The 56,400-nt window shown below is 73.9% G+C and carries 50 protein-coding genes and 1 riboswitch (2 of these 51 running past the window's edge); of the genes, 27 read left to right on the plus strand and 23 right to left on the minus strand.

Annotated elements, in window-relative coordinates; all coding sequences use genetic code 11:
- Together ACGF5U_RS20170 and ACGF5U_RS20175 are read right to left on the minus strand one after the other, a co-directional pair.
- Window positions 1–38, minus strand: partial view of an NAD(P)/FAD-dependent oxidoreductase gene (locus ACGF5U_RS20170; RefSeq protein WP_392713601.1) — the beginning only. It extends 1,150 nt beyond the left edge of the window; 38 of the gene's 1,188 nt are visible here — the first part of the coding sequence; it begins with the start codon at window positions 36–38; the stop codon falls past the left edge of the window.
- 49 nt (window positions 39–87) lie between these two features.
- On the minus strand, window positions 88–2,451 hold the full coding sequence (locus ACGF5U_RS20175; RefSeq protein ID WP_392713600.1) for a collagenase: 2,364 nt from the start codon (window positions 2,449–2,451) through the stop codon (window positions 88–90).
- 239 nt (window positions 2,452–2,690) lie between these two features.
- Between ACGF5U_RS20175 and ACGF5U_RS20180 the strand changes: the two genes are divergently transcribed.
- Window positions 2,691–4,079, plus strand: a complete 1,389-nt coding sequence (locus ACGF5U_RS20180) for an aminopeptidase P family protein (protein ID WP_392713599.1) — start codon at window positions 2,691–2,693, stop codon at window positions 4,077–4,079.
- A gap of 114 nt (window positions 4,080–4,193) precedes the next feature.
- On the opposite strand, the gene ACGF5U_RS20185 is transcribed toward ACGF5U_RS20180, so the two are convergent.
- Window positions 4,194–4,610 carry a RidA family protein gene (locus ACGF5U_RS20185; protein ID WP_392713598.1) on the minus strand — a complete coding sequence of 139 codons (417 nt, stop codon included), beginning with the start codon at window positions 4,608–4,610 and terminating at the stop codon, window positions 4,194–4,196.
- Window positions 4,607–5,800, minus strand: coding sequence for an acyl-CoA dehydrogenase family protein (locus ACGF5U_RS20190; protein WP_392713597.1), 1,194 nt, complete (start codon window positions 5,798–5,800; stop codon window positions 4,607–4,609). Before ACGF5U_RS20190 ends, ACGF5U_RS20185 begins: the two co-directional genes overlap by 4 nt.
- A gap of 101 nt (window positions 5,801–5,901) precedes the next feature.
- Between ACGF5U_RS20190 and ACGF5U_RS20195 the strand changes: the two genes are divergently transcribed.
- Window positions 5,902–7,509 (plus strand): AMP-binding protein, encoded by a 1,608-nt coding sequence (locus ACGF5U_RS20195; RefSeq protein WP_392713595.1) that lies wholly within the window; start codon window positions 5,902–5,904, stop codon window positions 7,507–7,509.
- A 9-nt stretch (window positions 7,510–7,518) separates the two neighbouring features.
- Window positions 7,519–8,337: a PaaX family transcriptional regulator C-terminal domain-containing protein gene (locus ACGF5U_RS20200; protein ID WP_392713593.1), complete on the plus strand. Its 819-nt coding sequence runs from the start codon at window positions 7,519–7,521 to the stop codon at window positions 8,335–8,337.
- On the opposite strand, the gene ACGF5U_RS20205 is transcribed toward ACGF5U_RS20200, so the two are convergent.
- From ACGF5U_RS20205 to ACGF5U_RS20225, 5 genes are all read right to left on the minus strand, one after another.
- The gene (locus ACGF5U_RS20205) at window positions 8,321–10,618 is read right to left on the minus strand and encodes a bifunctional salicylyl-CoA 5-hydroxylase/oxidoreductase (RefSeq protein ID WP_392713740.1); all 2,298 of its coding nucleotides are present in this window, start codon (window positions 10,616–10,618) and stop codon (window positions 8,321–8,323) included. The genes ACGF5U_RS20200 and ACGF5U_RS20205 overlap by 17 nt on opposite strands.
- Window positions 10,619–10,620: 2 nt before the next feature.
- Window positions 10,621–11,448: an enoyl-CoA hydratase family protein gene (locus tag ACGF5U_RS20210; protein ID WP_392713592.1), complete on the minus strand. Its 828-nt coding sequence runs from the start codon at window positions 11,446–11,448 to the stop codon at window positions 10,621–10,623.
- 261 nt (window positions 11,449–11,709) lie between these two features.
- Window positions 11,710–13,191: an amino acid permease gene (locus ACGF5U_RS20215; RefSeq protein WP_392713591.1), complete on the minus strand. Its 1,482-nt coding sequence runs from the start codon at window positions 13,189–13,191 to the stop codon at window positions 11,710–11,712.
- A gap of 142 nt (window positions 13,192–13,333) precedes the next feature.
- The gene (gene argF / locus ACGF5U_RS20220) at window positions 13,334–14,362 is read right to left on the minus strand and encodes an ornithine carbamoyltransferase (RefSeq protein WP_392713590.1); all 1,029 of its coding nucleotides are present in this window, start codon (window positions 14,360–14,362) and stop codon (window positions 13,334–13,336) included.
- Between the two features lie 199 nt (window positions 14,363–14,561).
- Window positions 14,562–15,794 (minus strand): arginine deiminase, encoded by a 1,233-nt coding sequence (locus tag ACGF5U_RS20225; protein WP_392713588.1) that lies wholly within the window; start codon window positions 15,792–15,794, stop codon window positions 14,562–14,564.
- A gap of 96 nt (window positions 15,795–15,890) precedes the next feature.
- On the opposite strand from ACGF5U_RS20225, the gene ACGF5U_RS20230 reads away from it, so the two are divergent.
- A complete protein-coding gene (locus tag ACGF5U_RS20230) occupies window positions 15,891–17,462 on the plus strand; it encodes a 3' terminal RNA ribose 2'-O-methyltransferase Hen1 (protein ID WP_392713587.1) in 1,572 nt (523 codons plus the stop codon).
- On the plus strand, window positions 17,459–20,032 hold the full coding sequence (locus ACGF5U_RS20235) for a polynucleotide kinase-phosphatase (RefSeq protein ID WP_392713585.1): 2,574 nt from the start codon (window positions 17,459–17,461) through the stop codon (window positions 20,030–20,032). The genes ACGF5U_RS20230 and ACGF5U_RS20235 overlap by 4 nt, the downstream gene beginning before the upstream one ends.
- A gap of 23 nt (window positions 20,033–20,055) precedes the next feature.
- On the opposite strand, the gene ACGF5U_RS20240 is transcribed toward ACGF5U_RS20235, so the two are convergent.
- Window positions 20,056–20,979, minus strand: coding sequence for an LLM class F420-dependent oxidoreductase (locus ACGF5U_RS20240; protein ID WP_392713584.1), 924 nt, complete (start codon window positions 20,977–20,979; stop codon window positions 20,056–20,058).
- A 184-nt stretch (window positions 20,980–21,163) separates the two neighbouring features.
- Here ACGF5U_RS20240 and ACGF5U_RS20245 point away from each other — a divergent pair, with 184 nt between their 5' ends.
- Window positions 21,164–21,364 carry a hypothetical protein gene (locus ACGF5U_RS20245; protein ID WP_392713582.1) on the plus strand — a complete coding sequence of 67 codons (201 nt, stop codon included), beginning with the start codon at window positions 21,164–21,166 and terminating at the stop codon, window positions 21,362–21,364.
- 23 nt (window positions 21,365–21,387) lie between these two features.
- Here ACGF5U_RS20245 and ACGF5U_RS20250 read toward each other — a convergent pair whose 3' ends face one another.
- The 4 genes from ACGF5U_RS20250 to ACGF5U_RS20265 all read right to left on the minus strand — a co-directional run bounded on the left by ACGF5U_RS20250 (window position 21,388) and on the right by ACGF5U_RS20265 (window position 24,396).
- Window positions 21,388–21,909 (minus strand): DUF6099 family protein, encoded by a 522-nt coding sequence (locus tag ACGF5U_RS20250; RefSeq protein WP_392713580.1) that lies wholly within the window; start codon window positions 21,907–21,909, stop codon window positions 21,388–21,390.
- A gap of 125 nt (window positions 21,910–22,034) precedes the next feature.
- Window positions 22,035–22,403, minus strand: coding sequence for a nucleotide pyrophosphohydrolase (locus tag ACGF5U_RS20255; RefSeq protein ID WP_392713579.1), 369 nt, complete (start codon window positions 22,401–22,403; stop codon window positions 22,035–22,037).
- Window positions 22,400–23,494, minus strand: coding sequence for an ATP-binding protein (locus tag ACGF5U_RS20260; RefSeq protein WP_392818861.1), 1,095 nt, complete (start codon window positions 23,492–23,494; stop codon window positions 22,400–22,402). The genes ACGF5U_RS20255 and ACGF5U_RS20260 overlap by 4 nt, the downstream gene beginning before the upstream one ends.
- Window positions 23,495–23,994: 500 nt before the next feature.
- Entirely contained in the window at window positions 23,995–24,396 is a 402-nt protein-coding gene (locus tag ACGF5U_RS20265) for a cell division protein SepF (protein ID WP_392713576.1), read from the minus strand.
- A gap of 139 nt (window positions 24,397–24,535) precedes the next feature.
- On the opposite strand from ACGF5U_RS20265, the gene ACGF5U_RS20270 reads away from it, so the two are divergent.
- Entirely contained in the window at window positions 24,536–25,144 is a 609-nt protein-coding gene (locus ACGF5U_RS20270; protein WP_392713574.1) for a flavodoxin family protein, read from the plus strand.
- 19 nt (window positions 25,145–25,163) lie between these two features.
- Here the strand turns inward: ACGF5U_RS20270 and ACGF5U_RS20275 are convergent, their stop codons facing one another.
- Window positions 25,164–25,931, minus strand: a complete 768-nt coding sequence (locus ACGF5U_RS20275) for a hypothetical protein (protein WP_392713573.1) — start codon at window positions 25,929–25,931, stop codon at window positions 25,164–25,166.
- Window positions 25,932–26,059: 128 nt separating this feature from the next.
- Between ACGF5U_RS20275 and ACGF5U_RS20280 the strand changes: the two genes are divergently transcribed.
- The 4 genes from ACGF5U_RS20280 (at window position 26,060) to ACGF5U_RS20295 (ending at window position 30,401) form a co-directional block, all read left to right on the plus strand.
- Window positions 26,060–27,583, plus strand: a complete 1,524-nt coding sequence (locus ACGF5U_RS20280) for an ATP-binding protein (protein WP_392713572.1) — start codon at window positions 26,060–26,062, stop codon at window positions 27,581–27,583.
- 175 nt (window positions 27,584–27,758) lie between these two features.
- A complete protein-coding gene (locus ACGF5U_RS20285; protein WP_392713571.1) occupies window positions 27,759–29,093 on the plus strand; it encodes a phosphoribosyltransferase family protein in 1,335 nt (444 codons plus the stop codon).
- A gap of 287 nt (window positions 29,094–29,380) precedes the next feature.
- Entirely contained in the window at window positions 29,381–29,848 is a 468-nt protein-coding gene (locus ACGF5U_RS20290) for an HPP family protein (RefSeq protein ID WP_392713738.1), read from the plus strand.
- Window positions 29,849–29,999: 151 nt separating this feature from the next.
- Window positions 30,000–30,401, plus strand: coding sequence for a ChaB family protein (locus tag ACGF5U_RS20295; RefSeq protein WP_392713569.1), 402 nt, complete (start codon window positions 30,000–30,002; stop codon window positions 30,399–30,401).
- Between the two features lie 51 nt (window positions 30,402–30,452).
- Here the strand turns inward: ACGF5U_RS20295 and ACGF5U_RS20300 are convergent, their stop codons facing one another.
- Entirely contained in the window at window positions 30,453–31,310 is an 858-nt protein-coding gene (locus ACGF5U_RS20300; RefSeq protein ID WP_392713567.1) for a caspase family protein, read from the minus strand.
- A gap of 242 nt (window positions 31,311–31,552) precedes the next feature.
- On the opposite strand from ACGF5U_RS20300, the gene ACGF5U_RS20305 reads away from it, so the two are divergent.
- The 6 genes from ACGF5U_RS20305 to ACGF5U_RS20330 all read left to right on the plus strand — a co-directional run bounded on the left by ACGF5U_RS20305 (window position 31,553) and on the right by ACGF5U_RS20330 (window position 40,103).
- Entirely contained in the window at window positions 31,553–32,419 is an 867-nt protein-coding gene (locus ACGF5U_RS20305; protein WP_392713565.1) for a DNA/RNA non-specific endonuclease, read from the plus strand.
- 80 nt (window positions 32,420–32,499) lie between these two features.
- The gene (locus ACGF5U_RS20310; RefSeq protein ID WP_392713564.1) at window positions 32,500–33,462 is read left to right on the plus strand and encodes a thioesterase domain-containing protein; all 963 of its coding nucleotides are present in this window, start codon (window positions 32,500–32,502) and stop codon (window positions 33,460–33,462) included.
- 195 nt (window positions 33,463–33,657) lie between these two features.
- On the plus strand, window positions 33,658–34,818 hold the full coding sequence (locus tag ACGF5U_RS20315) for a hypothetical protein (protein WP_392713563.1): 1,161 nt from the start codon (window positions 33,658–33,660) through the stop codon (window positions 34,816–34,818).
- A complete protein-coding gene (locus tag ACGF5U_RS20320; protein WP_392713562.1) occupies window positions 34,799–37,885 on the plus strand; it encodes an AAA family ATPase in 3,087 nt (1,028 codons plus the stop codon). The genes ACGF5U_RS20315 and ACGF5U_RS20320 overlap by 20 nt, the downstream gene beginning before the upstream one ends.
- Window positions 37,882–39,006 carry a trypsin-like peptidase domain-containing protein gene (locus ACGF5U_RS20325; protein WP_392713560.1) on the plus strand — a complete coding sequence of 375 codons (1,125 nt, stop codon included), beginning with the start codon at window positions 37,882–37,884 and terminating at the stop codon, window positions 39,004–39,006. Before ACGF5U_RS20320 ends, ACGF5U_RS20325 begins: the two co-directional genes overlap by 4 nt.
- A 32-nt stretch (window positions 39,007–39,038) precedes the next feature.
- Entirely contained in the window at window positions 39,039–40,103 is a 1,065-nt protein-coding gene (locus ACGF5U_RS20330; RefSeq protein WP_392713559.1) for a trypsin-like serine peptidase, read from the plus strand.
- A 183-nt stretch (window positions 40,104–40,286) separates the two neighbouring features.
- Here ACGF5U_RS20330 and ACGF5U_RS20335 read toward each other — a convergent pair whose 3' ends face one another.
- Together ACGF5U_RS20335 and ACGF5U_RS20340 are read right to left on the minus strand one after the other, a co-directional pair.
- Window positions 40,287–41,072: a CbtA family protein gene (locus ACGF5U_RS20335; RefSeq protein ID WP_392713557.1), complete on the minus strand. Its 786-nt coding sequence runs from the start codon at window positions 41,070–41,072 to the stop codon at window positions 40,287–40,289.
- Between the two features lie 17 nt (window positions 41,073–41,089).
- Entirely contained in the window at window positions 41,090–41,320 is a 231-nt protein-coding gene (locus ACGF5U_RS20340) for a CbtB-domain containing protein (RefSeq protein ID WP_392713556.1), read from the minus strand.
- A 61-nt stretch (window positions 41,321–41,381) separates the two neighbouring features.
- Window positions 41,382–41,469, minus strand: a riboswitch (cobalamin riboswitch).
- 140 nt (window positions 41,470–41,609) lie between these two features.
- Here ACGF5U_RS20340 and ACGF5U_RS20345 point away from each other — a divergent pair.
- Window positions 41,610–42,158, plus strand: a complete 549-nt coding sequence (locus ACGF5U_RS20345; RefSeq protein WP_392713555.1) for a histidine phosphatase family protein — start codon at window positions 41,610–41,612, stop codon at window positions 42,156–42,158.
- 1 nt (window position 42,159) lies between these two features.
- Here the strand turns inward: ACGF5U_RS20345 and ACGF5U_RS20350 are convergent, their stop codons facing one another.
- The 5 genes from ACGF5U_RS20350 to ACGF5U_RS20370 form a co-directional block, all read right to left on the minus strand.
- Window positions 42,160–43,566, minus strand: coding sequence for a tannase/feruloyl esterase family alpha/beta hydrolase (locus tag ACGF5U_RS20350; protein ID WP_392713554.1), 1,407 nt, complete (start codon window positions 43,564–43,566; stop codon window positions 42,160–42,162).
- Between the two features lie 149 nt (window positions 43,567–43,715).
- The gene (locus tag ACGF5U_RS20355; RefSeq protein ID WP_392713553.1) at window positions 43,716–45,260 is read right to left on the minus strand and encodes a PHB depolymerase family esterase; all 1,545 of its coding nucleotides are present in this window, start codon (window positions 45,258–45,260) and stop codon (window positions 43,716–43,718) included.
- Between the two features lie 335 nt (window positions 45,261–45,595).
- Window positions 45,596–46,024, minus strand: coding sequence for a hypothetical protein (locus ACGF5U_RS20360; protein WP_392713552.1), 429 nt, complete (start codon window positions 46,022–46,024; stop codon window positions 45,596–45,598).
- A 5-nt stretch (window positions 46,025–46,029) separates the two neighbouring features.
- The gene (locus ACGF5U_RS20365; RefSeq protein WP_392713551.1) at window positions 46,030–46,404 is read right to left on the minus strand and encodes a roadblock/LC7 domain-containing protein; all 375 of its coding nucleotides are present in this window, start codon (window positions 46,402–46,404) and stop codon (window positions 46,030–46,032) included.
- 40 nt (window positions 46,405–46,444) lie between these two features.
- Complete coding sequence (locus ACGF5U_RS20370; RefSeq protein ID WP_392713549.1) at window positions 46,445–47,563, minus strand: MarR family transcriptional regulator; 1,119 nt, start codon at window positions 47,561–47,563, stop codon at window positions 46,445–46,447.
- 440 nt (window positions 47,564–48,003) lie between these two features.
- Between ACGF5U_RS20370 and ACGF5U_RS20375 the strand changes: the two genes are divergently transcribed.
- The 9 genes from ACGF5U_RS20375 to ACGF5U_RS20415 form a co-directional block, all read left to right on the plus strand.
- Window positions 48,004–48,636 (plus strand): hypothetical protein, encoded by a 633-nt coding sequence (locus tag ACGF5U_RS20375; RefSeq protein WP_392713547.1) that lies wholly within the window; start codon window positions 48,004–48,006, stop codon window positions 48,634–48,636.
- A complete protein-coding gene (locus ACGF5U_RS20380; RefSeq protein WP_392713545.1) occupies window positions 48,633–50,402 on the plus strand; it encodes a GH3 auxin-responsive promoter family protein in 1,770 nt (589 codons plus the stop codon). Before ACGF5U_RS20375 ends, ACGF5U_RS20380 begins: the two co-directional genes overlap by 4 nt.
- A 101-nt stretch (window positions 50,403–50,503) precedes the next feature.
- On the plus strand, window positions 50,504–51,373 hold the full coding sequence (locus ACGF5U_RS20385; protein WP_392713544.1) for an SAM-dependent methyltransferase: 870 nt from the start codon (window positions 50,504–50,506) through the stop codon (window positions 51,371–51,373).
- 2 nt (window positions 51,374–51,375) lie between these two features.
- Window positions 51,376–52,935 (plus strand): FAD-dependent oxidoreductase, encoded by a 1,560-nt coding sequence (locus ACGF5U_RS20390; protein ID WP_392713543.1) that lies wholly within the window; start codon window positions 51,376–51,378, stop codon window positions 52,933–52,935.
- Window positions 52,936–52,937: 2 nt separating this feature from the next.
- The gene (locus ACGF5U_RS20395; protein ID WP_392713541.1) at window positions 52,938–54,098 is read left to right on the plus strand and encodes a hypothetical protein; all 1,161 of its coding nucleotides are present in this window, start codon (window positions 52,938–52,940) and stop codon (window positions 54,096–54,098) included.
- A complete protein-coding gene (locus ACGF5U_RS20400) occupies window positions 54,095–54,856 on the plus strand; it encodes a DUF6182 family protein (protein ID WP_392713540.1) in 762 nt (253 codons plus the stop codon). Before ACGF5U_RS20395 ends, ACGF5U_RS20400 begins: the two co-directional genes overlap by 4 nt.
- A gap of 2 nt (window positions 54,857–54,858) precedes the next feature.
- Window positions 54,859–55,578 carry a LysR substrate-binding domain-containing protein gene (locus ACGF5U_RS20405; RefSeq protein WP_392713539.1) on the plus strand — a complete coding sequence of 240 codons (720 nt, stop codon included), beginning with the start codon at window positions 54,859–54,861 and terminating at the stop codon, window positions 55,576–55,578.
- The gene (locus ACGF5U_RS20410) at window positions 55,575–56,342 is read left to right on the plus strand and encodes an alpha/beta fold hydrolase (protein WP_392713538.1); all 768 of its coding nucleotides are present in this window, start codon (window positions 55,575–55,577) and stop codon (window positions 56,340–56,342) included. Before ACGF5U_RS20405 ends, ACGF5U_RS20410 begins: the two co-directional genes overlap by 4 nt.
- Window positions 56,336–56,400, plus strand: the start of a protein-coding gene (locus ACGF5U_RS20415; protein WP_392713536.1) for a class I SAM-dependent methyltransferase. Its footprint extends 787 nt past the window's final position; 65 of the gene's 852 nt are visible here — the first part of the coding sequence; it begins with the start codon at window positions 56,336–56,338; its stop codon lies off the right edge, out of view. Before ACGF5U_RS20410 ends, ACGF5U_RS20415 begins: the two co-directional genes overlap by 7 nt.

A 56,400-nucleotide genomic window follows, 5' to 3' on the forward strand; every position in this document is an offset into this window, starting at 1 on the left:
GCGTCGGAGGCGGAGGACGCTGTGGTGCGGTGTCTCATGGGCACGTCAGTAATATTTCACATACTACTGGCGCCTCACAAGGGCTGTTCAGCGCCGCAGCGGACCTTCACAGCTGTACGAGGACGTACCCGCCGTGCGGTCGGCCCAGATCTCCACCTCGCCGAACGAGCAGTTCATGTCGGCGAGGTTCGGGGACGCGGGCGCGGACCGGTCGAGCAGGAAGTAGTCGACGGTCTCGGACATGTCCCGGAAGACGCGGTCGCTGTTCCCGGCGTCGGCCAGGCGGGCCGTGACGCGGCCCGTGCAGAGGAACCGGGGCATGCCCCTGTCGCCGTTGGCGGTGCAGCGCGGGTCGGACCCGGTCGCGCCGGCGAAGGCGGCACGCACCGCGTCGGCCGCGGTCTCCCGCAGTCCGCTGTCCGGCGTGTACACGGTGTTCGGTACGAAGAGGTCGTTCACCCGGGCGATCTGCCGGTCGAGGAAGGCGTCGTACCCCCGCTGGAGCGACGCGTCCCGGCTCAGCCGGCCGCGCCAGGCGTCGAAGGCCGCGGGGTCGTTGGCCCGCAGGTGCCGGTACATCTCGCGCAGCAGGGAGGGGCGCTCGGTCCACAGGTACTCGAAGAAGGTGCCCGCGTAGCTGTAGAACCGGAAGCCGTCGCCCGCGTACGTGGCGTGCAGGAGCTGGTCGACGGTCATGCGCGGACCGCCGTTCGCGGTGTCCGAGATGATGCTCTGGACGAGCGATTTGCGGACGGCGACGCCGTCGTCGCGGGTGGCGCCGTCGAAGAACTCCGCGGTGCCCTCGTCCATGGCCGTCGTGCGGTCGTTCTGGTACCAGGGGCCTTCGCCGAAGTAGCCGGGGACGGCCCACCGGCCGTTGAGGTAGTGCACGTACTCGTGGCGGAACAGTTCCTCCAGCGTCAGCCGCGAGTCCTGCGGGACGCGCCGCTGGTACGTGTAGAAGGTGGCGCCGCGCTCGATGTAGATGCCGCCGTTGTTGGTGTCCATGCCGGTGAGCAGCGGGTGGTAGTTCTCGTAGTCGGCGCGCGAGGCGTACAGCACGATGTTCAGGCTGCTGTTGGTGTCACCGGTGAGCGGTGCCTCGCTGCCGATGACGCGGTGGAACTGCGCCTTGACCTGCTTGCTCGCGTAGTAGAGCTGGTCGACGGTGGCGCGGTCGAGGCCCGTGCGGACCTTCATGGTGCCGTTGTCGTACGTGTAGGTGTGGGGGAAGATCAGCCGTTCGATGTCGTCCTTGCAGACGCCGTACGGCTTGCACGCGGCGTAGTAGTCGAGCCAGGAGGCGATCTTGGCCCAGGGGGCGCTGCCCCGGCCCCAGTTGGCGGTCACCGGGTCCAGGAGGGCGCCGAGGTCGGTGACGACGGCGTTGCGCAGGGAGCCGATCTCGCCGAAACGGGCGTACTCGGAGAGCGCGTCGCGGACGACCCACTCGTTGGGCGTGCCCTTGAGGTGGGTGTGGAACGCGAACTTCCGGAAGGCCGCGCGGTAGGCGTCGTTGCGGGCGACGAGGGTGCGGAACGACGTGTCGTTGTTGCCGGAGTAGAGGCCGAGGTAGTTGACCGAGAGCCCGGCGAGTACGGCGCCGCCCCAGGAGCTGTCCGCGTACGTCTCCGGGTGGTACTGGTCCATGGTGGCCAGCACCTTGCGGATCAGGTCCAGCTGGGAGTGGCGCAGACCGGGCGCGCTGCCCGCGTAGAGCGCCTCGCGGAGGGTCTCGGCGTTCGTCCGGGTGACGTCGAAGGTGCGCGCCGCGGTGCCGAAGTAGTAGATGGCGCGGCGCATGGCCTCGGTGGTCGGGGCGTCGGTGACGTCGATCTCGTCGCGTGAGAAGTCGTGGTACGCCACGGCGTGGAGATAGGTGAACATCTCCAGCAGGTGGCTGCCGTTGCGGCCGTCGTGCCGTGCGGCGAGGGCGGATATCCGCTGGGACACGGCCTGGACGTGGGCGTCGGACATGACCGGCGCGAGTCGGCGGTCCCAGGTCCAGATGAGGTTCCCCAGACAGCCGTCGGCGGTGACCGCCGGGTCGGCGAGGAAGTCGGCGAACCGCTCGGGACCGAGGCCGGTGACGCCGTCGAGGGTGCAGGGGGCGGTCGTGGCGGCCGTCGCCGCCGCGGTGCGGCGCGCGGCCGGGGCGTTCGACGGCTGCCGGCCCGGGACACGGGCGCTCGCGGGGCGGTCGCCGGGGCCGTCGGCGGTGGGCGGGGTGGGGGCGGGCGCCTTGCCGAGGCGCAGCACCTCGTCGTGCGGGTCGTGCCCGTCGGCGCCCTGGGCACCGTGCGCTCCCTGGGCGCCGTGCGCTCCCTGGGCGGCGGCCGCCGGGACGGCCGCCGCCTGGGTGTTCGGCTGAGCGGTGAGGGAGGCGGCCGGCCCGCCCGACGTGCCGAGCAGCACGGTGGTGACGGCGGCGGCGAGGAGTGCGGTACGCACGGATCTGCGCCCTGACGGGGCGGACAGGCGTGTCTTCGGGAACACCTTTGCGGCTCCTGTGGGGTGTGGGAGGTGATGGGGGGTGCGTTCGCGCCCCCTCTTCGGGCGCGAACGTCCTTGCCGCAGCGGCGAGTCGCCCACCAGCTTGAGGCGTGCATGCCACTGCAATGTGAGCTGTAACATAGTAATGTGAAATTGCACTGACAACCCCTCTGCTACGACGAATCCCGGGAGCCTCGATGGCCGACAGCCCCCACCGCCTCCGCACCGGCAGCCACGACCTGTCCGTCTCCACGGAGTTGGCCCGCTTCATGGGCCGCGACTGGGCACCCTCACCCCTGCCCCACGACGCCCGGGTGGCCGCCCGCGCCGTCACCCCCGCCCGCCGCGCCCGGCTGTCCGCCCGGTTCCCCGGAGAACGGCTCGTCGTCCCCGCCGGTGAGCTGAAGGTCCGCTCCAACGACTGCGACCACCGCTTCCGCCCGTACAGCGCCTACGCCTGGCTCACCGGGCTCACCGGCGAGGACCAGCCCGGCCACGTCCTCGTCCTGGAACCGTCGGGGCCCCACGACCACGAGGCCGTGCTGTACGTGCGCCCCCGCTCGCCCCGCACCGGCGACACCGAGCGCGCCAAAGACGCCTTCTACCGGGACCGCCGCTACGGCGAGTTCTGGGTCGGGCGCCGCCCCGACCTGGACGAGACCGAGCGCCTCACCGGCATCCGCTGCGCCCACGTCGACGAACTCGGCGGGACGCTCCCGCCCGGCCGTGAGCCCTCCTCCGACCCGGAGCTGGCCGCCGCCCTCTCGGAGCTGCGGCTGGTCAAGGACTCCTGGGAGGTCGAGCAGCTCCAGCTCGCCGTCGACCACACCACCGCCGGGTTCGAGGACGTCGTACGGGCCCTGCCCCGCGCCCTCGCCCACCCGCGCGGCGAACGCTGGATCGAGGGCGTCTTCGGACTCCGCGCCCGCGCCGAGGGCAACGGCACCGGCTACGAGACCATCGCCGCGTCCGGCGCCCACGCCTGCGTCCTGCACTGGATACGCAACGACGGCCCCCTCGACCCGGCCGAACTCCTCCTGTTCGACGCGGGCGTGGAGACCGACACGCTGTACACCGCCGACATCACCCGCACCCTGCCGCTCTCGGGCCGCTTCTCCCCCGTCCAGCGCGAGGTGTACGAACTCGTCCTGGCCGCCCAGGAGGCCGGCATCGCCGCGCTCCGCCCCGGCGCCCGCTTCCGCGACTTCCACCACGCCTGTATGCGCGTCATCGCGGAGGGCCTGGCCGAATGGGGCGTCCTGAAGGACCCGGAGGGCGACCTGCACCGCCGCTACACGCTGTGCGGCAGCGGCCATATGCTCGGCATCGACGTCCACGACTGCGCCCAGGCCCGCGCGGAGACTTACCCGGACGGCGTACTGGAGGAAGGCCAGGTCCTCACCGTCGAACCCGGCCTGTACCTCCAGCCCGACGACCTCACCCTCCCCGCCGAACTGCGCGGCATCGGCGTACGCGTCGAGGACGACCTCGTCATCACGCCGGAAGGCGCCCGCCTGATGTCGGGTGCCCTGCCGCGCACGGTCGCCGGCATCGAGGCGTGGATGGACTCCCTGATGGAGCGCTGAGGCCACCCGGGTCGGCTCGGCCAGGCGCCCCGGCGGGGGCGTCGGTTCCGGCGGGGCCGTGCGGTTGCGGCGGGGGTGTCGGGTGAGGCGGGGGTGTCGGTCGCGGCTCGGGGGTCACCCGGGGGCGGGGCCCTCGTCCAGCACGGCGACGCCGTCCAGTTCCACCATCGCCCGCTCGTCCCAGAGGCGTACGACGCCGACGACCGCCATCGCCGGATAGTCGCGGCCCGCCAGCCGCCGCCACACCCGGCCGAGTTCGGCGGCGTGGTCCCGGTACGCGCCGACGTCCGTGGCGTAGACGGTGACGCGGGCCAGGTCCGCCGGGGTGCCGCCGGCGGCCCGCAGCGCGGCCAGGAGGTTGCCGAGCGCCCGCTCGAACTGGGCCGGGAGGGTGTCGCCGACCACCTTTCCCTCCTGGTCCAGGGCGGTCTGCCCGGCCAGGAAGACCAGCCGGGAGCCGATGGCCGTGACGGCGTGCGTGAAGCCGGTCGGCGGGGACAGCTCGGCGGGGTTGATCCGTTCGAGGCTCATGCGGTCGCCTCCTGAGCGCGGTAGAGGTCCTTGGCGATGATCGCGCGCTGCACCTCGGTCGCGCCCTCGTAGATGCGGGGCGCCCTGACCTCCCGGTAGAGGTGCTCCAGCAGATGGCCCCGCTGCAGGGCGCGGGCGCCGTGCAGCTGGACGGCCGCGTCGACCACGTACTGGGCCGTCTCGGTGGCCAGGAGCTTGGCCATGGCGGCCCGCCTGGGCACATCGGGCGCGCCCGCGTCGTAGGCGGCCGCGGCCGCGTACACCAGCAGGCGGGCGGCCTCGGTGCGGGTCGCCATCTCGGCGACCTGGTGGGCCACCGTCTGGAGGTCCTTCAGCACGCCCCCGAACGCGGTGCGCCGCGCCGTGTGGTCGAGCGTCGCGTCCAGGGCGGCCTGGGCCATGCCGACGGCGAACGCGCCGACGCTCGGGCGGAACAGGTTCAAGGTGTGCACGGCGACCCGGAAGCCGCGGCCCGGTTCGCCGAGGATGTCGTCCCGGGTGACGGGGACGCCGTCGAAGACGAGGCTGCCGACGGGGTGCGGCGACAGCATCTCCAGCGTGCCGCCGGTCAGACCGGGGCGGTCGGCGGGGACGAGGAAGGCGGTGATGCCGCTCGCCCCCGCGCCGTTCCCGGCACCCTGGGCCGCCCCGCCGCTTCCGGGGCCCCGTCCCGCCCCGCCGTTCCCGGCGCCTTGGGCCGTACGGGCGAAGACGGTGTAGACGTCGGCCTCGGGAGCGTTGGAGATCCAGCGCTTCTCACCCGAGAGGCGGTATCCGTCGCCGTCGGGTTCCGCGCGCAGGGCGAGGGCGGCGGCGTCCGAGCCCGCGCCCGGCTCGCTGAGCGCGAACGCGGCGACCGCGCGGCCCGCCGTCACCTCGGGCAGGACCCTGGCCCTTTGGGCCTCCGTGCCGAACGCGGCGACCGGGTGGGCGCCGAGGCCCTGGAGGGCGAGGGCCGTCTCGGCCTCCGTGCACACCTGGGCGAGGGACTCCCGCATCAGGCACAGGTCGAGCGCACCGGACTCGAACAGCCGCCCGATGAGCCCGTACTCGCCGAGCGCGGCGACCAGCGGACGGTTGATCCGGCCCGGTTCGCCCTTCTCGGCGATCGGGCGCAGGCGTTCGGCGGCGAGGTCGCGCAACTCCTCGCACCAGGCGGTCTGTACTGGATCGAGCGAGAATACGGGCATTCGGGCCCCCACCTCTCCAGCGCATCTATCGCGCACCGTTGACTGTCGTCACCTTCACGATACGCTCGTCGGGCGACCCCACGACGACAAGGGGGCGAACCATGGAGCTGACTCCCTCCGCTCACCTCGACACCTTCTCCCGCGACCGGCTGCCGCCGCGCGAGCAGTGGCCGGAGCTCCTCTTCGACCTGCCGGAGCTGCGCTACCCGGACCGGCTCAACTGCGGGGCCGAGCTGCTGGACCGCACGGCCGAACGTTTCGGGCCGGACCGGCCCGCCTTCCGGGACGGCGCCGGGACCGTCTGGTCGTACGGCGAACTGCGCGAGCGCGTCGACCGCATCGCCCACGCCCTCACCTCCGACCTGGGCGTCGTGCCCGGCAACCGGGTGCTGCTGCGCGGCCCCACCACCCCCTGGCTCGCCGCCTGCTGGCTGGCCGTCATGAAGGCGGGCGCCGTGGCCGTGACCGTGCTCGCCCAGCAGCGGGCGCGGGAGCTGGCCGTCATGTGCGAGATGGCCGAGGTCACGCACGCCCTGTGCGACGTCCGCACGGTCGACGAGCTGGCGAAGGCCGAGGTCCCCTGGCTGCGCGTCACGGCGTACGGCGGTGACGCGCCCGACGACCTGCTGCGGCTCGCCGCCCGCCGGCCCGGGGCGTACGAGGCGGTGCGGACCGCCGCCGACGACGTCGCGCTGATCGCGTTCACCTCCGGCACCACGGGCCGCCCCAAGGGCTGCATGCACTTCCACCGGGACGTCCTCGCCATCGCGGACACCTTCTCGGCCCACGTGCTGCGGCCCCGGCCGGACGACCTGTTCGCGGGGTCCCCTCCGCTCGGCTTCACCTTCGGCCTCGGCGGGCTCGTCGTGTTCCCGCTGCGTGCCGGTGCCTCGGCGCTGCTCCTGGAACAGGCCGGGCCGCGGCAGCTGCTCCCGGCGATCGCCGAGCACCGGGTGTCGGTGCTGTTCACGGCACCCACCGCCTACCGGGTGATGCTGGACGAGCTCGACGGGCATGACACCGGCTCGCTGCGGCTGTGCGTGTCGGCGGGCGAGCACCTCCCGGCGGCGACCTGGCACGCCTGGTACGAGCGGACGGGGCTGCGGCTGGTCAACGGCATCGGCGCGACCGAGCTGCTGCACATCTTCGTCTCGGCGGCCGGGGACGCCATCCGGCCGGGGACGACGGGCGTCCCCGTTCCCGGGTGGCACGCGCGCGTGGTGGACGATTCCGGGCGGCCCGTGCCGGACGGGGCGGAAGGGCTGCTGGCCGTGCGCGGGCCGGTCGGCTGCCGCTATCTGGCGGGCGACCGGCAGCGGGAGTACGTCCGGGACGGCTGGAACATCACCGGGGACACCTATGTGCGCGAACCGGACGGCTACCTGCGCTATGTCGCCCGCGCCGACGACATGATCATCTCGGCCGGGTACAACATCGCGGGCCCCCAGGTCGAGGAGGCGCTGCTCGCCCACCCCGACGTGCTGGAGGCGGCCGTGGTGGGCCGGCCCGACGAGCTGCGCGGGCAGGTCGTGGTCGCCTACGCGGTCCTGCGGGACGGGGTGCCACGCGATGACGGCACGGTGGAGGCCCTGCGCGCCTTCGTACGGTCGCGGCTGGTGCCGTACAAGTGCCCGCGCGAGATCGTGTTCCTCGACGCGCTCCCCCGTACCGCCACGGGCAAGCTGCAGCGGTTCAGGCTGCGCGCCTAGAGTGATCACGTGGCCGAGCAGCACACTCCGCGTTCCCTGATCGTCTCCCTGTACGGCGCGTACGGGCGGACGCCCGACAACGCCCCGCTGCCGGTGGCCGGACTGATCCGGCTGCTGGGAGTCCTGGGCGTCGACGCGCCGTCCGTGCGGTCCTCGGTGTCCCGGCTGAAACGGCGCGGCCTGCTGGAGCCGCGCCGCACGGCCGACGGCGCCGCCGGATACGCCCTGTCCGATGACGCCCGGCAACTGCTGGACGACGGTGACCGCCGGATCTACGCGCCCCGGGAGCCCCGCCTGTCCGACGGCTGGGTCCTCGCCGTGTTCTCCGTCCCCGAGGCGGAGCGGCACAAGCGGCACCTGCTGCGCTCCCGGCTGGCCCGGCTGGGCTTCGGCACGGCCGCGCCCGGCGTCTGGATCGCCCCGGCGGCGCTGTACGAGGAGACCCGGCACACCCTGCGCCGCCTCCACCTCGACCCGTACGTGGACCTGTTCCGGGGCGAGCACCTGGGTTTCCCGGCGACGGCCGATGCGGTGGCCCGCTGGTGGGACCTGGCGGCGATCGCCAAACAGCACGAGGAGTTCCTCGACCGGCACGAGCCGGTGCTCCGTGCCTGGTCGGCCCCGGGCCGCACGGGGTCGCCGGAGGAGGCGTACCGCGACTACCTGCCGGCCCTGGACTCGTGGCGGCGCCTCCCCTACGCCGACCCGGGCCTGCCGCGCGAACTCCTCCCTGACGGCTGGCCGGGCGGCAGGGCGGCCGCCGTCTTCGGCGAACTGCACGCCCGTCTGCGGGACACGGGCGCGGAGTTCGTCAGGGAGGCGTGCTGACGTCCGGGGCCGGCGCGGTGAGCGTGAGGCGGGGTTTGGGGGCGTCGGTGCGGCCTGTGGGGGGTGTGCGGCTGCCGGCCAGGTAGGGGGCCGGCCAGGGGGCGGCGGGGCCGGTGTAGGACTGCTCGGCGGCGGCGTGCAGGGTCCAGTGCGGGTCGTAGAGGTGGGGGCGGGCGAGGGCGCAGAGGTCGGCGCGGCCCGCGAGGAGGAGCGAGTTGACGTCGTCCCAGGACGAGATGGCGCCGACGGCGATCACGGGGACTCCGAGGGTGTTGCGGATGCGGTCGGCGTACGGGGTCTGGTAGGAGCGGCCGTACTCGGGGCGTTCGTCGGGGACGACCTGGCCGGTGGAGACGTCGATGGCGTCGGCGCCGTGCGCGGTGAAGGCGCGGGCGATCTCCACGGCGTCGTCGGCGGTGGTGCCGCCGGGCGCCCAGTCGGTCGCGGAGACGCGCACGGTCATGGGGCGGTCGGCGGGCCAGACGTCCCGTACGGCGTCGAAGACCTCCAGCGGGTAGCGGAGGCGCGCGTCGAGGGAACCGCCGTAGGCGTCCGTCCGTTGGTTGGTCAGAGGGGACAGGAAACCGGACAGCAGGTAGCCGTGGGCGCAGTGCAGTTCGAGCAGGTCGAATCCGGCGTGGGCGGCGCGCCGGGCGGCGGTGGCGAACTGCTCGCGGATCTCGGTGAGTCCGGCGCGGTCCAGGGCGTGGGGTGTCTGGTTGACGCCGGGGCGGTACGGGAGGGGGGAGGCGGCGACGAGCGGCCAGTTGCCGCTGTCGAGGGGCTGGTCGATGCCCTCCCACATGAGCCGGGTGGAGCCCTTGCGGCCGGAGTGGCCGAGCTGGACGCCGATGGCCGTGGTGGGTGACCGGGTGTGGGTGAAGTCGGTGATACGGCGCCAGGCGGCCTCCTGCTCGGCGGTGTAGAGGCCGGCGCAGCCGGGGGTGATGCGGCCTTCCGGGCTGACGCAGACCATCTCGGTCATGACGAGTCCGGCGCCGCCGAGGACGCGGGCTCCGAGGTGGACGAGGTGGAAGTCGCCGGGTACGCCGTCCACGGCCGAGTACATGTCCATGGGTGAGACGACGACGCGGTTGCGCAGGGTGAGTCCGCGCAGCCGGAAGGGGGTGAACATCGGGGGTGTGCCGGGCGGGCAGCCGAAGTCCCGTTCGACGGCGTCGGTGAAGAGCGGGTCGCGCAGCCGCAGGTTGCCGTGGGTGACGCGGCGGCTGCGGGTGAGGAGGTTGAACGCGAACCGGCGGGGCGGCTGGTCGAGGTGTCCGGCGAGGTCTTCGAACCAGCGGAGGCTGGCGGCGGCGGCACGCTGGGTGGACTCGACCACGGGGCGGCGTTCGGCCTCGTAGGCGGTGAGGGCGCGGCCGAGGTCGGGCTGTTCCTCGACGCAGGCGGCGAGCGCGAGGGCGTCCTCGACGGCGAGCTTGGTGCCGGAGCCGATGGAGAAGTGGGCGGTGTGGGCGGCGTCGCCGAGGAGGACGGTGTTGCCGTGGGACCAGCGTTCGTTGACGACGGTGCGGAACGCGGTCCAGGCGGAGGCGTTGGAGCGCAGCGGCCGGCCGCGCAGCGCCTCGGAGAAGATCTTGGCGCAGCGTGCGATGGACTCGTCGGTGCCGAGTTCGTCGAACCCGGCGGTGCGCCACACCTCTTCGCGCATCTCGACGATGACGGTGGAGGCGTCGGGCGAGAACGGATAGCCGTGGAGTTGCATCACGCCGTGCTCGGTCTCGGCGATGTCGAAGCGGAACGCGTCGAAGGGGAAGTCGGCGGCGAGCCAGATGTAGCGGCAGCGGTGGGTGGTGATGTGCGGCCGGAAGACGTCGGCGTGGGCCTCGCGGGTCCGGCTGTGCACGCCGTCGGCGGCGATGACGAGGTCGTGGGTGGCGGCGAGTTCGGCGGCGGGCGGCGCCTCGGTGCGGAAGCGGAGGTGTACGCCGAGGCCGGCGCAGCGGGCGTGCAGGATCCGCAGCAGGTCCCGGCGGCCGAGGGCGGCGAAGCCGTGGCCGCCGGAGGTGAGGAGGCGGCCCCGGTGGACGATGTCGATGTCGTCCCAGCGGACGAACGCCTCGCCGAGCGCCTGGTACACCTCGGGGTCGGCGTGCTCGATGCCGCCGAGGGTCTCGTCGGAGAGGACGACGCCGAAACCGAACGTGTCGTCGGGGGCGTTGCGCTCCCAGACGGTGATGTCACGGTCGGGGCCGAGCCGTTTGAGCAGGGCCGCGGCGTAGAGGCCGCCGGGGCCGCCGCCGATGACCGCCACCCTCATGGTCATCGCCCCCGCCACTTGGGGGGCCGCTTCTCGGTGAACGCGGCGTGGAACTCGGCGTAGTCCTCGCCGTTCATCAGCAGGGCCTGCGTGGCGGCGTCGAGTTCGACGGCGGCGGCGAGCGGCATGTCGAGTTCGGCGGTGAGCAGGGCCTTGGTCTGCGCGTACGCGAGGGCGGGGCCTTCGGCGAGCCGGCGGGCGAGTTCGGCGGCGCGCTCGCCGGCGCGGCCCTCATCGGTGAGTTCGCTGATCAGGCCGATGCGTTCGGCCTCGGTCGCGCGGACGGGTTCGCCGAGCATGAGCAGGCGGGTGGCGTGGCCGAGGCCGACGACGCGGGGCAGGAGGTAGGCCGCTCCCATGTCGCCGCCGGAGAGTCCGACCCTGGTGAAGAGGAACGCGAAACGCGCGGAGGGGTCGGCGATCCGGAAGTCGGCGGCGAGGGCGAGGACGGCCCCGGCCCCGGCGGCGACCCCGTGGACGGCGGCGATCACGGGGAAGGGGCATTCGCGCAGCGCCCGTACGACCTGGCCGGTCATCCGGTTGAAGTCGAGGAGCTGGGCGGTGTCCATGGCGAGGGTGGCGCCGATGATGTCGTCCACGTCGCCGCCGGAGCAGAAGCCCCGGCCTTCGCCGCCGAGGACGAGGGCGCGGACGGCGCGCTCCCGGGAGAGTTCGGCGAGGAGGTCGCGCAGATCGGCGTAGGCGCCGAAGGTGAGGGCGTTGAGCTTGGCGGGGCGGTCGAGGGTGACGGTGGCGACACCTCCGTCGAGGGTGAGGCGCAGATGCCGCCACTGTTCGGTGCGGGGCGCGGAACTCGTGAACGGGCTCATGGAGTGCGGCCTCCCTGAAGCGTGCGGGCTCACCGGGGCATGAGGGCTGCTGATGCCTGCACCTCGAAGTTATCACCGATACGTGACTGCCGTCATGAGTACGCGATAGCCGGGGGCGGGCGCCCGTCGGGGAACGCCGAAGCCCCCGACCGCGCGGAAGCGCGGGCGGGGGCTGCCACCGGTCCGTGCGCTCGGCGGCTCAGCGGCTCAGCGGCTCAGCGTACGGTCACCGGCGCGCGGGGCGCGGCACGGCGGTCCGGTTCACCCTTCCCGCGCGGGGTCCACCGGATCCGCCGGGCCGGCCGTGGCCCGCGCGGCGAGGCCGCTGTCGTCGGCCGTGGCGGCGCCGGCCAGACGCGAGTGGCGGCGCCCGTAGAGCGCGTACACCAGCGCGCCGACGGCGAGGAAGACGGCGAACTGGAGCCAGGTCTCCCAGCCGGTGCCCCAGATGAGGTAGAGGCAGAAGAGCACGCCGAGGGCGGGGCTCAGCGGATACAGCGGCACCCGGAAGCCGGACTCGGTGCCGGGGTGACGGCGGCGCAGCGCCACCACCGCGATGTTGACGACGGCCATGACGGCGAGGGTGCCGATGGTCGTCAGGTTCATCACCACGTCGAGCGGGACGACGGCGGCCGGGACCGCGAACACGGCGGCGACGATCCAGGTGTTGGCGACCGGCGTCGACGTCTTCGGCGAGACCCGCTCGAACACGCGCGGGATGAGCCCGTCCCGGGACATCGACATCAGGACACGGGTCTGGCCGTACATCACCGCGAGGACGACCGAGGCGATGGCGACGACCGCGCCGAAGGCGACGACACCGCCGCCGAGCGCCGAGCCGGTGACCCGGTCCACGATCAGGGAGAGCGCGGCGGGCTGCCCCGCGACGTCGTCGGCGGACATCGCGCCGATGGCGGCGACCGCCACCAGGCAGTAGAGCAGTGTGACGACACCGATGCAGATCAGGATGGCGAGCGGGATGTTCCGGCGCGGGTTCTCGACCTCCTCGCCCGCCGTGGTGATGGCGTCGAAGCCGATGTACGAGAAGAAGGCGAGCGAGGCGCCGGAGGTGACTCCCATCAGACCGTGCGTGGCGAACGGCGACAGGTTCTCCGAGTCGAACGCGGTCAGGGCGATCGCGCAGAACAGGACCAGGATGCCGATCTTCACGACGGCCATCACGGCGGTGGCGCGGGCGCTCTCGCGGACGCCGCGCACGAGCAGCAGCGCGGCGAGGACGATCACGACGACGGCCGGGATGTTGACGACGCCGCCGTCGCCGGGCGGATTGGCCAGCGCGGTCGGCAGCTGCCAGCCGGTGAGGCTGTCGAGCAGTTCGTTGAGGTACTGGCCCCAGCCGACGGCGACGGCCGAGACGGAGATGCCGTACTCCAGCAGCAGGCACCAGCCGACCAGGAACGCGACGCGCTCGCCGAGCGTGGCGTAGGCGAAGGAGTAGGAGCTGCCGGACACCGGGATGGCGCTGCCGAGCTCGGCGAAGGAGAAGGCGGTGAAGACGCAGGTGATGGCCGCCAGGACGAACGAGACGACGACGGCGGGTCCCGCCTCGGCGACGCTGTCCGACAGTCCGACGAAGATGCCGGTGCCGACGATGGCGCCGACACCGAAGCACACGAGCTGGAAGAGGCCCATCGTGCGCTTGAGGCCGTGCCCCTCCAGGTCCGCGCCGGAGTCGGCGACCAGCTGGGCGGGGGTTTTGATGCGCGGTCCGCTGGGACGCATGGGTGGTTCACTTTCCGGGGTGAGCGGTGCCGTGCGGGTCGCGCACAGACGGACGGGGTCCGGGCGCGTGTGAGCCCGAACCCCGCGAAATCGCCTCCGATGCTAACGCCCCGGTCACATATTCACCCAATCGGATGTATTCCTATGCCGCCGGGGCGGAGGGGGCCACCGGGCCCGCGAGGGTCGCGACCAGGACCGCCTTGATGGTGTGCATCCGGTTCTCCGCCTCGTCGAAGACCACGGAGTGCTCGGACTCGAAGACCTCGTCCGAGACCTCGAGCTCCGTCAGCCCGTGCCGCTCGTGGACCTCCCGGGCGACGGCGGTGCCCAGGTCGTGGAAGGCGGGCAGGCAGTGCAGGAACCTGACGTGGTCGTTCCCGGTGGCGCGCAAAACGTCCATGGTCACGGCGTACGGGGCGAGGGCGGCGATCCGCTCGTCCCACACGTCCTGCGGCTCGCCCATGGAGACCCACACGTCGGTGGCCACGAAGTCGGCACCCCGGACACCCTCGGCGATGTCCTCGGTGACCGTGAGGCGGGCGCCGCTCACCAGGGCGGCCTCCTGGGCGCGGGCGAGCACGTGGTCGGCCGGCCAGTACGCCTTCGGCGCCACGATCCGTACGTCCATGCCCAGCAGGGCGCCGGTGACGAGGTAGGAGTTGCCCATGTTGTAGCGGGCGTCGCCGAGGTACGCGAACGCGATCCGCTCCAGCGGCTTGTCGCTGTGCTCGGTCATCGTGAGCACGTCGGCGAGCATCTGGGTGGGGTGCCAGTCGTCGGTGAGCCCGTTGTAGACGGGCACCCCCGCGTACGCGGCGAGCTCCTCGACCGTGTCCTGCCCGGCCCCTCGGAACTCGATCGCGTCGAACATCCGGCCGAGCACCCGGGCCGTGTCCTTCGCCGACTCCTTCTTGCCGATGTGGGAGCCGGACGGGTCGATATACGTGGTGGAGGCGCCCTGGTCGGCGGCCGCCACCTCGAACGCGCAGCGCGTCCGCGTGGACGACTTCTCGAAGATCAGCGCGATGTTGCGGCCGCGCAGCCGCTGGACCTCGGCACCCGCCTTCTTGGCCGCCTTGAGCTCGGCGGCCAGCTCCAGCAGGCCGCGGAACTCGTCGGCGGAGAAGTCCAGCTCCTTGAGGAAGTGGCGGCCGGTGAGGTCGGTGGCCATGGGCGCTCCTGTGTTTCACGGACGGGACCGTGGAAGTGTATACGAGGCTCTACATTTCTATACGGCCGGTTCCTGTGGCGTGAACCATCCCCTGAGCGGAGGCCCGGTCGGCGGCGAGGCGAGGCAACGGCGGGGCGGCGGTCCGGTCGGCGGCGAGCGCGGGGCCACGGCGGGGCGGCCCGGTCGGCGGCGCCATCCGTCAGTCGGCGTCCCGCTCGACGGGGCAGCTCATACAGCGCGGCCCGCCCCGGCCCCGGCCCAGCTCGCTGCCGGGGATCTCGATCACCTCGATGCCCTGCTTGCGCAGATGCGTGTTCGTGGTCACGTTGCGCTCGTACGCGACGACGACGCCCGGCTCCACCGCCAGCACGTTGCAGCCGTCGTCCCACTGCTCCCGCTCGGCCGCGTGCACGTCCTGCGTCGGCGTCAGCACCCGGATCCCCGGCAGCCGCAGGGCCGCCGCGATCGCGCGGTGCATGTCCTGCGGCGGATGGTCGGTGACCCGCAGCGTCCGCCCCCGGTCACCCGGCTCGATGGTGTACGAGCGGAGCATCCCCAGACCCGCGTACTGGGTGAACGTGTCCGGCGCGACCATCGTCATCACCGTGTCCAGATGCATCAGCGCCCGGCTCTTCGGCATGTCCAGCGCCACGATCGTGTGCGCCGAGCCCGCCGCGAACATGCCGCGTGCCAGCATCTCCACCGCCTGCGGTGTCGTCCGCTCGCTCATCCCGATCAGCACCGCGCCATGGCCGATCACCAGGACGTCACCGCCCTCGATGGTGGACGGATAGTCGTCCTGCCCCTCCGACCAGTGGTGGAAGGACCCCGCCTCCGGTCCGGTGAACAGCGGATGGTGCTTGTAGATCGCCTCGAAGTGGACGATCTCCCGCTGCCGCGCCGGCCATTTCATGGCGTTGATGGACACCCCGTCGTAGATCCAGGCCGAGGTGTCCCGCGTGAAGAGGTGGTTGGGCAGCGGCGGCAGGAGGAAGTCGTCCAGGTCCATCGTGTGGAAGCGGACCGAGACCGGCTCCGCGTGCCCGTCCAGGAACTCCCGCTTGGTCATCCCGCCGACCAGCGCCTCGACCAGGGCAGACGTCTCCATGCCGTCGAAGACCTCACGGAGGTGGTCCGTGGCGAGCGGCCCGTACTCCTTCTCGTGGAAGACCCGGTCCAGGACCAGCTTCCGCGCCCTGGGCAGGTCCAGCGACTCACGCAGCAGATCACCGAAGAGATGCACCGCCACGCCCCGGTCGCGCAGGACGTCCGCGAACCCGTCGTGTTCCTGCCGCGCCCGCCGCACCCACAGCACGTCGTCGAAGAGCAGCGCGTCCTTGTTGCTGGGTGTCAGCCGCTTCAGCTCCAGATCGGGCCGGTGCAGGATGACGCGGCGGAGCCGCCCGGTCTCGGAGTCGACATGGAATCCCATTCCCCCATCCTGACCGAGCGGGCCGTCCCGTACACGTCGATCCCGGCCGGTAAATCCCCTGGCCGGGCCGTACGGCGGCGGAGGATACTCACACACGTGTTCTTGACGATCTCCATGACCGGCACCGCCGAACGACCCGCGACCGACCTCGGGTACCTGCTGCACAAGCACCCCGACAAGGCGCAGCGGTTCTCCACCTCCCACGGCACGGCCCACGTCCTCTACCCCGAGGCGACGGCCGAGCGCTGCACCGCGGCGCTGCTGCTGGAGGTGGATCCGGTGGCGCTCGTACGGCGTGGCGGCGGCCGCGCCGGCGGCAAGGACAAGAACCGGGGCCCCGACCTCGCCCTCGCGCAATATGTCAACGACCGGCCGTACGCGGCGTCCTCCCTGTTCGCCGTCGCCCTCGGCAGCGTCTTCTCCAGCGCGCTCAAGGGCCGGTGCGACGCCCGCCCCGAACTCGCCGCACGGCCGCTGCCGCTGCGCGTCGAGGTGCCCGCGCTGCCCGCCAGGGGCGGTGCGGGGCTGGTGCGCGACCTGTTCGAGCCGCTGGGCTGGACGGTGACCGCCGAGCCTGTCCCCCTGGACGACACGTTCCCGGAATGGGGCGACTCCCGTTACGTACGGCTCCTGCTGGAGGGCGAACAGCGACTCGCGGACGCGCTGCGGCACCTGTACGTGCTGCTGCCGGTCCTGGACGACGCCAAGCACTACTGGGTGTCGCCGGACGAGGTCGACAAGCTGCTCCGCGTCGGTGACGGCTGGCTGCCCGACCACCCGCAGCAGAAGCTGATCACCAGCCGCTATCTGTCCCGCCGCTGGTCGCTGACGCGCGAGGCCATGGAGCGGATGGAGCTGGCACGCCTCGCGGCGGCCGACGACAGCGAGGTCGAGGAGATCGACAACGCGGTCGACGAGGCCAGCGACACCGACGACAAGCCCGTACCGCTCGCGGTACACCGACGTGAGGCGATCATCGAGGCGCTGCGCGCCGCCGGGGCGAGCCGCGTCGTCGACCTGGGCTGCGGACAGGGCCAGTTGGTACGGGAACTGCTCAAGGACCCCCGGTTCACCGGCATCACCGGCGTCGACGTGTCGATGCGGGCCCTGTCCCTCGCCGCGCGGCGGCTGCGGCTCGACCGCATGGGCGAGCGCCAGGCGGAGCGGGTCACCCTGTTCCAGAGCTCGCTGACGTACACGGACAAACGGCTCAAGGGGTACGACGCCGCCGTGCTCAGCGAGGTCGTCGAACACCTCGACCCGCCGCGGCTGCCGGCCCTGGAGTACGCCGTGTTCGGCGCGGCCAGGCCGGCGACCGTGCTCGTGACAACGCCGAACGTCGAGTACAACGTGCGCTGGGAGAGCCTTCCGGCCGGACACGTACGCCATGGCGACCACCGTTTCGAGTGGACGCGCGAGGAGTTCCGGACCTGGGCCCGGACCGTGGCCGATCGGCACGGGTACGGGGTCGCGTTCGTCCCCGTCGGACCCGAGGACCCCGAGGTCGGGCCGCCCACCCAGATGGCGGTGTTCGCCCTCGCCACGACAGCCGAGGCCGATGCCCCCACCGCATCAGCGGACGCCACCGCCGAGGCCGCCGACCCCCCAGAACCCGCCGAACCCGCCGAGTCCGCTACCGCCGCCGTGAAGGAGGAGAAGGCCGCATGACCGCCGCAGCGACGACACCCGTCGCCACCGCACCCACCCGCAGGCTGCCCGTCACCGACCTGTCCCTCGTCGTCCTCATCGGCGCGACGGGCTCCGGCAAGTCCACGTTCGCGCGGAAGCACTTCAAACCCACCGAGATCATCTCCTCGGACTTCTGCCGCGGCCTCGTCGCCGACGACGAGAACGACCAGAGCGCCAGTCGCGACGCCTTCGACGTCCTGCACTACATCGCGGGCAAGCGGCTCGCCGCCGGACGGCTGACCGTCGTGGACGCGACGAGCGTGCAGCAGGAGAGCCGCCGCCAGCTGGTCCGGCTGGCCCGTGAGCACGATGTGCTGCCCATCGCGATCGTCCTCGACATACCGGAGCGGGTGTGCGCCGAACGCAACGCCGCCCGCCCCGACCGGGCCGGCCTCCCCCGCCATGTCATCCAGCGCCACCAGCGCGAACTGCGCCGCTCCCTGCGCGGGCTGGAACGCGAGGGCTTCCGCAAGGTGCACGTCCTGCGCGGCCCGGCGGAGGTCGAGGCGGCCGAGATCGTCCTGGAACCCCGCTTCAACGACCTGCGGCACCTCACCGGACCGTTCGACATCATCGGCGACGTCCACGGCTGCCGCTCCGAGCTGGAGACCCTGCTCACCAGACTGGGCTACGAGGACGGCCGGCACCCCGACGGCCGAACAGCCGTGTTCGTCGGCGACCTGGTCGACCGGGGGCCGGACAGCCCCGGCGTGCTGCGCCGCGTCATGGGCATGGTGGCCTCCGGCGACGCCCTGTGCGTACCGGGCAACCACGAGAACAAGCTCGGACGCTGGCTCGCCGGCCGGAACGTGCGGCACACCCACGGGCTCGCCGAGACGATCGAACAGCTGGAGCGGGAGGACGCCGAGGACCCGGCGTTCCGCGAGCGGGTACGGGAGTTCATCGACGGACTCGTCAGCCACTACGTCCTGGACGGCGGCGACCTCGTCGTCTGCCACGCCGGCCTGCCCGAGAAGTACCACGGCCGCACGTCCGGCCGGGTCCGCTCACACGCCCTGTACGGCGACACCACCGGCGAGACCGACGAGTTCGGCCTGCCGGTGCGCTACCCGTGGGCGGAGGACTACCGGGGGCGGGCGGCCGTCGTCTACGGCCACACCCCGGTGCCCAGCGCCACCTGGCTCAACAACACCATCTGCCTGGACACGGGTGTGGTGTTCGGCGGCCGGATGACCGCGCTGCGCTGGCCGGAACGCGAACTCGTCGACGTACCGGCCGAGCGGGTCTGGTACGAACCGGTCAAGCCGCTCGTCACCGAGGCCCCCGGCGGACACCAGGGCCGGCCGCTCGACCTGGCCGATGTACAGGGCAAACGGGTCGTGGAGACCCGGCACCTGGGCAACGTGGGCGTGCGCGAGGAGAACGCCGCCGCCGCGCTCGAGGTGATGAGCCGGTTCGCCGTCGACCCGCGTCTCGTGCCGTACCTGCCGCCGACCATGGCCCCGACGGCCACGTCACGGCTGGACGGGTACCTGGAGCACCCGGCCGAGGCGTTCGCCGCGTACGCCGCCGACGGGGTCGCCCGGGTGGTCTGCGAGGAGAAGCACATGGGGTCGCGCGCGGTCGCCCTGGTCTGCCGGGACGCGGACGCGGCACGGGAACGGTTCGGGGTGGAGTCCGGGCCGACGGGCTCCCTCTACACCCGTACCGGGCGGCCGTTCTTCGGCGACGACGCCGTCACCGAGCAGATCCTCGGGCGGCTGCGGGCCGCCGTGTCGGCGGCCGGGCTGTGGGAGCGGCTGGACACCGACTGGCTGCTCATCGACGCGGAGCTGATGCCGTGGTCGCTGAAGGCGTCGGGGCTGCTGCGCAGCCAGTACGCCGCCGTGAGCGCCGCCGCGTCAGCCGCGTTCCCCGGTGCGATCGCCGCGCTCGAAGCCGCCGCCGCGCGCGGCGTGGGGGTGGCCGGGCTGCTGGAACGGCAGCGTGAACGGGCCGCCGACGCCGCCGCGTTCACCGACGCCTACCGCCGCTACTGCTGGACGACGGATGGTCTGGACGGGGTACGGCTGGCCCCGTTCCAGTTGCTCGCCACCCGGGGCCGCAGCCTGGCCGGGCTCCCGCACGACGAGCAGCTGGCGCTGATCGACCGCCTGGTGGAGCACGACACGACCGGTCTGCTGCACACGACCCGGCGGCTGTACGTCGACACCGGCGACGAGGCGTCGGTACGGCAGGGTGTCGACTGGTGGCTGGAGCTGACCGGCCGGGGTGGCGAGGGCATGGTGGTCAAGCCGCTGCAGGCGCTCGCCAGGGACGGGAAGGGCCGACTGGTGCAGCCCGGCATCAAGTGCCGGGGCCGCGAGTACCTGCGGATCGTCTACGGTCCGGAGTACACGCGCCCGGAGAACCTGGAGCGGCTGCGCGGCCGGTTCCTCGGCCACAAGCGCTCGCTGGCGATCCGGGAGTACGGCCTGGGGCTGGAGGCCCTCGACCGGCTGGCCGACGGCGAGCCGCTGTGGCGCGTCCACGAGGCGGTCTTCGCCGTCCTGGCCCTGGAGTCGGAGCCGGTGGACCCCCGCCTCTGAACCCGGCGGGGGCCCTGCCCGGGTCAGTCCAGTTGGGACTGGACCTGGGAGGAGATCAGCTCCAGGTGTTCCAGGTCGTCGAGGTCCAGCATCTGGAGGTAGATCCTTGACGAGCCCAGCGCGGCGTACCGGCCGATCTTGTCGACGACTTCGGCGGGGGAGCCCGCGAGGCCGTTCCTCTTCAGTTCGTCCACGTCCCGTCCGATGGCGTCGGCGCGGCGCGCCACCTCCGTGTCGTTCTTGCCCACGCAGACCACCAGCGCGTTGGAGTACACGAGGTCGTCCGCCGGGCGTCCGGCCTCCACCGCGGCGGCGCGGACGCGGCCGAACTGCCGCTCGGTCTCCTCCAGTGAGACGAACGCGATGTTGAACTCGTCGGCGTACCGCGCGGCCAGGCGGGGTGTGCGTGTGGGGCCGTGGCCGCCGATGAGCAGCGGCAGCTTGTCCTGGGCGGGTTTGGGGAGTGCGGGTGAGTCGGTCAGGGAGTAGTACTCCCCGTCGTACGAGAAGGTCTCACCGACGGGGGTTCCCCACAGGCCGGTGATGATCTCCAGCTGCTCCTCCAGCCGGGCGAACCTGTTCTTCGGGAACGGGATTCCGTACGCCCGGTGCTCCTGCTCGTACCAGCCGGTGCCGAGGCCGAGTTCGATCCGGCCGCCCGACATCCGGTCGACCTGCGCCGCCTGGATGGCGAGGATGCCGGGGAGGCGGAACGTCGCGGCCGTCATGAGCGTGCCGAGCCGGATGCGGCTGGTCTCCCGGGCCAGACCCGCGAGGGTGATCCATGCGTCGGTGGGGCCGGGCAGCCCGTCGGCGGAGCCCATGTGGAGGAAGTGGTCCGAGCGGAAGAAGCCGTCGAACCCGAGGTCCTCGGTGGCCTTGGCGGCCTTGAGCAGCGTCGTGTATTCGGCGCCCTGTTGGGGCTCGGTGAAGATGCGAAGGTCCATAGGTGCATCCTGCACCTTCGAACGCCGTCAACGTCGATGTGACGGGCCGTGACCGGCGGACCGCACCCGTCGTTGGCTCGGCGGTGCCGGACCGCCCGGCCCGCGCGCCGGCGGGAACCAGCCGGTGCGTCGCTCTCTCTTGTCGCCCTTCCCCGGTGGAAGGGCCTGGGCCGAGGAGGCCGCGATGTCCCAGGAAGCCGTGCCCGAACAGGCAGTGTCCGCACAGGACGTGCCACAGCAGGAGGGCGCCGGCGCCCCCAAGGGGCTGCTCCAGCAGATGGAGGAACTGATGGCGGCGCTGAACGCCGATCTGTCGCAGCTCGACGCCGATCTTCAGTCCTCGGGCGGCGCCCGTGACGAAGGCGGTGCCGACCGGCGCCCGTGACGGCGTCCGCCGTCGCGCGGTCGTCATGACCCCGCCGCCGAGTCCGCCGGGTCCGCCATCTCCGTTCTGAGGGGTCGGTCGCGGGCCGGTCCGGGAGGTCTCGCCCGGTCCCGTACCGTCAGCCGGCGCAGCATGACCCGGACGCGGTCGCTGGACTCGTCGGCGGCGTCGATCGCCTCGATGCACTGCCAGTAGAGCGCCTCCTCGTCGGTGGCGCAGGCGACGCCGACGAGCGCGATCCCCACTTCCCCCAGCAGGGCGCTCAGCGCGAGCAGCGTGTCGCGCAGTTCGCCGACTTCCGTCAGCTGAGCGGCGCGCGCGCCCGCGCGCTGCGCCGCCTGGTCGAAGCCCGCGCCGCTTCGTGCGCCGGTCTCGGCGAGGACGCGGGCCTCGCCCCTCAGCTCCGGCGGCCCGTGCAGCGCGAGGCGGCTTCCGATCGCCTGTGCCACGGCCTGGGCCTGCCAGGCGGCCATCATGACGTCGAGCGCCGTGCCGCTCCGCGCCAGCTCGCTCCGGCTGATGGTGATGAGCCGTTCCGCATCCATGTACGCCGCCCCCGTTCGTACGACTTTCCGCTCACTGACTCACTACCCACAGTGAAGGCGTACGAGCATAAAAGCCAGGGGAATTCGGAAATCTGTGGACAGGAAGCTCAGTATGAATAACTCGATCACTCCGAAGAGTGACGATCTTTGCGTGCGGCGCGCCCGGGAGGCCGGCCGACGGGGAAGCGGATCTCGTTCCGGTCGATCTTCGCGGAGAGCGCGGTGAGCGGGTCGACCCCGAGGACGCCGCAGAACTGGAGCAGATAGGCGAGGACGTCGGCGACCTCGTCGGCGACCCGGTGGGCGGTATCCGGGTCGTCCATCACCCGGTCCGCCTCCTCCGGCGTCAACCACTGGAAGATCTCCAGGAGTTCGGCGGCCTCGACGCTGAGCGCCGCCGCGAGGTTCTTCGGCGTGTGGTAGGGCTGCCACTCCCGCGATGCGGCGAACTCGGCCAGCCTGCGCTGCAATCCCTGTACATCCAGATCTGTCACGGCCTCAGGTGTACCACCGACACGCCCTCGTGGCCGCGCGCGGCCCCCGCGCCGGTCTCGCCGACCGTGCCGACGAGCCGCAGGTGGCCTTCGGCGCAGATGCCGGCGGCGAGCGCGGTCAGCGCCCGGGCCTGGCGCCCGTCCAGGCCGCGGTCGAATCCGTCGGCGAGCACGGTCAGGGTCTGCATGACGCCGGGCACCTCCGCCGCCTGGTCCACGGCCAGTACGCCGGGGCCGGTGAGCAGTACCAGGGCGAGTGCCAGGTAGCGCAACTCGCCTTCGCCGAGCCGTTCCAGGGGCGTGCGGCGGGTCGCCGCGCCCAGCACGGCCCGTACCGTCCCGTCGGGGAGCCGCTCGGCGTCCAGTTCGACGACGGGGCCCGCGCAGCCGGCCCGCGCCGCGAGGGCGAGTCGGGCGTGGCGCCGGGGGCAGCCGGTGCGGGTGCGGTGGAGTACCTCGGCGAGGTTCGCGCAGCCGCGCCGCAGCCGTCCGTCGCCCGGTGCGACGGGTGCCCGCATGTGCTGCGGCTGCGGGTCGCAGGGGAACACGGACCGCAGGGCGACGACGAGTTGCTCGGCGGCAGCCAGTACGTGCCGCTGCCCCTCGGTCTTCCCCGCCACTCGCAGGGGCAGAAGTGCGGTGCCGAGCCGGTCGTCGGGCAGCGGTGCCCGCGTCACCCTGGCCGCACCGGCCGTGTGCCATTCGGCGTGCACGGTCCGGCGCCCGGGGTCGCGCAGGGCGGTCGTCAGCAGCGTGCGCCCCTCGCCGTCGGTCAGCCGCTCCCCGACGATCCTCAGCTGTGGTTCGGCCTGTACGGCGACGTCGAGGCGGACGGGGCCGTACGGGCCGTCGGCGGTGCAGCCGATCCGGAAGCCGCGCCTGCCTTGCGCGTCGGGGGCCGTGCCGTCCGGTACGCAGCCGAGCGGATCGGGGAAGGCGCGGGTGAGGCGGGCGCCCGCGCCGAGCAGGGCGAGCGCCTCGTACGCCTGGAGCGCGCTGGACTTGCCGCTGCCGCTCGCCCCGGTGAACAGGGTCACCGGGGCGAGTGGGAAGGCCATCCCGCGGTGCGACTTGAAGGCGGACAACCTCAGTTCGGTGACGACCGGCCGCGTGGGGCGGTCGGGGTGCCCCCGGCCGGGGTGGGCCCTCGTTCCGTCGGTGCGGGTCGCGTGCGGGCGGGTGCCGTCGGTGCGGGTCGCGTGCGAGCGGGTTCCTTCTGGGTCGGGCGGGTTCGGGTGCGGCGGGTCGGCACCGTGGCCGCCGGGATCGGCGCCGTGGCCGCCGGGGTGGGCGGCGTGAGCGCCGGGGTGGGCGGGAAGGTGGGCGGGGGGGGGGGGGGGGGGCCGCCCCCCCGGGGGGGGGGCGGGGCGGGGGGGGGGGGGCGGGGGGGGCGCCGGGGCGCCCCCCCCCCCCCCCCCCCGAAGGGGGGCGGGGGGGGGGGGGGGGGGGGGGGGGGGGGGGGGGGGGGGGGGGGGGGGGGGGGGGGGGGGGGGGGGGGGGGGGGGGGCCCCCCCCCCCCGGCGGTGTCCATGGACATGGTCGGACGGTACGAGCGCGGAACGCGCTGAACCGTTCCGCCCGAACAGATTTCCTACGAATGAGGGACGGTCGCCGCGGCGGCCCCCTCCACCTCCGTACCCATCGGCGCCAGGAGGAAGACGTTCCGGTCGACCCGGTGCATCGCGCTGCCGAGCCCGAAGACGACACCGCTGCTGAAGTCCAGGATCCGCTTGGCGACTTCGGTGTCCGCGCTGGTCAGATCCAGCAGCACCGGGATCTGCGCGACGAGGTACTCCGCGACCTCGCGCGCGTCGGCGAAGACCTGGACACGCAGGACGACCATACGGCGCTGCGACTCGGCGGCCTCGTAGTCCTGGGGAACGGTCCGGTGATCCACCCGGGACGGCCACTCGTTGCGCCCCCGCAGCGGTACGACCTGGGCCAGGCCCTCCCACTGTTCGTCGGTGACGTCGTACCTCTCGTACCTACTCATGCGCCCATCCTCCCGCCCCTCACCCGTTCGGCCCAACTCCGACACGGAGAGGCAGCGGGAGAAGTCGGCACCGGGCCGCTCTGACGACCCGTGCACGTCCAGGGTGATCCTTTCGTCCCATTCGGGTAGCCGTTCCCGCATGAAAGCACTGGTGATCAACTGCACACTGAAGCCGTCGCCGCAGCCGTCCAACACGCAGGCACTCGCCGAGGTCGTGGCCCGCCACCTGGAGACGTACGGGGTGGAGGTGGAGTTCGTACGGGCCGTCGACCTGGACATCAAGCCGGGCGTCGTCAGCGAGGCGGCCGGGCCCGGCGACGCCTGGCCGGAGATCCATCGCAGGCTGCTGGAGTCCCGCATCCTGGTGATGGCGTCCCCGACCTGGCTCGGGCGGCCGTCATCGCCGGCCCAACGGGTGCTGGAGCGGATGGACGGGATGCTCTCGGAGACGGACGACGAGGGCCGTCCCGTCGCGTACAACCGGGTCGCGGGCGTCGTCGTCACCGGCAACGAGGACGGCGCCCATCATGTGATCAGCGAGATCTCGGGCGCCCTGGGCGACATCGGCTACACGGTTCCCGGTCAGGCGTGGACGTACTGGCACCTCGGCCCCGGGCCCGGACCCGACTACCTCGACGACGAACGCGGCCACGACTGGTCGCACACGACGGGACGGGCCATGGCCGCCAACCTGTACGGCACGGCGCGGGCGCTCGCGGCGAACCCGCTGGACGCGCCGCCGCGGTGAGTCCGGAGGCCGGACGGCGTCACTCCCCGTACCGGTGGGTCCAGTCCGGTCCGACGCGGGCCCATTCCGCTTCCCAGCGCGCGAAGCGGCGGCGGTCGAACGCCCAGGCCGCCGCGGAGCGTGCCCCGGCGACGACCAGGGCGAACAGGCCGAGCGTCGTCGCGCCGACCGTCCAGCCGGCCACGGCGGCCGACGCGGCCGTGATGGGGCGCGGGCTGAGGTCGCCGGAGTCGTCGAGCCAGACGCGCACCGTGCTGCCCCGGTCGGCGCCGGAGGCGACCGACACGATCGCGGTGTGCTCGGCGCCGTCCTTGTCGGTCCAGGTGACCGGGGCGCGGGACGTCAGCCCTCCCCGGGTGCCGCCGTCGGCGTCCTCGGTGAGCCGCGCGGTGACCTCGTAGCGTTCGGCCGCCTGCTGGGCGGCGGCCCGGGACTCCGAGGCGTGGGTCGCGACGCCGGCGGCCAGCCCGGCGGTCGGCGCGCCGATGACCAGGACGGCCATCAGGACACCGTTGATCAGGTGCTGGGCCCGGTCGTACGGGTCGGCGACGGCGGCGTCGCCCGCCCGCAGGGGAGCGGGGCCCTCGGACGGAGGGGAGTCGCCGTCGCCGGGGGCCCGGCCGGCGGGGTCGCCGGATCCGCCGCCGGACCCGCCGAGGCCGCCGCCAGGGGAGCCGCCGTGAGCGCCGTCGCGGGACGCACCGCGGGTGCCGTCGCGGGATTCGCCCGGGGTGCCGCCGGGGGTTTCGCCGGGGGTCCCGGGGTGTCGCCGACCGTTCCTGGACATGGTCCCGCCTCCGGATGCTCGCGGAGCGTCGCTTCTCTGCCCCACCAGGGTCCGCCATCCGCGCCGTACGAGCACCGGGCCGAAGGTCCCCGGATGCGGCGGTCTCCCGGGCGGCCGACCATGGAGCCATGGCACCCGTCCCACCCGCCACGCCGGCGAAACCACCGGAGGTCTTCGACCGGGACGCCGAGTGGGACGCACTGGTCGGCTTCGCCGCCGATCCCCGGCCGGGACCGGGCCTCGGCATGGTCTCCGGGCGGCTGCGCCAGGGCAAGACGTTCCTGCTGGACGCGCTCACCACGGCCATGGACGGCTTCTCCTTCGGCGCGCAGGAGGCCGTCGAGGCGGATTCGCTGCGGCAGCTCGGTGACCGGCTTGCCGCGTTCACGGCAACGGAGGGGGCCGGGCCGACGCGGAACGGGGTGACACGGGACCGGCCGCCACAGGACTGGGCGGAGGCCGTGGACGCGCTGCTCGCGCTCGGCGAGCACCGACCGGTGCCGGTGGTGATCGACGGCTTCCCGCAGCTGGTGCGGCAGAGCCCGTCCCTGCCGGCCGTGCTGCACGCCGCGTACGGGCGGTTCGCCGAAGCGGGGGCGGGCAGCCGGACCCGGCTCCTGCTGTGCGGCAGCACCCAGCCGATGATGCGGCGGCTGTTCGGCGGCCCCGCCCCGCTGAAGGGGCTCCTCGGCCTCGAACTGATCGTCCGGCCCTTCGACTTCCGGCAGGCTGCCCGGTTCTGGGGCATCGACGACCCGCGGCTCGCCCTGCGCGTGTACGCGGTCGTCGGCGGGACACCCGCGTACCGGGGCGCGTACAGCGGCGGCACCGAGCCGCCGTCGACGCCCGAGGAGTTCGACGCCTGGGTGTGCGGGACGGTCCTGAACGCCCGGACGCCGCTGTTCCAGGAGGCTCGGCTGCTGCTGCACGAGGCGACGGACCGTGAGGACCGCGCGCTCTGCCACTCCGTGCTCACCGCCGTCGCCCTCGGCGCCGCCACACCGGGCGAGGTCGCCGGCCGGCTCCGCACCTCGCTGGCCGATGTGTCGCACGCGCTCGCCCTGCTGCAGGACTGCGCCCTGCTGCGCGCCGACACCGACGCGTTCCGCCCGCACGTGACACGGCTGTACGCCACCGACCCGCTGCTCGCGTTCGAGCACGCGGTCGTACGGCCGCTCAGGCCGCCGCTCGCGCACGGGGACGCCGCCGGTGTCTGGCCGGCGGCACGCGACACCTTCGAGTCCACGGTCGCGCCCGCCCGGTTCGCCGAGGTGTGCCGGGCCTGGGCGCGCGACCACGCCTCCCCCGGCACGTTCGGCGGGACACCGGCGAGGGTCGGCCACGGCTCGCTCCCGTCGGCGGGCGGCGGGCCGGGGCTCGACGCCGAGGTCGTCGTACGGGGCGAGGGCGACGGCGGGCGGCCGGGCGCCGTGCTGTCGGTGGGCAGGGCGCGGTGGGGCGAGGTCATGGACGTGCACCACCTGGAGGTGCCGCGCCGGATGCTGGGCCTGCTGGCGGAGCGCGGCGACGACGTCGGCGGGGCGGTCCCGGCCTGCTACAGCAGCGCGGGGTTCGGCCCGGCGCTGCGGGCGGCGGAGGAGGCGGGCGAGGTGCTCCTCGTGGGCCCGGAGCGGCTGTACCACGGCTCCTGACGGCGGCCCGGACCGGCGGGGTCGAGGGCGGGCGCCGCCGGGGGACGGCTCCTACGATGGGAGACGGACGGAAACAGCGGGGAAAGCGGGGGGATCGGAAACACAGGGGGAGACAGAGCGGCACCGCGAGCCGATCGGGTACCCGGGCGGGAGACCCAACGGCGAGGAGGCCGACATGCGGTTCGTCGATCGTGTGGCCGCCGGGCGACGGTTGGCCGAGGAGATGGCAGGGCTCCCTCTCGGCGACCCCGTGGTGCTGGGGCTGCCGAGGGGCGGGGTGCCGGTGGCGCGTGAGGTGGCCGAGGCACTGGGCGCGCCCCTGGACGTCATCGTCGTGAGGAAGCTGGGTGTGCCGTCGCGGCCCGAGCTCGGGTTCGGCGCGATCGGCGAGGGCGGGGTACGGATCGTCAACGACTCGGTGGTGCGCGCGGCCCGGCTGGGCCGGGACGACCTGGCCCGGGTGGAGGAGTCCGAGCGGGCGGTGCTGGAGCAGCGCCTGGCCCGCTACCGCCGGGACCGGCCCGCCGTGCCGGTGGCCGGCCGGACCGCGGTGATCGTGGACGACGGCATAGCGACCGGCTCCACGGCTCGCGCCGCGTGCGCGGTGGCACGGGCGCAGGGCGCGGCGCGGGTGGTCATGGCCGTACCGGTCGCGCCGCGTGACGCCCTGGACCTGCTGGCCTCCGAGGCGGACGACGTGGTGTGCGTGTCGTCGCCGGACTGGTTCGGGTCGGTCGGCGAGTGGTACGAGGACTTCTCGCAGACCGCTGACGACGAGGTCGCGGAGCTGCTGTCACGGGCGGCCGCGCAGGGCCCCGCCGGTAGCGGGCGGCCGGGTCCGGGGGCCCCTGAGAGGCTGGCCAGTTCGCCGGTCGTCGTGGAGGCCGGGCCCGTCCGGCTGGACGGGGACCTGACGCTTCCGGAGGGCGCGCCGGGCGTCGTGGTGTTCGCGCACGGCAGCGGCAGCGGCCGGCACAGCCCCCGTAACCGATCCGTGGCGGCGGCGCTGAACGGGATGGGTCTGGGCACCCTGCTGTTCGACCTGCTCACGGAGGAGGAGGCGCACGACCGGGAGCTGGTCTTCGACATTCCGCTGCTCTCGGAGCGGCTCGTCGGTGCCACCGGGTGGCTGCGGGCGGCCCGCGCTCCGGCGGTCTGCTACTTCGGTGCCAGTACGGGTGCGGCGGCCGCGCTGACGGCCGCCGCGGAGCCGGGCGCCGCCATCGCGGCGGTCGTCAGCCGCGGCGGCCGCCCGGACCTGGCCGCGGCCCGGCTGGCGGAGGTACGGGCGCCGACGCTGCTGATCGTGGGTGGCGAGGACGCGGGGGTGCTGACCCTGAACCGGCAGGCGGCCGAGCGGATGCGCTGCGAGCGCCAGGTGGAGGTCGTGCCGGGTGCCACGCACCTGTTCGAGGAGCCCGGCGCGCTGGAGCAGGTCTCGGACCTGGCGGGGGCGTGGTTCACGGCCCACCTGCCGCCGCCGGGGACGCCTCCGGCAGGGGTGGGGTGACGGGCATGGCAGGCACGGGGCAGGCCGCGCGGCCGCCGGACGAGGGCCGGCCGACCCTCCCGGCCCGCCCGGACGGGCCGCAGAATGGAGGACCAGGAGTTCCGGCACCGAGCGCCGGGGAGGCCGAGATGACGCGACCGGCTCTGAGGGAGACACCCCGGGTTGCGGGGACGTCCCCGGAGGAGAGGGCCCAGAGGGAAGAGGCCCCGAGGGAAGGGGCGTCGGGGCAGGGTGCGCGGGCCGCCCCGGCCGAGGGTGGTCTGCTGGATCGTACGGTCGGCGAGGTGATGCGTACGGCGGTCGTCTCCGTACCGACGGGTGAGACCGTGCTCATGGCGTGGGAGCTGCTGGAGCGTGCGGCGGCACGGTACCTGCCCGTGGTGCACCCCGACGGGCGGTGTGCCGGGCTGCTGGAGCGCGCGGACGTGGCGGTCGCCTGTGCGGCCCCGGCGGTGCGGCTGTCGAAGCGTTACGTGGGGGATCTGCTGCGCGGACGCCGGTGTGTGATCGTCCATCACGACGATCCGGTACGCAGGGCCGTCGCCGTCATGGACGCCAACGGCTGCGAGGCGCTTCCGGTGCTGGGCGACCGGGGACGGCTGGCCGGGCTGCTGGCGGCCGCCGACATCGTCGCGGCGCTCGCCGGGCGTCCTTTGGGGGCGGGACGGCCGGACGAGACACCGCTCCCCGTGCCGTATCCGCTGGTGCCGGGGCTGCCGCCGCTGCGCGACGACCGGGTGACGCCGGTGCCGTGAGGCCCGTCCTCCTCCGTCGCGCTCCCCCGCCGATACCGCAACGGGAGGGGATTCCACCGGGGAACGCGGGGCGCGACCCCCGCGCCCGCCTGTTTACCGGTGTGCGCGCCGGAAACCCGTCACGGTACGAGACCGTGACGAGAGGTGTGTCATGCCTGGAGAGCAGGAACTTCCGTCGACACTGCGGCGCTCGCCGAAGAGCGCGCAGCGCACGTGGGTGAAGGCCCACGACTCCGCCGTCGAGCAGTACGGCGAGGGCGAGCGGAGCCATCGGGTGGCCTTCAGCGCGCTGAAGCACACGCATGAGAAGGTCGGCGACCACTGGGAGCGCAAGGAGGGCGGCCGCAAGGGGCCGTCGGACCCGCGTGCCGCGCGCCCCCGGCAGCAGGAGGCCCGCAGCGGGGAGGGCGTGGACGAGCGGGCGTCCAAGGAGCATCTGTACGAGATCGCCAAGAAGCTGGGCGTCGAGGGCCGGTCGCGGATGTCGAAGCCCGAGCTCACGGACGCCATCCGCGAGGCCAACGCGGCCAGGACCCGCGAGGCCCGCTCCTGAGGGCGCGGCCCGGCGGGTCCGCCGGATCTCCCGGGGCTGCGGACCGGTCGGCTACACGGTGAACGGGCGCTCGCGGAGGAACGCGGGCGCCGGGCTGCCCGACACGTACAGGTTGGGGCTCTGGGTGGCGGGCATGCGCTGGACGATGGCCCGGTGGAAGGCGTGGTGCCCGCCCCGGAAGCCGCCCTTGTTCCAGACCTTGAGGAGCGTGCCGGTGAAGCGGCCGTTGACGCGTCCGTCGGCGGCGAGCTGGTTGTCCTGGCAGGCCGAGATCAGCAGGGCGTCCGCCGGCCGGTGGCGGGCGCCATCGGCGCGTTCGGCGAAGCCGCGCTGGAGGTCCTGGAAGAAGTCCCTGTCCCGCTGGTAGACGCGGAGCTGGGTGCCGACCGGCATGAGTCGCGCCACCTCTTCGAGCCGGTCCGGGTCGGTGGTGTCGAACTGCTCGCGCATGGCCTCGGGGCTCAGGACGTCCCGTACCTCGATGCCGCTGCCGCTGTGGCAGCAGTCGAGCAGGACGAGGATGCGGACGCCGGGTGCGAACCGCGCCAGTTCGGCGTTCAACTCGTCGTCGAGGAACTGGCGGTCGTAGAGCACCAGGGTCTCGTCGAGGTCGTCGGGCTCGTCGTCCGGGCCGGTCTCGTTCGGCACCTGGCCGCCGTGGCCGGAGTAGGTGAGCAGCAGGACGTCGCCGCTCTCCAGTCGTTTCGCCGCCGCGCGCAGTTCGGCGGTGACGTTGTCGACCGTGCCGTCGCGGGTGAGCAGGACGGTGTCGGCGAAGCCGGCGTCGCGGGCCAGGGACGCCATGTCGCGGGCGTCGTTCTCGCAGGCCAGAAGCTTGCCGTCCCAGCCGTCGTAGCGGTGGGGATCAACCGTGTCGAGTCCGATGTGCAGGGATAGGCCACGCGCCATGAGGTCTCCTCTTGCCTTTCTCGCCCGGCGGCGGAGTTTCGTCGGGATCTGTTCCGTGGTGGACGCGGCCGCCAACCCGGTACGGGAGGCTGCCGCCTGAAAGGACGCGTCCGCGCGGCCGTGGTGAGGCCGCCCGGTGCGGCCGTGGTGAGGCCGGATCCGCGCGGCCGCGGTGAGGCTGAAGGGGTGGCTTCCCGGTGCGGGCCGTGGGCGCGGCACCCCCACGCGGTACCAGTCGGATCATGACTTCATCCGATTTTTCGGAGCGCCGGGAGGACCTCGCTGACCGCGAGGGGTACGACGAGCACTTCCTCGGCCACGCGGTCCCCCTGCCGCTTCCCACCGCACCCGACCTGGAGTCGGTCGTCCTGCCCTACACGCACTTCAGTGTGGTGCTGCGCCCGGACCGGCGGATGGCCTCGGCCACCGCCGTCTGCATCGACGGCGAGAAGCTGGTCGAGAAGGTGCCCCGCAACGACGACTGGCGCTTCGACCCCCGCGTGCCCGAGGAGTGGCAGACCGGCAACGACGTGTACCGGAACAACTCCCTGGACCGGGGCCACCTGGTACGCCGCCTCGACCCGGTGTGGGGCGTGACCTCCACGGCGCTCAGAGCCGACGCCGACACCTTCTACTATACGAACGCCGCCCCGCAGGCCGATGTCTTCAACCAGGGCAAGGAGGTCTGGCAGGGCCTGGAGAACTACCTGCTCGACCACGCCGCGCGGTTCGACCGCAAGCTGACCGCGCTCACCGGGCCCGTCCTGCACGACTCCGACCCGCCCTACCGGGGCGTGCAGGTGCCGCTGCGGTTCTGGAAGGTGGCGGCGTTCGTCCACGACGGCACGCTCGCCGCCACGGCGTACGTCCTCGACCAGAGCCCCGACCTCACCAGGGCCGCCGACCGGGCCCTGGCCGGGGCACAGCGGGGCGCGCCGCCGCCGCTCGGGGCCTTCCGGACCTTCCAGGTGCCGGTCGCGGACATCGCCCAGCTCACCGACCTGGACCTCGGTCCGCTGCCCGGCGTCGATCTGATGCCGGTGCCGCGCGCGCCCGAGGAGCGCTGGCGGCGACTGGAGTCGCCCGACGACACCGTCATGGACGTCTGAGGCGTCCCCCCGCTTTCCCGGGTCCTCCCAGGACTCCGGGTCTGGTTCGCGGCATTCCGACGCAGGAGGCAGGAGCTCCGATGCGAGCACGGATCGTGTACGTACACGGCAACGGCAACAAGGTGCGGCCGGATCTGCTCAGATCGCAGTGGGACCGGGCGCTGTTCGGCCAGGACATGGGCGAGGCGTCGCATATGGCCTACTGGGCGCCGCTCCGCTACGACCGGCCCCTGCCCGACGCGCGCCCCGACCCGCTGGACGGCGCGCCCGAGCCGCTGGAGGAGGGGCTCGCGGGCGCCGACGGTGAGGACCCCGAGCAGTTCGCGTCGCGCACCTGGCAGGAGGCGCGGGCCGACACCGCCGGGGCCGCGGGGCCCGGCGGCATCCCGCCGGAGGCGCCCGGCGAGGCGGGCGCGCCGGAGGCGGCGGTGCTCGACGGGTGGCTGCGGGACATGACGTACCTCGCCGACACCCTGGCGCAGGCCGAGGGGCCGCAGCCGCCGGGGCCGGGGGCTGAGCCGCTGCCGGAGACGCTGCCGCTGCCCCGGTTCGGCCGTACGGCCGTGTTCCGGACGCTGGTGAAGCACACGTTCAAGGACGTCCACGCGTACTTCTTCGGCGGTATGGGCGCGGCGATGCGCCGGGTCGTCGCGGATGTGCTGGACGAGGTCGGGGACGGTCCGCAGGACGGCCCGCTCGTCGTCGTGGGGCACAGTCTGGGGAGCATCATCGCGTACGAGGTGCTGGCCGAACGGGGACGGCGGGCCGATCTGTTCCTGACCGTGGGCTCCCCGCTCGCCATCACCGAGGTGCAGGACTGCCTGGTCCGGCGGCCGGCCGTGCCCGACGGCGTCACCGCCTGGCACAACGCGTCGGACCTGCGGGACCTGGTGGCCCTGGACCACACCATGCGCCCCGAGTACGCACCCGTCGAGAAGATCACGGACCATCTGGTGACCAATGACAGCGGAAACCATCACGGCATCTCCGAATACCTGGGCGACCCCCTGGTCCAAGGGCTGGTCCGGCGCGTGTTCAACTGATCTCCGTGAACGGCGGACAACCCGGTCGCGGCCCGTGAAACCGGTCCCGTCGGGGCCCGCGGGGCCGTTCCCGTCGCGGCCGGCGCGGACGGGCGCGGAAGGATTTGCGGGGCTCCCCACCGGGTGCAAACATGACAAACAGGAGTCGGTCTGTCTCCTGCTTCTCCTGGCCGACCGGGCAGGTGCGGTATGCCGTTGACGGACACCCAATGGGACGCGGTCACCCTGTGGACGCAGGAGTACCTGCTGAGCACCACCGACCCCTACACCGCGCTCAAGCAGGCGGCGATCGACCCCGACCTCATCGCCTCGCTGTCGCTGACCCCCGTCAGCGCCCAGAACGCCCACACGCTGGTGAAGGCCTCGCGCAAGGACATACAGCGGCAGATCCAGCTGCTCAACGGGCTGCTGGCGGAAGCCGCGTTCTCCTCGCGGCCGGAGAAGCTCGACGCCGAGCGGTTCCTGGAGCTGCTGAAGGAGGACGAGCGCGCGCACCTGTCCCAGGACATCTTCCGCACGAGCGTGCTCAAGAACGGGGCGGAGGTCTTCATCGACCGCCAGGACCTGCGTGAGACGCTGCGCGGATTCGTGGACGACCCGCACCGACTGGTGCTCGTGGTCGACGGCGAGCCGGACAGCGGCAGGTCGTACACGTACAGCCTCATCCGGCACATCGGCCAGCACCGGGGGTTCCGCCCCACCCGGGTCATGCTGTCGCCGACCTCGACCGCCACCAAGGTCGTCCGGCGACTGGCCGACTTCGTCTCCGATCCGCGGGCCGGCATCGTCCTGCCCCGTCAGCCGGGCCGCGACGACCCGGCCGCCGCGCTGGAGGAGGACGTGACCTGGGTGGTCGAGCGGGCCACCAAGGCCGAGGACAACTTCTGGCTGGTCCTGGACGACTGCGACAAGCTGGACCCCGGTTCCGACGTGTGGGACCTGATCAACCGGCTCGCCCTGGACATCTACAACTCCGCCGGCGAGCGGTCGCCGCGCCTCGTCCTCCTCGGCTTCAGCCAGACGATGCGCCAGCTGCCGTTCGAGGTGCGCGGCAACGTGTGCCGGGACACCGCCCGTGTCGTCGCCGCCGACGACCTGCGCGCCTTCTTCGACCAGTACTTCCGGGAGAACCCGCCCCCCGGCGTGAGCCCGGAGGCACGGGACGAGACGGTCGCCGGGCTCGTGGAGGTGGCCGTGGAGGAGGTGCTCAGCGCGGCCCGACCGGACGACACCGCCCACCCCGCCGCCGGAGCCGCCGCCGGTACGGGAGCCGCCGCGAACGGCGACGGCGAGAGCTACATGCGGCGTATCTGCACCGCGGCGGAGGGAGCGATCCGTGTCTACCGATCGCTCTGACCCCACCGCGCTGCGCGAGCTCTTCCGGACCCGGCTGCGCCAGGAGCTGCACACCGGCTCCGCGCTCCCCCGCGATGTCCCCGCTGTCCGCCGCGGCTACCGGGAGGCGGCCTGCCTGCTGACCTCCTTCGACCCGGCGGAGCTGCGGCTCCCCGGCGAGGAACGGGCCGGCGGGCGGGCGGTCATGGAGCTGATGGACGACTGCACGGCAGTCGGCACGGGGGACCACACCGAGTGGACGCTCATCCCACCGGTCAGGGAGGAGGCGCTGCGTTCCCTGGCCGGTCCCGAGGCGGCCCGCCTGGCGCTGGAGAGCAACCTCGACCAGTTCCCGGACGAGCCGGGCCCCGAACACATCTGCCTGGCCCTGCTCTCCGGCGGCCCCGTGCCGGAACCCGCGCACGTGACCCCCGACCAACTCGCCGACATCCTGCAGGCCGTGCTGTGGCTGTCGCACGTTCCGGGCGTCCAGGGCCTGCCGGACGCCGGGGAACTGCGCCACCGGCTGGAGTTCGCCCGTCTGCTGCAGCCGGTCGAACGGCTGGTGCGGCACCCCCTCGTCGGACGTGACCGCGAACTCGCCGAGCTGGACCGGCGCGTCGACCTGCACGGCACGGGACCGGCGCCGCCGCACGTACTGCTCCACGGCCCCGGTGGCATGGGGAAGAGCACGCTGCTCGCCACGTACCTCCTCTCCGCCGTCCGGGACAACCCCGGCATGCCCTTCGCGTACATCGACTGCGAACGGCCGACGCTGTCCGTCCACGAGCCGGTCACCGTGGTCGCCGAGGTCGCCCGGCAGCTGAGCGTCCAGTACCCGGCGTACCGGGCCGAGTTCGAGGCCCTGGCGGAGGAGTGCCAGCGGACCGCGCTGGACCAGCGCGTCGACTGGGATGAGGTGACGGAGCTGAACCGGCTGGCCACCACCCGGGTGGAGCTCGGCCGGCGGTCGTCGCAGCAGTTCCAGATCATGGCGACCGCGTGCGAGACCGAGCTGTTCCAGCGGGTCGCCCAGGTGCTGCGGCGCGCCGTGGCGCCCGGCGAACCGCCCTTCCTGCTGGTCGCCGACGCCGTGGACGCCGCCCAGTTCCGGGGGTCGCGGTCGCTCGGCCGGCTGTGGGCGATGCTGATGACGCTCCGTGCCGCCTATCCGCGGCTGCGGGTCGTCGCCTCCGGCCGGTCCCATGTGCCGCACCCGGCGGCGCCGATGAGACCGCAGGAGATCGAGCTGACCGACCTCGGCGCCGACGCGTCCGTCGCCGTGCTGGAGGCCGGCGGCGTCCAGGACCCGGAGGTGGCGCGGGCGCTCGCCGACCGGGTCGGCGGCCATCCGCTCAGCCTCCGGCTCGCCGCCCGCGCCGCCGGACTCGCGCACGGCGACACCGCCCTGATGGCCTCGCTGATCGAGAGCCTGCCGCCCCGCCGGGAGGACCAGTTCCGCCGGGTCGACCAGATGCTCGTCCAGGGCACCCTGTACGAGTGGATCCTCCGCCACCTCGCGGACGCCGACGTACGGGGACTGGCCCTCGCCGGACTGGTGCTGCGGCTCATCACCCCGGAGTTGATCCAGGAGGTCATGGCGGAGCCGTGCGGGGTGCCGGTGGACGGCCCGGAGGAGGCGCGGCGGCTCTTCGACGGGCTGGCCCGGCTGGACCTCATGGAGCCGGCGGGACCCGACGCCGTACGCCACCGTGCCGACGTACGGGCCATCATGCTGCGCCTCGCCGACGACGGGCGGGCCGGTCTGACGGCCCGGGTAGAGGAGCGTGCCGTCGCCTACTACGCGGCCCGGGACGGTGTGGAGGCGCGCGCCGAGGAGATCTACCACCGGCTGCGGCGCAACGAGAACCCGCGCGCGGTCGAGGAGCGCTGGCTGCCCGGCGTCGAACGGTTCCTGGCGGGCGCCCAGCGGGAGATGGGCCCCCGCGCGGCGGGGCTGCTCTCCGCGCACCTGGGGGGCGGCGTGCCGGACGCGGTGCTGGCCGAGGCCGACCAGGAGGACTGGGAGCGGATCCGGGCGCGGGAGGTCGACGACCTGCTGGCCCAGGGCTACGCGAACGAGGCGCTGGCCCGGCTCGGCGAGCGCAGGCCCTGGACACCGTGCAGCCCGCTGCACTCGCTGCTCGCCGAGACCCTGAACCGGCTCGGGAGACGGGCCGAAGCCCGTGCGACCGTCGCCGACGCGATCGGGCCCGCGCGGGCCGCCGCATGCGGTGAGCGGCTCCTCGAACTGCTGCTGGCGTCGGCGGACCTGGCGCGGGACGACGGCGACACGGCGCACGCGGAGGAGGCGCTGCGCGAGGCCGAGGACGTGGCGGTCGCCCTCGACCAGGACCTGGAGGCGATGGGCGCGCTGCTCGCCAGGGCGCGGCTGGCCGCGCAGGCGGCGGTGCCCGACCGGGACGCCGACACCCGGCTGGCGCGACGGCTGCGGGGCCTGCCGGACGCCGTGCTCGCCGATCAGCCCGCGTTCGTACGGGCGGTCGCGTCGCAGGTGTACGACCGGGATCCGCAGATGCTGGACCACATTCTGGAGGTGGTCGGGCTGCCGGACGACGACGAGGCACCGGCCGCGCTGGGCGAGGCGCTGCGGCGGGCCGTGCGGAAGCAGCCGGGCCTGCTGTGGCCGCTGATGGAGGCCCTGGGCGAGACGGCCGGAGGCCCGTCGGCGGAGGGCGGCGCGGGCCCGTCGGCGGAGGGCGGCGCGGGCTCGGAGCGCCCGGCAGCCGGGCGGGCGGGTTCGGGCGCGAGGCCCGGCACGGGGGCGGGAACGGGCACGGGTACGGGAGCGGGGGCGGGAACGGCCGGGCGGGCGGGTTCGGGCGCACGGGCCGGGCCCGCGCCATCGGACATCACCGGGATCCTGCGGCTCGCCCGGGACAGGGGCACCCTCGACGAGCTGGCCCGGCGGTTGCTGGGCCTGCCGGACGAGAGCGGCGAGATCGCGGCGGGGGTGGCCGCGGCGCTGCGCGCTGGCAGCGGAGCCACGGCCCCCGGGACGCGTCGGGTGTCCGGGGCGAGCGGTACTGGTGAAAGGAGCGGCCCCGAGGGGCCTGGTCGCCGATGAACGCGTATCTGTCCTCCGAGACCGTGCTCAAGGTACGGGACGCCGCCCTGGAGACCGGACTGGCCGACCCGTCGGTGCGTCCCCTGCTGCTGGACGGCATCATGCCCCGCTACAAGGGAACCCTCCCGCTGCTGGCGGCGCCGGTCCGGCAGGTGCAGTCGGACCTGAACGAGATGAACCGGGTGGAGCGGCTCGTGGACGGCTCGGTGCCGCTGGAGATCTGGCTGCGCAACGCCGTCGCGCAGACCACGGAGGCCGCCGCCCTCGCCGTGTTCCAGCGGGCCCTGGACGATGTGGCGCGGGACGCGGGCGGCGAGCCGGACGTGCTGGCCGGGGGTGCGCCGCCGGAGATCAAGGAGGAGATCGTCCACCGTGACGACACGGTCCCGTTCGCGTTCCTGCGCGGTGGCGACGAGGCGGGCACGGCGGTCGCCCGGTTGAAGGTCCCGCCGTACGAGAACGGGGCGCCGCGCACCCCGAACGGGTTCCCGCACTCCGGCACCGGCTGGCTCGTCACGCCCGAACTGCTGGTCACCAACCACCATGTGGTCAACGCCCGGAACGCCGTGGCCGGTTCGCGGGTCCTGGCCTCGCCGGATGACCTGCTGGAGCAGGCGCGGCAGACCCGGGCCAGGTTCGACTACGAGGTCGAGGAGACGCTGACGGAGGAGGCGGCCGTACGGGAACTGGTCGCGTCGGACCCGGACCTGGACTACGCGGTCCTGCGGCTGGCGGAGCCGTCCGGCCGCCGGGTACTGCGGCTGGCGGGCCGGCCCCTGAAGGTGTCCCCGGGCGACTCCGTGGCGGTCAACATCATCCAGCACCCGGGCGGTGCGGCGAAGCGGGTCGCGCTCCGCAACAACCTGGTCGTCGACGCGGACGAGCGGGACCTGCGCTACTTCACGGACACGCGCGGCGGGTCGTCCGGTTCGCCGGTCCTGGACGACGCCTGGGAGGTGGTGGCGCTGCACCGGGGGACGCGGCGCGTGGAGGACGTGTCCTTCCAGGGCAAGGACACCGCCTTCGTGAACGTCGGCACGCAGATGACGGCGGTGATGCGCCATCTCGCCGAGCACAGCCCCGACGTGTACGCCGAGATCGAGGCGGCACAGCGCGGCTGAACGGACGCGACGTACGGAGAGGAACGACCGCCATGGGATTCCGCAGCAGATCACCGGTGTCGGCCGGCCCGCAGGAGATCTTCACGGATCTGCGGGACGTCGCCGAACGCGTCAGGGAAGGGCTTTCCCGGGAGGTGCCCGAGTCGTCGGAGGAGTTGCCCGCCGACGAGGCTCCGGCGGGCGAGATCGGGGCCTTCGCGCAGCGGGAGCGCGCCCGGGTCCTGGCGGCGGGCGCGCGGGGGCTGGAGAAACTCGCCGAGGGGCGCGCCGACGAGATCGGCGACGACGAGTCGTTCGGGATGGAGGCCATCGTCCTGCTGGAGGGCCGCCCGGCCATCCTCGTGCAGGGTGACGACTTCGCGCCGCAGCAGGGCGACTGGGCGGTGCTCGACGGTCACCGGCCCGCCATTCGCCGGTCGATCGGCCGGGTGGGCAGGGTCGAGGTGTCGGGTCATCTGAGCCTGGACTGGGTCGGTACGGCGTTCCTCGTGGGCGCCGACGTCGTCATGACGAACCGTCATGTGGCGGTGGAGTTCGCCCGGGAGGACGGCAGGCGGTGGTCGTTCCGGCCCGGTATGGGCGCGGGCCTCGACCTGAGACAGGAGTACGGTGCGCTGCCGGGCGCGGCGGGGCCGGCGTTCGATGTGCTGGAGGTGATCGGCGTCCACGACGACGTCGACATGGCGTTGCTGCGGGTGGGTCCGGCGCCCGGCGGTGGCCCGCTGCCGGAGCCGCTGGCGGTCGCGGCGGACGCGCCGGCCGATCTGCCGGGCCGCCCGGTGTACTGCGTGGGCCATCCGGCGTGGGACGGCCGTCGCAACGAACCGGAGTCGATGCGCCGGATCTTCATGGACATCTACAACGTCAAGCGGCTTCAGCCGGGCACCGCGACGGCGCTGGAGGCGGAGCGCGATGTGATGAAGCACGACTGTTCGACGCTGGGCGGCAACAGCGGCTCCCCCGTCTTCGACCTGCTCGACCACCGGGTGCTCGGGCTGCACTTCGGCGGCCGCTACGGGATCGGCAACTACGCGGTGCCGCTGTGGCAGTTGCAGGACGATCCGCTGCTGAGCGGCGCCGGCATCAACTTCGTCTGACCCCTCCGGCCCGGTCGGGCCAGACGCCGGATGCCGGATGCCGGATGCCGGTTGCCGGATGACCGACGCAGAAGGCGCCGGCGCCCTGGACGCCTGGGACGGCTCTGACGACGGAGAAGGACCCGCCGGGCGCGCCCCCGGCGGATCCTTCCGTGTCGTTCGGCCGGTGTCACCCGGCCCGTGTCACTCGGCGGTGACCGGCCCGCCGACACCCGTGCCCGCGCCGACCGCCGTACGCAGCGGACGCGGTTCGAGCACCCGCTCGGCCAGGTGGCCGAAGAGCAGCCCGAAGGCGGCCCAGAGCACGGCCTGGACACCGATCGCGGCCGTCCTGAACTCCCACAGGACCGTGGCCGGGAAGTCCTTCGGCGTCTCGTTCACGGTCGGCAGGAACACCATCGCCGCGGCGACGACCGCGACGAAGGCGACCCCTGCCAGGGTGGACGCGTTCCAGGTGCCCAGCCGGGCGGCGAGCCGCCGGCCGGTGACGACCGCGCCGACGCCGAGGAGCACGGTGAGCGCGATCATCAGGAAGAACAGCGTCGTGCGCTGGTCGAGCGTGCCGGGGTCGCTCGTGGCGGGCGGGTTGGCCGGGTACTTCAGGAACGGCACCAGCGACACGGTGACGAACCCGGCGCCCGCGACCAGCGCGGCCGTGGCCCTGCCGCGTACGCGGCCGATCCGGCCGAGCGCGAAGCAGAACGCCAGCGCGGCGATCCCGCCCAGCGCGACGCCGACGACCACCACTCCGGTCGCGAGGCCGGCCGTGGACTGCTGGAGTCGGCTGAACGGTTCCGCACCGGACTCGTGCCCGTGGCCGTGGGCCTGGGCCTGGGCCGTCTCGTAGGCGATGGCGGCGTCGACGGACGGGATGCCGACGAGGTACGCCACCGCGGCGGCGACGACCCCCGCCGCGGCCCCGGCGAGCATGCCGCGCACCAGCAGGGCGCGCACTGTCGCGGAATTCATGTGGATGTCCCCCCGTCTCAGTGGCAGGGGAAGCCGAGCAGGTGCCGGCCGTCGTGCACCCACTCGTGCACGGCCTCGCCCGCGAACACCGACAGGGAGCCCTGCTCGGTGCCGACGAAGTACAGCAGGACGAGCATCAGGGTGCCGAAGAAGACAGCCCAGGGCAGGATCGCCCGGACCGGCAGGGCGGTGACGACGGGCGACGACGAAGCGGAAAGGGGCGCAGGGGCGATGGCGGATTCAGCCATGGCGAGACCTCCTTGGGAACACGCGTCCCACTTGTTTGGAGCACGCGACGACGGCGGCTGGGTCTGACTCACCGATCCCCGGGCCCCCTCGCGGGGGCTCGCTGTCGGCACACAGTGGCGCGACCGTGCCGGATTTGCACCGGACTTCCATCACACTGTCGTCCTGTCGGCCATGACGGTAGCGCTCCGACGGATTTCCGCCAAGGTGGCGAAAGTCGCATGGCTGTCTGCCGGACACTCCGGCGCACGCGCCCCGGCGCACTTCTCTACGTGAAGGAGCCCGCCGTCCATGACCGTTCGGCTCACCCTGCTGGCCGCCGCCGTCGGCGGCGACGCCCCGCACGAGGTCCGCGTCGGCGACGACCCGCCGCTGGGGGCGGCCGCCCGGCGGCGGGCCGCGTCCGTGGAGCTGCCGCCCGGCGGCCGGTTTCGTACGGCGCCCGAGCGGCGCTGCCGCGACACCGCCGAGGCCCTGGGCCTGGACGCCGCCGTCGACCCGGAGCTGCGCGACATCGACCTGGGCGGCTGGCGCGGCAGGACCCTCGACGAGCTGGCCGCCGCCGACCCCGCCGGGCTCGCCGCGTGGACCGCGGACCCGGCCGCGACCCCGCACGGCGGCGAGTCGGTGGCCGCCCTGTGCGCCCGGGTCGCCGCCTGGCTCGACGGGCTGCCCGAGGACACGGGGCGGCTCCTGGCGGTCACCGGGCCGTCGGTCGTGCGGGCCGCGCTGGTGCACGCCCTCGCCGCGCCGGCCGTGTCGTTCTGGCGGGTGGACGTCCCGCCGCTGTCCCTGGCGACGCTCACCGGCCGGGCCGGCCGGTGGAACCTGCGCCTGTAGGTCAGCTGCCCCGGGCGCTCAGGGGGCAGTCGGTCAGCAGCGCCTCCGGGGTCGCCGACGCGGGACGGGGCACCGTGCGTCCGGCGGGCGGCAGCTGCCCGCGCGCCAGCCAGCCCTCCAAGGCCGTGAACGCCGACCGGTGGCACGGCACGAGCGGCCGGAGCCGGTCGGGGAAGGCGTCCACGAGGGCGTCGGTGTGGGTGCCGTCCTCGATCCGGTAGTAGCGGTGCAGGGCGCCCCGGCCCGCGTCGCGCACCATCCGGGCGTAGACGTCGGAGTCCCGGCCGATCGGCAGCAGCACGTCGAGCGTGCCGTGCAGGGTGATGAGCGGCTTGCCGATCCGGCCGGTCAGGCCGATGCGAGCGACGGCCTCGTGCACCTCGGCGGGCCGCGCCGCGTAGTCGTACGCCGCGTCGGACGGCCCGTCGTAGCCGGGGTCGAGCTCCTCGCGGTAGATGCGCTGGGTCAGCCCCCAGTAGACCTTGTCGTGGTACGGCCACAGGAACTCGGAGCCCTCCGGGTATCCGGCCGCGTGCAGGGCGTCCCGGGCGGGGCCCGCGCCGGGCCCGCCGGCGGCGTACTCGGGGTAGTGGCGCAGTGCGGGCGGCAGGAAGGTGAAGAGGTGGGGCCCGTCGGCGCGCCACAGGGTCCCCTCCCAGTCCACTCCGCCGTCGTACAGCTCGGGGTGGTTCTCCAGCTGCCAGCGGACGAGGTAGCCGCCGTTGGACATGCCGGTCGCGAGGGTGCGGGCCGGCGGCCGGTGGTAGCGCTGGGCGACGACGGCGCGGGCCGCGCGGGTGAGCTGGGTGACGCGGCTGTGCCATTCGGCGATGGCGTCGCCGGGGCGGCGGCCGTCGCGGTGGAAGGCGAGGCCCGTGTTGCCCTTGTCGGTGGCCGCGTAGGCGTACCCGCGCGCGAGTACCCAGTCGGCGATGGCCCGGTCGTTGGCGTACTGCTCCCGGTTGCCGGGAGTGCCGGCGACGACGAGGCCGCCGTTCCAGCGGTCGGGCAGCCGGATCACGAACTGGGCGTCGTGGTTCCAGCCGTGGTTGGTGTTGGTGGTGGAGGTGTCGGGGAAGTAGCCGTCGATCTGGATGCCGGGCACGCCGCTGGGGACGGGCAGGCCCGCGGGGGTGAGGCCGGCCCAGTCGGCCGGGTCGGTGTGGCCGGAGGCGACGGTCCCGGCGGTGGTCAGCTCCTTGAGGCAGGCGGTGCGCTGGTGTGCGGCGCCGGGGACCCGCGGATGGTGCGGCGCGGTGCCGGAGCAGGGGGAGCCGGCGGGGTTCTGTGCCGGCCGGGCCGCCGCCGGGGTCGGGGCGAGGGGCGGCACGGTCAGGGCGAGAACGGCCACGGCCAGGGCGGCGCGACGGCCCGGAGGTGGGGCGGTGGCGCGGCGGGAGCGGAACACGGGGGCCTCCTCGGTTCGTCGGACCGGTGACGCGCCGGAGGCTAGGCGACGGAGGAGACCCGCCGACATGGCGGCGGCCGCCATGGTGACGGCCCTGTCGGGGTCGTCCGCCACCATGGCGGCCCATAGCGTGCCCTGGTGACGGAGAGTCAGGGACAGGAGGTGTCGGCGATGGTGTAGAAGCCGGCCGGTGACTCCTTCAGGGTGTGGGTCACGAAGGTGTTGTACAGACCCATGTTCTGCTGGGAGCCCTTGGCGTAGGTGTAGCCGCCGCTCGTGGTGGCCCGGCCGTCCCGCACGTGCTGGTAGTTGCTGCCGCCCCAGCAGACGGCGGTGGTCCCGCCCGTCGTCGCGGTGACCGGGCCGGAGCGGGCGCCCTCGGTGCCGTCCGGGTCGCGGGCGGCCACGGTGTACGTGTACGGGGTGCCGGGTGTCAGGCCCGTGTCGGTGAACGGCGGCGCGGCGACCGTGCCGACGGGGGTGCCGTCCCGGCGCACGGTGTAGGTGTCGGCGCCGTCGACGGCCGCCCAGCGGAGGGTGACGGCGGTGGCGGTGATCCCGGTGGCGGTGAGGCCCGCCGGAGCCGGGAGCGTGCCGGGCGTACCGCCGTCGCCTGGGGTGTCGATGCCGAAGAACCGTACGATCCAGTGGCTCGAACAGATCGAGTCGAGGAAGTGGGCGGCGCCGGTGGCACCGCACTGCCGGGGTCCGGTGCCGGGGTCGACGGGGGTGCCGTGGCCGATGCCCGGCACCCGGTCGACCTCCACGGCGACGGACCCGTCGGCGGCCTCGTACTCCTCGTGCCGGGTCCCGTCGGGGCCGATGGCGGAGGTCCGGGTCGGGGTCTGGGACAGCCCGTGCAACGCGGTCCACTGGTCGCGCAGTTCGTCGGCGTTGCGGGGGACGACGGTGGTGTCCCGGTCGCCGTGCCAGACGGCGATCCTGGGCCAGGGCCCGGTCCAGGCCGGATGGGCGTCGCGGACACGCCGCGCCCACTGGGCCGGGGTCAGGTCGACGCCGGGGTTCATGCAGGTGAAGGCGGTGGCGGTGTCCCGGGCGCAGTCGTAAGGCAGTCCGGCGACCACGGCCCCCGCGCGGAAGACGTCCGGGTAGGCGGCCAGCATGACGGAGGTCATCGCGCCGCCCGCGGACAGGCCGGTGACATGGACCCGGCGTGCGTCGGCGCCGTAGGCGGAGACGGCGTGCGCGGCCATCTGCCGGATGGACGCGGCCTCGCCCTGGTCCCGCCTGCTGTCCGACGGCTGGAACCAGTTGAAGCACTTGTTGAGGTTGTTGGCGGACGACTGTTCCGCGAGGACGAGCAGGAACCCGTGGCGGTCGGCGAGCTCGGCGAGACCGGAGTTGTCGGCGTACACCTGGGCGTTCTGGGTGCAGCCGTGCAGTGCCACCACGACGGGTGGCGCGGCGGGCAGCGACGCCGGGCGGTACACGTACATGGCGAGGGCGCCGGGGTTGGCGCCGAAGGCGGCGACCCGGGTCAGGGCGACCGCGGCGGATACGGCAGGCGCGGGCGCGGCCGGTACGGCGGGTGCGGCGGGTGCGGCGGGTGCGGCGGATACGGCAGGCGCGGCGGGCGCCGGGCCCGCCAGGGCCAGCAGCGTCACGAGGGCGGACAGGAGGGCGGCCAGGGCACGCCCGGGGAGGGGCGAGCGGAATCCGGGGGGTGGTCGCACGGCGGCTCCTTGATGGGGGTTCCGGAGATCCGGGATCCGGGGTCCGGGTCCTGGGGGTCCGGGTGCCGGGGGATCCGGGTGTCCGGAACCGTACGGCCGGTTCTTCGGCCGCCGGTATGGGAGCGGGCACCACAACCGGGCCGCGCCGAGGCGGTCTTGGGAGGGTTGCGCGCGCGGGGCCACCGGTGCCGCGCCGACGCCCGGACGCACGGCGGTCCCCTCGCCACGCGGGCGAAGGGACCGTGTCTCACGTCCTCGTCCGGTCCTCAGCCGGTCCTCAGCCGCTCGTCAACCGCTCGTCAACCGCGCGGGATCAGAGCGGGCTCGGAGCGGGCTCAGAGCGCGTACTCCTTGATCACCCGCCTCGCCTGCGCGAAGAGCATGCCGACGTTGACCGACTTGCGGCACACCACGACGGCGACGACGTCCTGGCTGTCGTTCATGCGGATGAACAGGTGGGTCAGGTTGTCGCTGTTGACGAGGATCTCCTGGAAGTAGTGCTGATCGTTCTCGACTCCCCGCCGTTCCTTGAACACGTCCTCGATGAGGACGACGGTGCGCCCCTGGAACAGGTCGAGCGTCGCGCCCGCCAGCAGGTCCAGCACCTCCGCCGGGTGGCTGTCGACAGTCTCGTACGACAGGAGCATGCCGGTCGCCATGTCGACGACACCGGCCGCGACACAGTCGGGTGTCTCCGCCCGCAGCGCCTTCACCAGCGCCGTCACCTGGTCCGAGAACCCCTGCGCCATGCGTTTCGTGGCCATGCGGCTCACTTCCCTCCGGAGAGAATGGCCCCGATGCGCCGCAGTGCGGGCTGGGATTCCAGGTGGAGCCGGTCGACGTCGAGGCCCTGGTCGCCGAGCACGACCATCAGCGCGGCGTCCCCCACCGCGTACACCGCGGCGCAGCCGGAGTTGGCGTAGGTCACGGTCCGGCGCAGTGTTCCCCGTCCGGTCGCCGACACCGTACGGCGGGCCACGCCGAGGCCGGCCGCGGCGAGTGCGGCGAGCCCGTTCGGCTCGATGCCGTCCTCCGTGTCGGCCGCGATGAGCAGGCCGTCGACGGCCACGACCGCCGTGTCGGTGATTCCCGGTATCTGATCGCGGAGTCCGCGCATCTCCCCGGCCAACGCCTCATGATCCATTCACGAACCCCTTTGCACTGTGCGATGTCTCCCCGGGAGGTCAGGAGTCCGCGCCCCTGATCCGGATCCCCCGGGTACGGCTCCCCGTACGGAGGAGCCCCTTCCCACTCGTCACGGAGGTCTCCGTGTCGAGAACCTTCGCCGTGAACGCGAGGAACCCGCTGGCCCCGGGGACGCGCCGGGGCAGCCCCGTACCGTGTTCCCCGGTCCGGTCCGGCCCGTGGACGGCCCCGCCGGCGGCGGCCACGCCCGGGGCGGGGAGCCGCCCGCGCGGTACCGGCTCCCTGTCCGCCCAGACCTTCGGCACCCCGGTGTCCGTGCCGTACGCGGTACGTTCGAGCAGCCCTTCACCGAGCATCCGGGACATCTCGACGGTCACGTGGTAGACGCCCCGGCCGATCACGAAGGCGATGTCACGGGCGGTGCGCCTGCCGTTGGCGAGGAAGAGGATCTCCCGCCGGTGCGGGGCCAGCGCCTCGACCGCCGCCCCCTCGACGCCGCGTCCGGCGACGACGCGCTCCCGGTCGGGCAGGACCGCGTGCGGCAGCGCCGCCAGGGCGCCGAGCCTGCGGGCGGCGACGTCCAGGAGCCGGAGCGGGTCCTCGCCGGGGGCGACCGGGACGAGCGGGCCCTGTTCCTGTTCGGCGACGCAGTCCTCCATGTCCCCGGCGACGACGGCGAACACGGCGTCCTGGAGGGCCATCGCGGAGATGACCTGGAGCTCGGCGGCGCCCACGAGCCCGCGTGCCACGAGTTCGGCGCACGACCTGCCGGACACGACGGCCGGAGCGGCGGCCCGAGCCGCGCCCGGCGCGGCGTCCGGGGCGCCGGGAGGGTCCGTGCCGGGTGCCGGGCCGGCAGCGGCGCCGGAGGCCGCGTCGGACACCCGGGAGGGTGCCGGGGCCGGGGCCGGGGCCGGGGGCGGGAGGCGCGCCCAGTCCGCCTCACGGATCCGGCCGGAGCGCAGGAGCAGCGTCTCGACGCCCGGGGCGCCGGGGCTCTCGACCGCCACGACACCGCCGCGCCGGAGGTGGAACGTCCCGCCCGGCCTGCCGCGCACCCGCAGGGCCATGGTGGATCCGGCCACCCGGCACTGGGCGAGCGCGAGGTGGAGCACACCGAGCCCGGCCCGCTGCATGGATTCACGGATGTCCGACAACACTCCCCCCTCGGGCCGGCGTCACTCCGTTCGGGCCCGCACGAATTTCGTACTGGTGCCTGAGACGTCCACGCCGAGAGGGCATGTGTATCAGCCGTGAACCGCCTTTATCCGGCACGTGAATCAATGTGACCGAAGCTGCAATTTCGAGCCGGTTTGGTAGCTGTTGCGAGACGGGAAGGCGACCGCCTACTTACGGTTACTCATACGGCCATGGACCGCGGGGGTCGATTCACCGGTCCCGGAAAACGCGGCGGAAGGCACCCTTCAGCCCCGGGGCAGCGGTTACGGTGTCCGCACAGGAGGCGACGGGGGATACGCGCACTCCCCTCGGCTCCGTGCTGCCCGGACGGCCTCGCTCTCGCGTCGTCCCGGGCTGCGGTGCACCGGCCCCGCGGCACGCGGGTCACCGGTTCGGGGGAGAGGAGAGGCGTACCACCATGCACGACGATCGCCGGTTCTTCGTTCTGCTGGGCACGGACGGCGCGGGCAAGTCGTCCGCCATGGCGGAGATCGCCAGGAGATGGCCGCAGTGGCGGCTGATCTCGACGGACAGCGCGTTCGTCGGGCCCGAGCACGGGCTGATACCCCGATTACGCCACGACGTGCTGCACGAGGTGCTCCCGCGGCTCGGCCGCGGCTATTCCGTGGAGTTCCTGACGAGCCTGCTCCAGACCGCGGTGGTCCACCTCAGGGACCGGCTGGAGGAACAGCCCCCCGACGCCCCCGTCCTGGTGGACTCCTACTACTACAAGATCCTCGCCAAGTGCCGGCTCGCCGGCCTGCGTGATCACCCGATGTACGGCTGGTGGCGTTCCTTCCCGCAGCCGGTCCGGGTCGTCCATCTCGACGTGTCGCCCGAGACGGCGTGGCGGCGCAGCGGCGACGGCGCGTCGCTCAACGCCCTGGAGCACGAGGGCGACCGGCCCGAGTGGTTCGCGTTCGAGAGCTATCAGAAGAGTCTGCGGAAACTGATGCGGGAAGAGGTGCGGCAGGTGCCGGTGACCGTGGTCGAGGAGCAGCCGAGCGCCGTACGGGCCGCCGAGGCGGTCATGGAGGCGATATCCGCATGACCGGACCGGACGACCGCGACACCTGGGCGACGGACGGCCATGGCGAGCGCTACCGCGAGCGGGTCGTGGCCGAGCGCGACGCGCTCCTCGCCGCCTTCACCGACATGCGGGGTCATCAGCGGGAGGTGCTGCGGGACCTGCTGGAGTTCAACGCCGGTACGGAGTTCGGCCGACGGCACGGCTTCGACCGGATCCGGACGATCGACGACTTCCGCGCGGCCGTGCCCGTACAGGACTACGCGGCGCACGCGCCGCTCATCGAGCGGACGGCCGCCGGTGAGCCGAACCTGCTGACGGCGGACATGCCCGTCGTCTACTTCACCAGCAGCGGCACGACCGGGGCGCACAAGAAGATCCCGGTCACCCCCCGGTTCATGCGCACCACCTTCATGCCGTTCTACTACGCCGCGTGGGCGCCGCTGATCGAGCACCACCCGGCCGTGCTGCGCCGCCCCGACGCGGTGCTCAACCTCAAGCACGACCCGCTCGCGGCGCCGCCGACCACGGCGAGCGGCCGCCCGCACGTGGGCGCGAGCCAGGTCGACTTCGGTGCGAAGTTCGGCGAGCCGCTCTCCGCCGAGCTCGGCACCGGGGCGCCCTGGGCGTCGCTGCCCGTGGACGTCGCTGCGGACGATCACCTGGAGAAGGCGTACCTGCGGCTGCGGATGGCCGTGGCCAGCGATGTGCGCTGTCTGATCGGCATCAACCCGGCGATGGTGGCGGCCGTGCCGTACCAGCTGGACCTGTGGTGGCCGAGGATCGTCAAGGAGGTGCGCGACGGGACGGTGGGCGGTGTGCCGTACGGTACGCCCGACCCGGAGCGGGCGGCGGGACTGGAGCGCGTCGCCGACTGGTTCGGCACGGTGCGGCCGGGGCACGTGTGGCCCCGGGTGGAGGCGCTGTTCGCCTGGACGACCGGGGTGGCGTCGCTGTACCTGCCGGGCCTGCGGGAGGAGTTCGGCGCCGGCGTGAGCACGCTGCCGGCGCCGGTGGCCGCCTCCGAGGGTCCGGTGGGCGTCGCGCTGGACCGGCACACGTCCGCCGGGAGCCTCGTGGTGACGGCATCGGTGTACGAGTTCGTGCCCGCCGACGACGAGTTGACCCCGGACGCGGCGACGCTGCTGCCGCACGAGATCGAGCCCGGCCGGGACTACCACGTGGTCTTCAGCCATGTCGGCGGGCTGTACCGCTACGCGGTCGGCGACGTGGTGCGGGTCGTTGACCGGGTCGGCGGGGTGCCGCGCGTCGCGTACGCGGGGCGCGGGAACCGCTCCGACGCGGCCGGTGAACGGCTCCGTGACGCGCAGGTCGTACGGGCGCTCAGCGCCGCGCTGGACGGTACGGGGCTGTCGCTGCGCAACGTCGCCTGCCGGGTGGAGCCCGCCCCGGCGCCCCCGTCCGCCACCGGGACGTCCGCCACCGGGACGTCCGCCGCTGGTACGTCCGCCGCCGGTGCGTCCGCCGCCGGGCAGGTGCCGCACTACCGGTTCGCCGTCGCGCCGCGCGGCGCGTGGGACGCCGCCGAGTCCGCACGCTTCACCGCGCTGCTGGACGAGGCGCTGGCCCGGGAGTCCGCCGGATACGGCGCGGCCAGGTCGGCGGGCCGGCTGGCCGCGCCGTCGCTCCTGGCCCTGGATCCGGCGGCCTTCGACCGCGACTGGCACGCGGCGGTGGCCGCGGGTGTCCGGCCCACCCAGGTCAAGGACCGCCTGTTCCGCCAGGACGAGGCGCTGTGGCGGCGGCTGACCGGCACGACGGCCGGCTGACCTGAGGCCCGGCGGTGGGCCACCGGCCGGCCGGGGCACCGGCGAGGACGCGCGCCCGGCCACCGGCTTCCCCGTACCTTCCGACGAGGAGAAGGACCACCATGACCGACCTGCTCAACCCCGTCGAGCGCACCGCGCTGCTCACGGCCGCGCTGCGGTCCGCCGAGACGATGCGTGACGACCGGCTGTACGAGGACCCGTACGCGGCCAGGCTGGTCGGCGACGTGGGCCCGGCGCTGCTCGCCGAGGTGCGTGCCGCGACGTTCCCGCCGGACCGGCCGCGCACCCTGCCCAGCACGCCCGACTACAACGCGATCCGCACCCGGTTCTTCGACGACCTCCTCCAGGAGGCCGCCCGCGACGCGGGGATGCCCCAGATCGTGCTGGCCCCCGCGGGCATGGACTCCCGCGCGTACCGGCTGTCGTGGCCCGCGCACCTGCGGTACTTCGAGGTGGACCGCCCCGCCGTGCTGGCGTTCAAGGCGGACCGGCTCGCGGGTGCCCGGCCGCGTGTGCGCCACCGTACGGTCGCCGTCGACCTGACCGCCGACGACTGGGAGGCCGAGCTCGTCACGGCCGGCTTCGACCCGTCCCTGCCGTCGACCTGGCTGCTGGAAGGGCTGCTCTACTACATACCCGAAGCGGACACGCACCGGATGCTCGACCGGGTCGCCGCCCTGTGCTCGCCCGGCAGCCGGATCGCGGCCGACATCGTCAACTCCGCGGCGCTCACCCTGCCGGAGATGCGGGGGCTCCTCGACGTGTTCGCCGACTGGGGCTGCCCCTGGCTCTTCGGCAGCGACGAGCCCGAGGAGCTGTTCGCCCGGCACGGCTTCGACGTCCGGGCCGTGCAGCCCGGTGAGCCGGGGGCGGACTTCGGGCGCTGGCCCGACGCGGTCCCGCCGCGCGAGGTGAGGGATGTGCGGCGCGTCTTCTTCGTTGAAGGGCGGCGCACGGAAGGCGGGCGCTGACCGTGCGGGCGGCCGTCGTCGTCGCCGGGGGCAGCCTGTCGGGTCTGGCCGTGGCGCTGGTGCTCGGTGAGCGCGGCCACCGGGTCACCGTCCTGGAGCGTTCCGCGCCGCCGCCGCAGGGCCCGCCCGCGAAGGCCGCCACCCTGTGGCGGCGCCCGCTGGTCCCGCAGGGCGTCCAGGCGCACGTCCTCACCTCCCTCGGGGTGAAGGTCCTCGGGGAGCGCGCGCCGCGGGTGCTGGAGGCCGCGCTGGAGCAGGGCGCCCGGCTGCTGCGGATCCCGGACGCCGCGCCTCCGTCCCTGCGGCGCTCCCCGGACGCCGTCCGGGACGAGGAGCTCGTCGCGCTGGCCATGCGCCGCACGGCGCTGGAACTCGTCCTGCTGCGAGCCGTCGAGGCGCTGCCCACTGTCCGGATCCGCTACGGCACCGCCGTGCGGGGCCTGCTGCTCGACGCGGCCGGCCGCCGGGTCACCGGTGTCGTCGCGGACGGCGGCGAGCAGCTGGCCGCCGGGACGGTCGTGGACGCCTCGGGCCGGGGGGCGGCCCACCGGTCCTGGCTCACCGGGGCGGGAGTCCCGGTCGCGGCGGACCTGTCCGCCCCGAACCCGCTGCGGGTCTTCAGCCGTTTCCACCGGCTGCGGGACCCGGGCGCCGTCCCCGGGCCGCTCAACCGGGGGCATGCGGCGGGCGGCATCTGGGACCACTACGCGGCCGTGGTGCACCCCGCCGACAACGGGCTGTTCACGCTCTCCGTCGGCGTGCTGCCACGGGACTCCGCGACGACGGTGCTGCGCGGCGGCGGGGCGTTCACGGCCGCGGGCCGGGTGTCGCCGTTCGTGGCGGCGTGGCTGGACGAGGCCGTCGCCGAACCGGTGGCCCCGGTGCGGGCGATGACGGTGCCCCCCAACGTCCTGCGGGGCACGGTCACCGCACGGCAGCGGCCGGTCGGCGGGCTGTACCCGGTCGGCGACGCGGCGTGCGTCACCGACCCGATGTACGGGCGCGGCATGTCCCTCGGGCTGGCGCACGCGTTCCGGCTTGCCGAGCTGATCGACGCGCGGCCCGGCGGGGGCGCTGCGGCGGGCGAGGAGGCCGTCGGGGTCGCCGACACGCTGCTGCGGCCCTGGTACGAGCAGGCCGTCCACGACAGCGGGGCGCGGGCCGTGCTGTGGCACGCGCGTGCGGACCTCCCGATGGCCCCCGCACCCGAAGTGCCTTTCGCGCCCGACGTCCCGGCCGCGCCCGGAGTGCCTCCCGCGCCCGACGTCCCGGCCGCGCCCGGAGTGCCTCCCAGGCCGGGGGCGTCGGCGCCGGTGCCGGCCGGACGGCCGTCCCACGCCGCCGTGGCGGCCGCGCTCGCCACGGACGGGATGGTGTGGCGCGCGGTGCACCGGATGCTGATGGGCCTGGACACGCCTGCCGAGGTGTTCGACGACGAGCCCTTCCGTGAGCGGGTGCGCACCGCGCCCGCCCCGGGGCCGTCGCCGGTGCCGGGGACACCGGTGGCACCGTCACGGGCGGAGCTGCTGCGTGCGCTCGTGGCGGCCGGGGAGGAGGACTGACCGTGCCGCAGCTCCCGCATGACGCTCCCCCCTCCCCCGGCGCGACCACCGCGCCCGCCCGGCAGAGGGTGCTGCTCGCGCCGGTCACCGTGACCCCGTCCAAGCCGCTGACGCCCAGTCACCTCAAGGGGCTGCTGTGGACGGACGTGATGTACCGGGCGACCGCGCACCTGGCCGACGTCACGTACCGCTACAGCCATACGACGTACCATCCCACCGAACAGACCCTCGGGTTCTGGGAGTTCCTCGACCGGGTCAACGGCGACGCCGACTACACGTCCCTGTCCGAGGAGGACATCGGCGAGCTGTACGTCCGCTACCGGGCCGAGGACGGTCCACGGCCCGCCGCCGACGCCCTGCGGCCGTACGCGGAGGCCGCCGAACAGGGCTGGGTCCACCCGGCGGGGGCACGCGTCCTGGCCCTGTGGGCGGGCCACTACGAGCGGCTCGGGATGCACGACCCGGGGCTGCGCGCCTACCAGCCGCCGGGCCTCGGCCTGGACGAGATGATCGACCGGCTGGTGTCGTCGGGCCTCGGCCTGGACCAGCGGGACGTCGGCGGCCCCGTCTACCTCGACGCCACGCGGTACGGGCTGCCGCTGCGCCGGATCGTCTCGCCGTCGGGGCGGCCCAACTACCTGGCCTGCGCGCTGCGCGAACTGCTGCCGCTGGCACCGGACTACGACGAGGTGGTGATGTTGTACGACCGGGAGCTCGACCCCGACTACCAGTTGCTGGAACGGGTCGTGTCGGCGGCCGGTCCGGCCGTCCGCCGGGTGCCGATCGGCCGGGTGCCCATCGAGGGCCGGATCACCTCCGCCCGGCACGGCGGCTGGCACGGCCACACCGTGGGGGCCCTGCTGCGGTCAGCGGGTGACGGTTACGCTCCCCCGGTGCTGCGCCTGGGCATGCGGCTGTACTTCATCGCGACGCTGGGCCCGGGGCAGCGGCAGTCCTTCCGGCACGACCTGCTGCACCAGTGCCTCAGGCGGGCCGAGCGCCTGCTCGCGAGCGCCGACGCCCGGGACGGCACTCCCGCCGGGGTCGTCGCGCGGCACCGCAAGGACCACCTCTACGTGGACCCCTACCGGCTGACCTCCTCCCTGCTCGGCAAGCGGCGCCCCGCGCCCGACCCGGCCCTCCTCTCCACGGTGTACGTATGACGCGCCCCGTCCTCTCACGCCGGATGCTGCTGGACTCCGCGGCGGAGCGGGTGCGCCGGTTCCGCCCCGACCTGTCGGCGCGCGTCGACCTGTCGACCCCGGCGGCGCTCCGGGCGGTCAGGGACACGCTCGCGGACCGCGTGCCGGACGACGGCGCGGAGGAGGCGGTCGTGGTGTGCGTGGTGCGGCGCTTCGCCCTCCCGTCGTGGGTCCGCGAGGTGTGCGCGTTCGCGCTGTCCGTGCCCGAGGCCCGCCGGGACCCGTGGCGCCGCTCGTTCACCCGGACCCTCCACCTGGCGGGGCGCCCGGACAACCTGGCGCGGCGCTTCGCGTTCGACCACGTCGCCGCCGACGGCTCGGTCGGCTGGGCGGGACCGCTGCCGGAGGCGGCGACGGCCGGGCCACGCCGCCTCCTCAAGCCGTTCGAGGGCGGGCACGCGCTGCCGTCCTGGGCACCGACGACGGTCGACGTACCGGAAGGCGGCGTACCGGAAGGCGGGCGGCGGCGGGCTCCCGTCCACCGGGATCTGTACGTCGCCACACACCGCGTCACCGTCGCCGCGACCCTCGTCCATCTGCACCATCTGCTGGCCGAGGCGGTCCTCGACGGGCTGATCGCCCCGGGCGACCGGCTCACGCTGCGCGCCGTGCCCCGGTTGTCGGGCCTGCCGGGCCCGTTCGCGGCGCTGCGCGTCGACGGAGACGTCCACCATCCGCGTGAACTGCAGGCGTACGCCGGACTCACCGAGGAGACATGAGCATGCCCGAACCCGTCCTGCGCTTCGGCGTGCACGGCTCGTACCAGCTCGCCACCGACCTGCTGGCGTCGGTCCGCCGCGACCCGGGGCAGGTGGAGTTCGTCCCGTACGACGTGCGGCGGCCGTTCGACGAGCTGCGCGCCGGGCTGACCGACGTCATGATCGTCAAGTACCCGCTCAGGGAACCGGACATCGCCTTCAGCGCACCGGTCGCGCACGACGGCCGGGCCGTGATCGTCGCCGCCGGGCATCCGCTGGCCCGCCGTGACGAGGTGTCGGTCGAGGAGGTCGCCGCGTACGACGTGTTCGACCGTCCAGGCGACTTTCCCGCGTACGTCTGGGACCGGGTCGTGCCGCCCCTGACACCCGGGGGGCGTCCGCTGCGCCGCGTCCACCCCATGACCACCACCGAGGAGATGGCGGACGTGCTGCGGCGGACGGAGGCCGCGCACCTGTCGTTCCGGTCGCTGGCGGCTGCCGGACTGCCGGGGATCGCCGTCGTCCCCGTGCGCGACCTGCCGCCCGCACCGGTGTCGCTGGCCTGGTCGCGCCACGCGGAACGTCCCGCGCACGTCCGGCGGTTCATCGCGGACGTCACCGCCGTCACCGCCGTCACCGCCGTCACCGCCGTCATCGCCGCCGTCGGCGACACGGCGGCCGGCACCCACAGTGCGACCGGTACGACCGGTACCACCGAGCCCGAACGGAGCACCGCACGATGACCGAGGCGCCCCTCCCCGTCGTCCTGTTGCACGCCCTGCCGTTCGGCTCGGCCATGTGGGACGCCCAGGCCCGGTCCCTGCGCGCCCGTGGGCACCGGGTCGTGGCCCTCGACCAGCGCGGCTTCGGAGCCGCGCCGCTCGGCGATCCGGCACCGCCGCCGTCGCTGGAGGTGGTGGCGGACGACCTGGTCCGCGCCCTGGACGAGCGGGGCATGGACCGGGTGGTCCTGGTGGGCAGTTCCATGGGGGGCTACGCGGCCATGGCGTTCCTGCGCCGCCGGCCCGAGCGCGTCGCGGCGCTCGCGCTGCTGGCGGCACGCGGCACGGCGGACGGCGCCGAGGCGGCGGCGGGCCGGCGCGCGTTCGCCGACGCGATGCTCGACGGCGCCCGGCGCGACGGGATCGTCGCCGCCACGACGCCGCTGCTCGTCGGCGCGACCACCCGGGCGCGGCGGCCCGAGGTCGTCGCCCGGGTCATGGCGGACGCGGCGGCCGCCGACCCGGCGGCGGTGGCCTGGGCCCAGCGCGCCATCGCCGACCGCCCGGACTCCCTGGACGTGCTGCGGGCGGCGGACGTGCCGGCGGTCGTCGTCGCGGGCGGTGAGGACGGGCTCGTCCCGGTGGCGGAGGCGGGCGCGACGGCCGACGCGCTGCCCCGGGGGAAGCTGGTCGTCGTCCCGGACGCGGGACACCTCCAGCCGCTGGAGTGCCCCGGCGAGGTCACCGGCATCCTGACGGATCTGCTGGAGGAGGCGGCATGCTGACCGACGATCACGCCGCGTGGGGCCACACCACGTCGACGGGGCTCGGCTTCACACACGA

The organism is Streptomyces sp. NPDC047886 (assembly GCF_043204435.1).
Classification (GTDB): Bacteria; Actinomycetota; Actinomycetes; order Streptomycetales; family Streptomycetaceae; genus Streptomyces.

Bases quoted from the DNA above. Each gene is read 5' to 3' on its own strand.
- ACGF5U_RS20180 (WP_392713599.1), top strand. From the start codon at position 2,691: ATGGCCGACAGCCCCCACCGCCTCCGCACCGGCAGCCACGACCTGTCC.
- ACGF5U_RS20185 (WP_392713598.1), bottom strand. From the start codon at position 4,610: ATGAGCCTCGAACGGATCAACCCCGCCGAGCTGTCCCCGCCGACCGGC.
- ACGF5U_RS20190 (WP_392713597.1), bottom strand. From the start codon at position 5,800: ATGCCCGTATTCTCGCTCGATCCAGTACAGACCGCCTGGTGCGAGGAG.
- ACGF5U_RS20195 (WP_392713595.1), top strand. From the start codon at position 5,902: ATGGAGCTGACTCCCTCCGCTCACCTCGACACCTTCTCCCGCGACCGG.
- ACGF5U_RS20205 (WP_392713740.1), bottom strand. From the start codon at position 10,618: ATGAGGGTGGCGGTCATCGGCGGCGGCCCCGGCGGCCTCTACGCCGCG.
- ACGF5U_RS20210 (WP_392713592.1), bottom strand. From the start codon at position 11,448: ATGAGCCCGTTCACGAGTTCCGCGCCCCGCACCGAACAGTGGCGGCAT.
- ACGF5U_RS20215 (WP_392713591.1), bottom strand. From the start codon at position 13,191: ATGCGTCCCAGCGGACCGCGCATCAAAACCCCCGCCCAGCTGGTCGCC.
- argF (WP_392713590.1), bottom strand. From the start codon at position 14,362: ATGGCCACCGACCTCACCGGCCGCCACTTCCTCAAGGAGCTGGACTTC.
- ACGF5U_RS20225 (WP_392713588.1), bottom strand. From the start codon at position 15,794: ATGGGATTCCATGTCGACTCCGAGACCGGGCGGCTCCGCCGCGTCATC.
- ACGF5U_RS20235 (WP_392713585.1), top strand. From the start codon at position 17,459: ATGACCGCCGCAGCGACGACACCCGTCGCCACCGCACCCACCCGCAGG.
- ACGF5U_RS20240 (WP_392713584.1), bottom strand. From the start codon at position 20,979: ATGGACCTTCGCATCTTCACCGAGCCCCAACAGGGCGCCGAATACACG.
- ACGF5U_RS20245 (WP_392713582.1), top strand. From the start codon at position 21,164: ATGTCCCAGGAAGCCGTGCCCGAACAGGCAGTGTCCGCACAGGACGTG.
- ACGF5U_RS20250 (WP_392713580.1), bottom strand. From the start codon at position 21,909: ATGGATGCGGAACGGCTCATCACCATCAGCCGGAGCGAGCTGGCGCGG.
- ACGF5U_RS20265 (WP_392713576.1), bottom strand. From the start codon at position 24,396: ATGAGTAGGTACGAGAGGTACGACGTCACCGACGAACAGTGGGAGGGC.
- ACGF5U_RS20270 (WP_392713574.1), top strand. From the start codon at position 24,536: ATGAAAGCACTGGTGATCAACTGCACACTGAAGCCGTCGCCGCAGCCG.
- ACGF5U_RS20275 (WP_392713573.1), bottom strand. From the start codon at position 25,931: ATGTCCAGGAACGGTCGGCGACACCCCGGGACCCCCGGCGAAACCCCC.
- ACGF5U_RS20280 (WP_392713572.1), top strand. From the start codon at position 26,060: ATGGCACCCGTCCCACCCGCCACGCCGGCGAAACCACCGGAGGTCTTC.
- ACGF5U_RS20285 (WP_392713571.1), top strand. From the start codon at position 27,759: ATGCGGTTCGTCGATCGTGTGGCCGCCGGGCGACGGTTGGCCGAGGAG.
- ACGF5U_RS20290 (WP_392713738.1), top strand. From the start codon at position 29,381: ATGCGTACGGCGGTCGTCTCCGTACCGACGGGTGAGACCGTGCTCATG.
- ACGF5U_RS20295 (WP_392713569.1), top strand. From the start codon at position 30,000: ATGCCTGGAGAGCAGGAACTTCCGTCGACACTGCGGCGCTCGCCGAAG.
- ACGF5U_RS20300 (WP_392713567.1), bottom strand. From the start codon at position 31,310: ATGGCGCGTGGCCTATCCCTGCACATCGGACTCGACACGGTTGATCCC.
- ACGF5U_RS20305 (WP_392713565.1), top strand. From the start codon at position 31,553: ATGACTTCATCCGATTTTTCGGAGCGCCGGGAGGACCTCGCTGACCGC.
- ACGF5U_RS20310 (WP_392713564.1), top strand. From the start codon at position 32,500: ATGCGAGCACGGATCGTGTACGTACACGGCAACGGCAACAAGGTGCGG.
- ACGF5U_RS20325 (WP_392713560.1), top strand. From the start codon at position 37,882: ATGAACGCGTATCTGTCCTCCGAGACCGTGCTCAAGGTACGGGACGCC.
- ACGF5U_RS20330 (WP_392713559.1), top strand. From the start codon at position 39,039: ATGGGATTCCGCAGCAGATCACCGGTGTCGGCCGGCCCGCAGGAGATC.
- ACGF5U_RS20335 (WP_392713557.1), bottom strand. From the start codon at position 41,072: ATGAATTCCGCGACAGTGCGCGCCCTGCTGGTGCGCGGCATGCTCGCC.
- ACGF5U_RS20340 (WP_392713556.1), bottom strand. From the start codon at position 41,320: ATGGCTGAATCCGCCATCGCCCCTGCGCCCCTTTCCGCTTCGTCGTCG.
- ACGF5U_RS20345 (WP_392713555.1), top strand. From the start codon at position 41,610: ATGACCGTTCGGCTCACCCTGCTGGCCGCCGCCGTCGGCGGCGACGCC.
- ACGF5U_RS20360 (WP_392713552.1), bottom strand. From the start codon at position 46,024: ATGGCCACGAAACGCATGGCGCAGGGGTTCTCGGACCAGGTGACGGCG.
- ACGF5U_RS20365 (WP_392713551.1), bottom strand. From the start codon at position 46,404: ATGGATCATGAGGCGTTGGCCGGGGAGATGCGCGGACTCCGCGATCAG.
- ACGF5U_RS20375 (WP_392713547.1), top strand. From the start codon at position 48,004: ATGCACGACGATCGCCGGTTCTTCGTTCTGCTGGGCACGGACGGCGCG.
- ACGF5U_RS20380 (WP_392713545.1), top strand. From the start codon at position 48,633: ATGACCGGACCGGACGACCGCGACACCTGGGCGACGGACGGCCATGGC.
- ACGF5U_RS20385 (WP_392713544.1), top strand. From the start codon at position 50,504: ATGACCGACCTGCTCAACCCCGTCGAGCGCACCGCGCTGCTCACGGCC.
- ACGF5U_RS20400 (WP_392713540.1), top strand. From the start codon at position 54,095: ATGACGCGCCCCGTCCTCTCACGCCGGATGCTGCTGGACTCCGCGGCG.
- ACGF5U_RS20405 (WP_392713539.1), top strand. From the start codon at position 54,859: ATGCCCGAACCCGTCCTGCGCTTCGGCGTGCACGGCTCGTACCAGCTC.
- ACGF5U_RS20410 (WP_392713538.1), top strand. From the start codon at position 55,575: ATGACCGAGGCGCCCCTCCCCGTCGTCCTGTTGCACGCCCTGCCGTTC.